The following is a 57,671-nucleotide window of genomic DNA, read 5'->3' on the forward strand; positions in this document are numbered from 1 at the left end:
GAAGCCTTGCCCTTGCCGGCGCGAGCCGGCGGGTTGCACAGGCCACAGACATAGTGGCGCGAGATTTCATGCGGGTGGCTCACGAAGTGGCCGCCGCACTTGGAGCACTTGGTCATCGTCAGCATGCCGTTGTCGATGAACTTCACCAGACGCCAGGCGCGGGTCACCGACAGCAGCGGCTCGAGCCCCTGGGTCTGCGTCTGCTCCAGATAGAGCTGGTAGGCCTTGATCACCGTGTCGATCTCGTCGATCTCGGCGGCCTTGTTGAGGTACTCGTGGATGTTGAGAAACAGGCTCGAGTGGATATTGGGTTGCCAGGTCATGAACCAGTCGGTCGAAAACGGCAGCTGACCTTTCGAAGGCGACTTGCCCGAGACTTCCTTGTACAGGCGCAGCAGGCGCTCGTAGGACATGTCGGTCTCTGACTCCAGGACCTGCAGGCGTGCGCCGAGGTTGATCAGCGTGACGGCACGCTCGATTTGCTTGGCTTCGGTCAACAGGCTCTTGGTACGCATGGTGGGTCTCCGGCTGGGTGCGATGTCAGGTCTGGCGTCAGGGGCGGGTGGCTCAGGCAGCTTCCTGGTGCTGGCCGGCCATCAGGATGGAGGCGTGCAGGCGGGCCACATCGGTGGCGGCGCTGGTCTTGCCGTGGTTGGTCAGCAGGCCCCAGACCATGTCGTCGTTGATGCGCATGCGGCACAGCAGGGTGTTGCCCGAGGCCAGCTTGAGGACCTGCGCGGGCGACAGGGTGGCCAGCATGGTGGCGGCTTCTTCGGAGATGCCCAGGCGGAAGAGGGCTTGTTCGCGGTCGGTGCGGATGAGGCTTTGGGCCAGCATCAGGTAGGACAGGTTGACTTCGCGGATTTCGGAGAGGATCTGGTCGGCGTTCATGGCGGGGCTCCTGAATCAAGTCGTTGTGGCGTTGTCGATGGATTCATTGTGCAAATACCGGCCAGATTTCTTGATAGGCAACCGTCTGTAAGAAAGGTCGGCTGCCGGCTACAAGTTGTGTAGGAAGTTGTCTGACAACGTGCTTTCTGCTGGACAAAAAGCACCTGGACACCCGGCCAGAAAAAAGCCCTGCAATGCCGGGTCAGTCTTTTTCCTTGGATTGGTTTAACGGGGGGTGATGGTGTTGGGTGCGGTTGCGTTGTGTGCCGTCCGCGTGAAGATTCAAACGGCTGTTGGGATTACGCAACTCGTGCAATATTAAACGGGTGTTTGATTGTTGGTCTGTGCATACGGTCATCGCCCACGTTTTGGGACGAGTTGGCGGAAGGGCTGTGGCAATATTGGGGTCAGATCAGTCTGGGGTGAGTTCATGGCACGCATGCCTCGTTTGGGAGTGGCCGGGTGGCCGCAACTTGTTGTTCAGCGGGTGCTGCCTGGGCAGCAGTTGGTGGTGGACGATGAAGACGCAGCCCTGTTGCGCACCTGCATGGCCACGGCGGCGCGTGAGGCGGGTGTCCTGATCCATGCCTATGTGATCACCCCGGATCACTTCCACCTGTTGGTTGCGCCGTCGACGACAACAGGGCTCAGTTTGATGATGCAAGGCGTGGGAAGGCGCTATGTTGCGGCGTTCAACAAGCGGCATGCCCGCCAGGGCGGACTGTGGGCTGGTCGCTACCGTTCCACGGTTGTAGAGCCGGCCCACTACTTGCTTGATTGCATGGTATTCATCGAGCAGCATGCTGTCAGGGAAGGGCGCATCGAAGCAGGTCGGGCTGACCCCTGGTCGAGTGCGCCGCACCATCTCGGGATGCGCAACGACCCCCTGATCACCGACCACGCCTTGTTCTGGGCTTTGGGTAACACACCGTTCGAGCGCGAAGCGGTGTGGCGGGATCGCCTCGATGAGGGGCTGCCCTTGGCTCGGATTACGCGGCTGGCCCAAGCCGCTCACAAAGGTTGGGCGCTGGGTGAGGCGACGTTCCTGGCGGCCATCGAGGCAACTGCCGATCGGCGTGTTCAGCCCAAGCGTCGCGGCCGCCCTCGCAAGACGATGTGACCCTATTTATTTGGCGCGGGTGGCGTGCTTACCACTTAATTGGGGTCAGACCCTTTATGTTGTGCTTGAAAACACGGTGGTGCGGGAGTATCCTCGCGAGTCCCCGTGTTGTTTTTCCACACTAACCATTTTCTGGAGCGCCCACATGACCCAGGCGACTTCGGGAACGACGTTCCCTATCACCCCCGTGTCTGATGCCGCCACCCACATGGCGACCCGTCAGGAGATCCAGGCCGCAGCCGAACTGGGCATGTATGCCAACGCCGAGCACGATGCGTGCGGTGTGGGCTTCGTCGCGCACATCAAAGGCCAGAAGGCGCACAGCATCGTGTTGCAGGGTCTGAAGATCCTGGAAAACATCGACCACCGCGGCGCGGTGGGTGCCGACCCCCTGATGGGTGACGGTGCCGGTCTACTGATCCAGATCCCCGATGAGTTCTACCGTGCCGAGATGGCCAAGCAGGGCGTCGAGCTGCCTCCGCCTGGTGAATATGGCGTTGGCATGATCTTCCTGCCCAAGGAAAGTGCATCGCGTCAGGCTTGCGAGCAAGAGCTCGAACGTGCCATCAAGAACGAAGGTCAGGTGCTGCTGGGCTGGCGCGATGTGCCGGTCGACCGCGACATGCCCATGTCGCCGCTGGTGCGTGAAAAGGAACCCGTCATCCGCCAAGTCTTCATCGGCCGTGGTCATGACATCCTGGTGCCCGATGCCCTGGAGCGCAAGCTCTACGTCATCCGCAAGACGGCTTCCAGCAAGATTTCCAGCCTGAACCTGACCCATGGTGGCGAGTACTACGTGCCCAGCATGTCGTGCCGCACCATCATCTACAAGGGCCTGCTGCTGGCCGACCAGGTCGGCAAGTACTACCGTGACCTGCTCGACGAGCGCGTGGTGTCGGCACTGGCGCTGGTGCACCAGCGTTTCTCGACCAACACCTTCCCCGAATGGCCGCTGGCTCACCCGTACCGCATGGTCGCCCACAACGGCGAAATCAACACGGTCAAGGGCAACTTCAACTGGATGCGCGCCCGTGAAGGTGTGATGAAGTCGCCCGTGCTGGGCGACGACCTGAAGAAGCTGTACCCCATCAGCATGGATGGTCAGTCCGACACCGCCACGTTCGACAACGCGCTCGAACTGCTGGTGATGGCAGGCTACCCGCTGGCCCATGCCGCCATGATGATGATCCCGGAAGCCTGGGAACAGCACGCCACCATGGACGAGCGTCGCCGCGCCTTCTATGAATACCACGCTTCCATGATGGAGCCCTGGGATGGCCCTGCCGCCATGGTCTTCACCGATGGTCGCCAGATCGGCGCCACGCTGGACCGCAATGGCCTGCGCCCCGCACGCTTCATCATCACCGACGACGACCTGATCGTGCTGGCTTCCGAGTCGGGCGTGCTGCCCATTCCGGAAAACAAGATCGTCAAGAAGTGGCGTCTGCAACCGGGCAAGATGCTGCTGATCGACTTCGAACAAGGTCGCATCATCGAAGACGAGGAACTGAAGAACCAGTACGCCTCGGCCAAGCCTTATCGCCAGTGGATCGAAAACGTCCGCGTCGAGCTCGACAGCTTCGACGACAAGGGCGCTGTGGGCGAGTTCGGTGAATCGCTGCTGGACCGCCAGCAAGCCTTTGGCTTCACCCAGGAAGACATCAAGTTCCTGATGGCGCCGATGGCCCAGAACGGCGAAGAAGCCACCGGCTCCATGGGCAATGACTCGCCCCTGGCCGTGCTCTCCGACAAGAACAAGCCGCTGTACAACTACTTCAAGCAGCTGTTCGCCCAGGTGACCAACCCGCCGATCGACCCGATCCGCGAAAACGTGGTGATGTCGCTGGTGTCCTTCGTGGGCCCGAAGCCCAACCTGCTGGACATCAACGCCGTCAACCCGCCGATGCGTCTTGAGCTGACCCAGCCCGTGCTGGACTTCGACGACATGGCGCGCCTGCGCAACATCGAGAAGCACACTGGCGGCAAGTTCACACCGTACGAAATCGACATCACCTATCCCGCTGCCTGGGGTCATGACGGCGTGGAAGCCCGTCTGGCTTCGCTGTGTGCGGAAGCGGTGGAAGCCATCCAGTCCGGTCACAACATCCTGATCATCACCGATCGCAAGATGGACCGCGCCAACATCGCGATCCCTGCGCTGCTGGCCCTGTCGGCCATCCACCACCACCTGGTCCGCAAGGGTATGCGTACCTCGACCGGTCTGGTCGTGGAAACCGGTACCGCCCGTGAAGTGCACCACTTCGCCGTGCTGGCTGGTTACGGCGCGGAAGCTGTCCACCCCTACCTGGCCATGGAAACCCTGGTCAAGCTGGCCAAGGACCTGCCGGGCGACCTGTCGGCCGACAAGGCGATCTACAACTACATCAAGGCCATCGGCAAGGGTCTCTCGAAGATCATGTCGAAGATGGGCATCAGCACGTACATGTCGTACTGCGGCGCTCAGATCTTCGAAGCCATCGGTCTGAACAAGGAACTGATCGACAAGTACTTCCGTGGCACGCCCACGCAAGTCGGCGGCATCGGTGTGTTTGAAGTGGCTGAAGAAGCCATCCGCAACCACAAGGCTGCTTTCGGTAACGACCCCGTGCTGGCCAACGCACTGGACGCTGGTGGCGAGTACGCCTGGCGTACCCGCGGCGAAGAGCACATGTGGACGCCGGACGCCATTGCCAAGCTGCAGCACTCCACGCGCTCGGGCAAGTTCGACACCTACAAGGAATACGCCCAGATCATCAACGATCAGAGCAAGCGCCACCTGACCCTGCGTGGCCTGTTCGAGTTCAAGATCGATCCGACCAAGGCCATTCCGGTGGAGGAAGTCGAATCCGCAGCCGATATCGTCAAGCGCTTCGCCACCGGCGCCATGTCGCTGGGCTCCATCTCCACGGAAGCCCACTCGACGCTGGCCCTGGCCATGAACCGCATTGGCGGCAAGTCCAACACCGGTGAAGGTGGTGAAGACGAGCGTCGTTACCGCGACGAGCTCAAGGGCATCAAGATCAAGGCCGGCACCAAGGTTTCCGACATCGTGGGCGCTTCGCGCATCGAAGCCGACTACGAGATGAAGGAAGGCGACAGCCTGCGCTCGAAGATCAAGCAGGTGGCATCGGGCCGCTTCGGTGTGACCACCGAGTACCTGGTGTCTGCTGACCAGATCCAGATCAAGATGGCTCAAGGCGCCAAGCCCGGTGAAGGCGGTCAGCTGCCTGGCGGCAAGGTGTCCGAGTACATCGGCAAGCTGCGTCACTCCGTGCCGGGTGTGGGTCTGATCTCGCCGCCTCCGCACCATGACATCTACTCGATCGAAGACCTGGCTCAGCTGATCCACGATCTGAAGAACGTCAACCCCAAGGCTGACATCTCGGTCAAGCTGGTGTCCGAAGTGGGCGTCGGTACTGTGGCCGCTGGTGTGGCCAAGGCGAAGGCCGACCACATCGTGATCGCCGGTCACGACGGTGGCACGGGTGCATCGCCCTGGTCGTCGATCAAGCACTGCGGCACGCCGTGGGAACTCGGCCTGGCCGAAACCCAGCAGACTTTGGTGCTGAACCGCCTGCGCGGCCGTGTGCGCGTGCAGACCGACGGTCAGATCAAGACCGGTCGCGACGTGGTGATCGGTGCCCTGCTGGGTGCCGACGAGTTCGGCTTTGCCACTGCCCCGTTGGTGGTTGAAGGCTGCATCATGATGCGCAAGTGCCACCTGAACACCTGCCCGGTGGGTGTGGCCACCCAAGATCCGGTGCTGCGCAAGAAGTTCTCCGGCAAGCCTGAGCACGTCGTGAACTACTTCTTCTTCGTTGCCGAAGAAGCACGTCAGATCATGGCCCAACTGGGCATCAAGAAGTTCGACGAGCTGATTGGCCGCTCTGACCTGCTCGACACCCGCAAGGGCATCGAACACTGGAAGGCCAAGGGTCTGGACTTCTCCAAGGTCTTCGCCCTGCCGCAAGTGCCGGCCGAAATCCCTCGTCTGCACGTGGCCCATCAGGACCACGGTCTGGACAAGGCACTCGACCAGCGCCTCATCGAGAAGGCCAAGCCGGCCATCGAGCGCGGCGAATCGGTCAAGTTCATGGAAGTGGCCAAGAACGTCAACCGCACCGTCGGCGCCATGCTGTCGGGCGAGTTGATCAAGCACCATCCCGATGGTCTGCCTGACGACACCGTGTTCATCCAGATGGAAGGCACGGGTGGTCAATCCTTTGGCGCCTTCCTGGCCAAGGGCATCACGATGTACCTGATCGGTGAAGCCAACGACTACACCGGCAAGGGCTTGTCGGGTGGCCGCGTGGTCGTGCGTCCGAGCATCGACTTCCGTGGCAATGCCTCCGACAACATCATCGTGGGCAACACCGTGCTCTACGGTGCCACCAGCGGTGAGGCCTTCTTCCGCGGTGTGGGCGGCGAGCGTTTCGGTGTGCGTCTGTCCGGTGCCACCGCTGTGGTGGAAGGCACGGGCGACCACGGTTGTGAATACATGACCGGCGGTACCGTGGTTGTGCTGGGCAAGACCGGCCGCAACTTTGCAGCCGGCATGTCCGGTGGTGTGGCTTACGTCTACGACGAAGACGGTCAGTTCGCCAAGCGCGTCAACACCGCCCAGGTCTCGTTGGACAAGGTGCTGCCTGCTGCTGAGCAAGCCGACGCCGGTATCCCGATGCACAAGGGCCTGGCCGACGAAGCCATGCTCAAGAAGCTGGTCGAAGACCATCACCGCTGGACGGGTTCGCTGCGTGCCCGCGAGATCCTGGACAACTGGGCCACCGCCATGCCCAAGTTCGTCAAGGTCTTCCCGCATGAATACCGTCGCGCCCTGAGCGAAATGGGCGCCAAGCAAGAAGCCACGGCTGCGGTTGCCAAGGCCAAGTCCGCCACCAAGGCCAAGGCCTGAGCAGCGCGTTAGGAGTTTGAAATGGGAAAAGTCACTGGCTTTCTGGAATTTGAGCGCCTGGAAGAGGGCTACGAGCCCGTCGAAAAGCGCCTGAAGAACTACAAAGAGTTCGTCATCGGTCTGACGCCCGAGCAGGCCAAGCAACAAGGTGCGCGCTGCATGGATTGCGGCACGCCCTTCTGCAACAACGGCTGCCCGGTCAACAACATCATCCCGGACTTCAATGACCTGGTTTATCACCAGGATTGGCAGCGCGCGATCGAAGTTCTGCACAGCACCAACAACTTCCCCGATTTCACGGGTCGTGTCTGTCCGGCACCCTGTGAAGCCGCTTGCGTGCTGAACATCAACAACGATCCGATCGGCATCAAGTCGATTGAGCACGCCATCGTTGACCGTGCGTGGGCCGAAGGCTGGATCAAGCCTCAGCCGGCTGCCGTCAAGACGGGCAAGAAGGTCGCGATCGTGGGCTCCGGCCCTGCCGGCATGGCCGCTGCCCAGCAGCTGGCCCGTGCCGGTCACGATGTGACCGTGTTCGAAAAGAACGACACCATTGGTGGCCTGCTGCGTTTCGGTATTCCCGACTTCAAGTTCGACAAGTCGCACATCGACAAGCGCGTCAAGCAGATGGAAGCCGAAGGCGTGGTCTTCAAGACCAACACCATCGTGGGCGACATGCCCAAGGGTTCCAAGGTCACCAACTGGGCCAAGACCACCGTGTCGCCTGAACAGCTGAAGGCTGAATTCGACGCCGTGTTGCTGGCCGGTGGCTCCGAGCAGTCGCGTGATCTGCCGGTGCCCGGGCGTGACCTCGAAGGCGTGTATTTCGCCATGGAGTTCCTGCCGCAGCAAAACCGCATCAATGCGGGCGGCAAGGTCAAGGATCAGATCATGGCCACCGGCAAGGATGTGATCGTGATCGGTGGTGGTGACACGGGTTCCGACTGCGTGGGTACATCGAACCGTCACGGTGCCAAGAGCGTCACCCAGTTTGAAGTGATGCCCATGCCGCCCGAGCAGGAAAACAAGGACCTGACCTGGCCTTACTGGCCGATCAAGCTGCGCACTTCCTCGAGCCATGAAGAGGGTTGCACCCGCGAGTTCGCCATTGCCACCAAAGAATTCATTGGTGAAAAGGGCAAGCTCACCGGCCTGAAGACCGTGCACGTCGAGTTCAAGGACGGCAAATTCGCAGAAATCGCCGGCACCGAGAAGACCTACAAGGCTGATCTGGTGCTGCTGGCCATGGGTTTCACCAATCCGGTTTCCACCCTGCTGGAAGGCTTTGGCGTGGACAAGGACGCCCGTGGTAACGCCAAGGCAACGACCGAGGTCGAGGGTGGTTACAAGACCAGCGCCGACAAGGTGTTTGCAGCTGGCGACGTCCGTCGCGGTCAGTCGCTGGTGGTCTGGGCCATCCGCGAAGGCCGTCAGGCAGCCCGTGCCATCGACGAGTCCCTGATGGGTGTCACGAGTTTGCCGCGTTAAGCAAGTGTTGACACCGTGAACAGGCAGGCTTTTCGAAGCTGCAACAATCGATAGGGCGGGAATCCCCTATGATCCAATGGCCGGTGAGTGTTCACCGGCCAATTTTTTTGTCATGACACCACCACTTACTTCTGCATCCGAAGTCGAGCCGACGACCGACCAGGCGCCGGCCATGCTGTCGTTGCGCGGAGTCACCTGTGGCTACGGTGACCGTGTTGTGCTGTCCGATATCAACCTCGAAGTCCCCCGTGGCCAGTTGGTCGCGCTGATGGGAACTTCCGGTGGAGGCAAGACGACCGTTTTGCGCCTGATCGGTCGGCAACTGTCGCCTTTGAGCGGACAGGTTCTGGTCAATGGCGTCGACATGTCGACGCTCGACAGCGACGCGCTGATGGCCATGCGTCGCCGCATGGGCATGCTGTTCCAGTTCGGTGCCTTGTTCACCGACCTGTCGGTGTTCGAAAACGTGGCCTTTCCGCTGCGCGAGCACACGCGTCTGCCTGAGTCCATCATCCGTGATCTGGTACTCATGAAGCTCAATGCCGTGGGCTTGCGCGGTGCGCGCGACCTGATGCCCAGCGAGATCTCCGGAGGCATGTCTCGCCGCGTGGCGCTGGCTCGTGCCATGGCGCTCGACCCGGAGTTGATGCTCTATGACGAGCCCTTCGCCGGGCTTGACCCCATTTCGATGGGCGTGTCGGCCAGGTTGATTCGCGAGTTGAACGACACGATGGGCATGACCAGTATCCTGGTTTCCCACGATGTCGAAGAGACCTTCCTGATTGCTGACCACGTGGTGCTGCTGGCCAACGGTCGGGTTGTGGCGCAGGGGTCGCCGCAGCAGATGCGTGAAAGCGAGGATCCGTTGGTTCAGCAGTTTGTGCGTGCGCAGCCGGATGGTCCCGTTCGGTTCCACTATCCCGCTGTCGATGCGGGGCAGGATTACGGGGTGCGCTGATGGTGATTGACTTGCTTTCCCGTATTGGGTTCGCTGTTCGCAGCAAGCTGGCAGATATTGGCACGGCTGCACGGCTGTTTGGCCGTCTGCTGCTGTCCTTGGGGGCGACCTTGCGTCGCGGCCGTCTGCTGGTGGAGCAGATCCACTTCCTGGGCAACTATTCCCTGGCCATCATTGTGGTTTCGGGCTTGTTCGTCGGCTTTGTGCTGGCCTTGCAGGGTTACTATATTTTGCAGCGCTTCGGCTCCAGCGAGGCCCTGGGCGAAATGGTGGCCCTGTCGCTGGTTCGTGAGCTCGGCCCGGTGGTTGCGGCCCTGCTGTTTGCCGGGCGTGCAGGCACGTCATTGACGGCAGGCATCGGGCTGATGAAAGCCGGTGAGCAGTTGTCGGCCATGGAAATGATGGCGGTAGACCCCATTCAGCGGGTGCTGGCCCCTCGTTTCTGGGGTGGTGTGATCGCCATGCCCTTGCTGGCTTCGGTATTCTCGGCAGTCGGTGTGATCGGCGGCTGGGTCGTTGGCGTGGTGCTGATCGGCATCGACGATGGCTCGTTCTGGTCCCAGATGCAAGGCGGCGTCGAAGTCTGGTCCGATGTGGGCAATGGGCTGATCAAGAGCATTGTCTTTGGCCTTACCGTGACCTTCGTGGCCTTGCTGCAGGGCTACGAGTGTCAACCGACCCCGGAAGGGGTGTCCCGCGCCACGACCCGTACCGTGGTGATGGCCTCGCTGGCCGTGCTGGGGCTCGATTTCATTCTGACAGCCATGATGTTCTCGATCTGACCGGGTCATATCGAGTTGGCGGAGATAACAACGATGCAACGTTCCAAACATGATGTCTGGGTTGGCCTGTTCGTGCTGCTGGGCGCGGTGGCCATTCTTTTTCTGGCGATGAAGGCGGGCAACCTGCTGAGCCTGTCTTTCGAGCAGACCTATTCCGTGAGTGCCCGTTTTGACAACATCGGTGGCCTCAAGCCCAAGGCTGCGGTCAAGAGCGCCGGCGTGGTGGTGGGGCGTGTCAAGGCCATCCACTTCGATGGCAAGACCTACCAGGCTACGGTGGACCTGGAGATTCAGAAGAGTGCAGCCTTTCCCAAGGACACTTCTGCCAAGATCCTCACGGCTGGCCTGTTGGGTGAGCAGTACATTGGGCTCGAACCTGGCTACGATGACAAGGTCCTGGCTCAAGGTGATGCCATCAAGACAACCCAGTCCGCCATCGTGCTGGAAAACCTGATCAGCCAGTTCCTGTTCAGCAAGGCGGCCGATGGTCCGTCGTCGACGGGAGATAAAAAATGAGGCAAACAAGGCAGCAGGCTCGTCTGAGCCGCATGCTGGTTGTCGCAGGGGTGCTGGTCTCCGGTTTGATCCTGCAAGGCTGCGCGACACAGCAGAATCGTGACCCGCTGGAAGCCTACAACCGCAAGGTGTTTGCCTTCAATGATGGCCTGGATCAGCATGTGCTGAAACCTGCCGCCGAGGGCTATAAGGCAGCCACGCCGGACTTTTTCCGTACCGCCGTCACGAACTTCGTCAACAATCTGACCGATGTCTGGTCGGCCGTCAACCTGTTCCTGCAGGGTCACCCTGGTAATGGGGCCACCCAGATCATGCGCGTCAGCGTGAACACGGTGTTCGGTCTGGGCGGTCTGATCGACATGGCTACCCCCATGCGGCTGGAGCGGCAGAGCGAGGATTTCGGGCAGACGCTGGGTGTGTGGGGCGTGCCATCCGGGGCCTACATCGTCTGGCCTGTGCTGGGTTCTTCCACGTTCCGTGATTCGGTGGGCTTGCCAGCTGATCTGTATTTCAGCGCCTCGACCGTCATGGCGACCCCGGCAGGGGCCAATATCGCCCGGGTTACCCAATTGGTTAACACGCGGGCCAATGTGCTGGGTGCGACCGATCTGCTGCAGGACATTGCCCTCGACAAATACTCGTTTGTGCGGGATGCCTATCTGCAACGCCGCATCAGCCTCATCTACAACGGGGAGCCCCCGGAGGAAGAGGATGTGCCCTACGAGGATGAGCGCTACGACGAGCCGGAGCAAAAGCCCGCTGAGCGCCCGCAGTCGCTGGCACCCTCGCTGCATCAAGGCTCGCCTGTCATCACTGTGGCTGAACGCGCAGGTCTACGCGCAGACGATGTCGTGCGTTAAGCCTTTTGAACAGACTTTTCACTCATGAACATGAAAACGGTTTTCTCTTCTTCTCTGTTGCGTGCTGCGGTGGCTGTTCTGGCGCTGCAAGGTGCCGCATGGCCTCTGGTCGCTGCCCATGCTGAAACGGCGCCGGTCGCCGCTACCACGCAGGCACCGGATGTGTTCGTCCAGTCCATCACGGCTGACCTGATTGCCACCGTGCGTCAGGACAAGGCGATCCAGAGCGGCGATCTGCGCAAGGCCATTGCCGTCATCGAGGCCAAGGTCCTGCCTCACATCGACTTCCAGCGCATGACCGCCTCGGCGGTGGGGCGCAACTGGCGTCAGGCCACACCCGACCAGCAAAAACGGCTGCAGGAAGAGTTCAAGACCTTGTTGGTCTATACCTATGCCGGTGCAGTCAGTCAGATCCGTGACCAGACCATCGAATACAAGCCTGTTCGCTCGCGTCCGGACGACACCGAAGTGGTGGTGCGTTCCGTCGTGAAGGGCAAGGGCGATCCGATCCAGATCGATTACCGTCTGGAAAAGGCCGCTACGGGCTGGCGCGTGTATGACGTCAACGTGCTGGGTGCCTGGCTGGTGGAAACCTACCGCGCCAGCTTTGCCCAGGAAGTCTCTGCGTCGGGTATCGATGGCCTGATTGCCAAGCTGACCGAGCGCAACAAGCAGCTTGCCACCAAGAAAACGGCAGGGTGAGACCATGTTGATGCTGCCCGCCGTACTCACGCACGCCGAAGTGCCTGCCACCCTGCGTCTGTTCAAGGAGACGCTGGACCAGGCTGCGGCGGCGACGACGGCTGAAGCGGCCCTGGCGATGCTGACGGTGGATGGTTCTACCTTGCAGCAGTTCGACTCCAGTGCGCTGGCCGTGCTGCTCGAGTGTCAGCGCATGGCGCGGGCCAAGGGCCGCGCCTTCGCTGTGCGTTCACTGCCCGTCAAGCTTCAGGAGTTGGCGCGCCTCTATGGCGTGGATGGGCTCCTGCAGTCGGCTTGAGGTCAGAGCTCTTCTGGCCAGGTGAAGCTGTCGCGTGCCACCAGGGCACTCGATGCCGGTGGACCCCAGGTTCCCGCTGCATAAGGGCGCAGACCTGAGGGGTCCTGAGCCCAGGTGTCCAGAATGGGTTGCACCCAACGCCAGGCCTGTTCCTGCTCATCCGAGCGGACAAACAGGTTCAGCCGTCCGGCCAGGGCATCCAGCAGCAAGCGCTCGTAGGCACCGACGCGTTCTGTCGGGAAGGCCTTGTCGAAGTCCAGATCCAGTGACACCGGGCTGAGCGCCTCGTGCCCGTTGCCGCCAGCCAGCACCGAGCTCAATCCGCCCTTGGCTGCCAGCAACTGCAACTCCAGTCCATCTTCGGGTTGCAGCTTGATCACCAGCCGGTTGGGCGCGTGCGAGCCCGGGAAGATCGGATGCGGAATCGGGCGGAAGTTGACGACGATTTCCGAGTGACGCTGTGCCAGGCGCTTGCCTGTGCGCAGGTAGAAGGGCACCCCGGCCCAGCGCCAGTTGGCGATCTCGCAGCGCAGTGCCACAAAGGTTTCGGTCTGGCTGTCTGCGGGGACCTTGTCTTCCTCGTGGTAGCCCGGTACGTGCTCGCCATCAATCGAGCCTGCGCGGTATTGCCCTCGCACCACATCGCGACCGACGGTGAAGGCGTCGAACGGCTTGAGCGACCGCAGCACCTTGAGCTTTTCGTCGCGGATGGCATCGGCATCGGCACTCGAGGGCGGCTCCATGGCGATCATGGTCAGCAATTGCAGCGCATGGTTCTGAATCATGTCGCGCAGCGCCCCGGTGCGGTCATAGAAATCACCGCGCGTGCCCACGCCAAGGCTTTCTGCCAGGGTGATCTGGATATTGGCGATGTTTTCGCGGCGCCACAGTGGCTCGAACAGCACATTGCCGAAACGCAGGGCCACCAGATTCTGAACCGATGGTTTGCCAAGGTAATGGTCGATGCGCAGGGCCTGGCGTTCGGAAAATACCGATCGCACGACGCGGTTGATTTCCTGTGCGCTGGCCAGGTCATGACCAAGTGGCTTTTCCAGCACGACGCGTACGCGTTCGTGGTTGAGTCCGCATTGCCCCAGTTGCTGGCAGATCTGAGGGAACAGATGCGGGCTGGTGGCCAGGTACATCACGATGGTGTCGGCCTGGCGCGACTCCAGCCAGCTCTTGAGACGTAGGTAGTCGGCCTCCTGCGACAGGTCCATGCGCAGGTAGTGGATCAGCTCGGCAAACCGGCTGAACTCTTCATCTGTCGGGCGCTTGGCGCTTTCGGCCTCTTGCAGCCGGGCCTTGAGCCAGGCGCGGTAACCGGCGCTGTCGCGGTCATCACGGGCCACGGCCAGGATGCGGCCGTCAGCGGGCAATTTGCCATGTCGCCAAGCCTGAAACAGGGACGGCATCAGTTTGCGCCAGGTCAGGTCGCCCGTGCCCCCAAAGAAAACCAGCTCAAAGGACATCCCGTCCCCCTTGAAAGCGGGTATGCAAACAGTTCGTCATGAAAATGCGTTCAAAATAAGGTGCAAGATAAAGCAATTCGCTGCAGGCGGTCTGTGTCATAGGCGCGGAATCCGCCGGCTTCTTCTTTTCGGTCTGGTTTTGGATACATGGCTTCGCAACTCGATCAACTCAAGCAGTTCACCACGGTCGTGGCGGACACCGGTGATTTCAAGCAGATGGCGCAATTCCTGCCTCAGGATGCCACCACCAACCCGTCGCTGATTCTCAAGGCGGTTCAAAAGCCCGATTACGCCCCCCTGCTGGCCGATACGGTTGCGGCCCACAAGGGCGCCTCGCTCGAAGAGATTGTGGACCATGTGCTGGTTCGTTTCGGGCTTGAGATCCTGAAAGTCGTGCCGGGGCGCGTTTCCACGGAAGTGGATGCCCGCCTGAGCTTTGACCGCCCGGCCACCCTGGCCCGCGCACGTCGCCTGATTGGTCTGTATGAAGCTGCCGGCATCAACCGCCAGCGCGTGCTCATCAAGATCGCGGCCACCTGGGAAGGCATCCAGGCTGCTAGAGAGCTGGAGCTCGAGGGCATCCATTGCAATCTGACACTGCTGTTCTCGTTCTGCCAGGCGCAGGCCTGCGGGGACGCCAATGTGCAGCTGATCTCCCCCTTCGTTGGTCGCATCTATGACTGGTACAAGAAGTCCGCCGGTGCCAGCTGGGATGAGGCCGCCAATGCTGGCGTCAATGACCCGGGCGTGAAGTCGGTGGCCCGTATCTATGACCATTACAAGGCGCATGGCATTCGCACGGAAGTGATGGGGGCGAGCTTCCGCAATGTGGGTCAGATCACGGCGCTGGCCGGTTGCGACCTGCTCACGATCAGCCCGGACCTGCTGGCGCAATTGCAAGCTGCCGACAGTGCTGTCGAGCGCCGCCTGGCACCGGCCAGCCACATCCAGCCTCCACCTGCACAGTTGACTGAAGCCGCGTTCCGCTTCGCCCTGAACGAAGACGCCATGGCCACCGAAAAACTGGCCGAAGGCATCCGGCTGTTTGCCGTTGATGCCGGCAAGCTCGACGCGCTGATCGAAGCCCAGCGCTGAGGGGCGGGCAGGATGAGCTTTCCGCGCTGTGATCGGACGGTGGCCTGGGGTGCCCTGCAAGGGCACTATGAGGCGCATGGCCGAGACCTCGATCTGAGGCAGATCTTTGCGCAAGACCCGGGCAGGGTAGAGCGTTTCAAGCTGCAGGCTCCGCATGTGCAGGTCGACCTGTCTCGGGCCTTGCTGGACGTGGCCACGGCACAGCACCTGTTTGATCTGGCTCGCGAGTGCGGTCTGGAAGCGCGGCGCGACGCCATGCTGGCGGGAGAGCCGATCAATGTCACCGAAGGCCGCGCTGTGCTGCACACGGCGCTGCGGGCTCCCCGGGGTACGGCACCTTTCAGCGACAAGGTGCATGGCACGCTTGACCGCATGCTGGATTTCGTCGAGTCGGTTCGGGCCACGGCTGGTGGTGCGGTGCCCGGCGATATCCGGGATGTGGTCAACATTGGCATCGGTGGCTCCGATCTGGGGCCGCAGATGGTGGTGCCGGCCCTGGATGCCTATGTGCACCCCGGGCTGCAGTTCCACTTCGTCTCGAATGTGGATGGTCAGGATCTGGGGCAATTGCTGCGCCGCCTGCACCCTGACCACACGCTGTTCGTGATCGCATCCAAGACGTTCACGACCCAGGAAACCATGGCCAATGCCCATGCGGCCAAGCAGTGGTTTCTGGACCAGGGGCGCGACGACATTGCCCGGCACTTTGTGGCCACCACGACGAATGTCGAGTTGGCTGCAGAGTTTGGCATCACCACCACCTTCGGATTCTGGGACTGGGTGGGCGGGCGTTTCTCGATGTGGTCATCCATCGGGCTGCCCATTGCGCTGGCACTGGGCCGCGAACATTTCCTGGGTCTGCTCGAAGGCGCCCGGGCGATGGATGAGCATTTCGCCCATGCACCGCTGACGGCCAACCTGCCCATGTGGCTGGGTTTGCTGGACGTCTGGTATCGCAACTTCCGTGGCTACAGCAGCCGTTGCGTCTCGCCTTATCACCATGGTCTGCGGCGTTTGCCCGCCTACCTGCAGCAGTTGGTCATGGAAAGCAATGGCAAGGGCGTTGACCAGGACGGCAACGCCTTGCCCTATTCGACCAGTGAGGTGGTCTGGGGCGAACCGGGTACCAATGGCCAGCATGCCTTTTTCCAGATGCTGCACCAGGGGACCGACGTGATCCCGGTGGAGTTCATCCTGGTGCGTGAGCCCATTCACCGCGAACACGACAACTGGTCGCCAGCCTTGCGCGATTTGATGGCGCAGCAACACCGCATGCTGCTGGCCAACGGCCTGGCGCAGGCACAGGCCCTGATGTGCGGCAAGACCGAAGCCGAGGCCGCAGCCGAATCTGCCCCGACGGCATCGGTCACCATGTCGGCGCAAGCGATGGCGCGGCACCGCACCTTCCCGGGTAACCGCCCCAGCATGACCTTGCTGCTAGAGCAACTCACGCCGCAGTCGCTGGGCGCCCTGGTGGCGATGTACGAGCACCGCACCTTCGTCAGTGGTGCTCTGTGGGGCATCAACTCCTTTGACCAATGGGGGGTGGAGCTGGGCAAGGCCCTGTGCAAGACCTTGCTGCCTCGGCTGGAGTCAGGTGATGTCGCCGGGCTGGACGAGGCCACCGCCGCCCTGATTCGCGTGTTGCGCTGAAGACATGAATACCTTGCCCGTCACGGCGTCGCCTGCCGAAGCCATTGTGTTTGACTTCGGTGGGGTGCTGTTCAACTGGCAACCACCCAAGCTGATTCAGCAAGTGTGGCCTCACCATGCTCGCAATGACGAGGAAGCCCTGGCACTTGCGCAAGCCGTGTTCCAGTCCTTCGTGCCGGGCTGTGACTGGTCGGAGTTTGACCGGGGTGTGCTGAGCCGGGACGAGACCCTGCGCCGCATTGCTGCCCGGACCGGCTTGCCACTGTCAGACCTGGACGCACTGGTGTCGGCGATTCCGCCGCATCTGGCCCCGGTGCAGGCCACCGTGGCCTGGCTGGAGCGGCTGGCAGCGGCTGGCGTGCGGCTGCATTTTCTGTCGAACATGCCGCGCCCTTACGCCGACTATCTGGAGTCTCGGCACGCCTTCCTGCGGCATTTCCGCAGTGGTGTGTTTTCCTGTGATGTGCACGAGGTCAAGCCCGGCGAAGGCATTTTCCGCATCGCGCAGGAGCGCCTCGGTGTGAACCCGGCGCGGACGGTGTTCATTGATGATCACCCACGCAATGTGGAAATGGCCTGCGAGCTGGGCTGGCAGGCCATTCAGTTTGTGGACGCGGCGCAGTGCGAGCAGGCGCTGCAGCAGTCGGGCTGGCTGGCGCCCGGTCGGTGATCGCTGATTCGGTCAGGCCTGGGCCGTCTCGCTGAGCGCCTTGCGCATTTTCTTCATGGCGGCGGCCTCGATCTGACGCACGCGCTCGGCGCTGACACCGTATTCGGCGGCCAGTTCGTGCAGGGTCATGCCGCCGGAACCGTCGTCATTCACCTTCAACCAGCGCTCTTCGACAATGCGGCGCGAGCGCGCATCCAGTTGTCCTAGCGCGTGGCTGATGCCGTCGGTGGCGAGCCAGTCGCGGTGCTGGGCTTCGATGACGCGGGTGGGCTCATGGCCTTCATCTGCCAGATAGTGCACCGGGGCCAGCGTGCCTTCGTGATCGTCGTCTGCTGGGGCTTCGAGGGCGACGTCACCACCCGCCATGCGGGTTTCCATTTCGATCACGTCTTCCGGGCGCACGTCAAGCTGGCTGGCGACGCGGTGGATTTCGGCTTCCGTGAAGGCCATGCGACCGACATGCTCTTCGTCGGCCTCACCCTTGAATTGGTGCTTGAGTGACCGCAGATTGAAGAAGAGCTTGCGCTGGGCCTTGGTGGTGGCCACCTTCACCATGCGCCAGTTGCGCAGGATGTATTCGTGGATTTCAGCCTTGATCCAGTGCATGGCGTAGCTGACCAGACGGACGCCTTGATCCGGGTCGAAGCGACGCACAGCCTTCATCAGGCCGACGTTGCCTTCCTGGATCAGGTCGCCCTGGGGCAGACCGTAACCCATGTACTGACGCGAGATGGACACCACCAGACGCAGGTGTGACAACACCAGCCGGCCAGCTGCTTGCAGGTCGTTCTGCTCGCGCAGCTTGCGCGCCAGCTCCTGCTCCTCGTTGGCCTCCAGCATGGGGATCTCTTGCACCGCACGGATGTAAGCATCCAGGTTGCCCAGCGAGGGCACCAGGGTCCAGGGGTCACGGGTGGCAATGGCAGTGGTGATAGTCATTACGGGCAGTCCTTTCGGAGTCGTCCTTCCAATCAATATTAGCACTCTATGTCTTTGAGTGCTAAGTGGGGAAAAGTTCCCTCGATTGGTTTAATTTTGCGCGGCACCATCTGCCGATGGTCGAGCGCCGCTGACCGTACTAGACAACTGTGTCAGGATGGCCGCGCGCACGTTCTGCACATGCGCCATGCCGGCAGCGTCAGCTGCACAAGCATCGCCACGGAGTACGGCGTCGCACATGGCCAGGTAGTCACGCATGCGAACCTGTTGCAGCGTGGATGGCCGGTGCTGCGCGTAGACGACCGGCATCTGAATAGACGGAAACAGCCGCTGCAACTCGCGGCTGCCGCTGATGTGCAACAGGGCGCGATAGAGGCCGCGCCGGGCTCGCGCGAAGGCGTGGGTGTCCCCAGTCGCATTGGCCTGCTCCAGTTCGGCAAGGGCCTCACGAAGCGGTGTGTCTGACTTGCCGGCTGCGATGCCCTGTGCCGCGCTTCTGGCCAGCAAGCCGGTCATGCGTTCTGCCACGTCCAGCACCTCGAGTGTTTCCTCGATGCTGAGCGATCGGATGGTTGCACCTTTGTTGCGCTGCAGCTCGACAACGCCTTGTGCCGCCAGTTGCAGCAGGGCTTCCCGCACGGAATTGCGGCTCACGTCGTATTGCGCCACGAGGTCCACCTCGACCAGCCGCTGCCCCGGGACGATCTTCTGCTCTGCCAATCCATTGAGGATGCCGTAGACCACCGTGCTTGATGCGCTGGTGGTGGCGTCAGTGAGTGACATGCGTTGGGGATGTGTTGGAGATGGCGGAATGGCTTGCTTGGATTGTAGGTGGCCATGACCTACAATATTGTCCAACAATATTGTTGAGCAATTGGCGGCGGCCTCACACGACAGCATGGACTTTTCACTTTCACCCGAGTTGCGGGCACTGCGCGACAAGACCCGGCAGTTCATTGCCGAGCAAGTGATGCCGCTTGAGAACGACGAACGTCAGAGCCACCATGGCCCGAGTGAGGCCTTGCGTCGTGAATTGGTGGCACGGGCCAAGGCTGCAGGGCTGCTCACGCCGCACGCTTCGCGCGAGATGGGCGGCCTGGGCCTGACCCACGTCGAAAAGGCGGTGGTGTTTGAAGAGGCCGGCTACTCCTGGCTGGGCCCGACGGCACTGAACATCCACGCGCCAGACGAGGGCAACATCCATCTGATGGAGGCGGTGGCGACGCCCTCCCAAAAGGCCCGCTGGTTGCTTCCGCAGGTGCAGGGGCACACGCGTTCGTGCTTTGCCATGACCGAGCCGGCGCCTGGCGCGGGTGCGGACCCGTCGCTTCTGGCGACGGTGGCCGTGCGTGATGGTGATGACTACGTGATCAATGGCGTCAAGTGGTTCATCACGGGGGCTGACGGGGCTGATTACGCCATCATCATGGCGCGCATGGAAGATGGTTCAGCCACGATGTTCTTGTCTGACATGGATCGACCGGGGATCGTGCTGGAGCGCAACATGGATGCGATGGACACCTGTTTCACAGGCGGCCACGGCGTGCTGCGATTCGACAACCTGCGCGTACCTGCGTCCGACGTGTTGGGTGAACTGGGCGCAGGCTTTCGATATGCCCAGGTCCGACTGGCCCCGGCACGGCTCACCCACTGCATGCGCTGGCTGGGGCAGGCGCGCCGTGCACACGATGTGGCCCTTGACTATGTGCGCAAGCGTCAAGCCTTCGGCAAGCCCCTGGTGGAGCACGAAGGCGTCGGTTTCATGCTGGCTGACAACGACATCGACCTGCACACCGCGCGTCTCCATATCTGGCATACCGCGTGGCTGCTGGATCAGGGCGAGAAGTGCAATTTCGAGTCGAGCCGCGCCAAGGTGGTTTGTTCCGAGGCCGAGTGGCGTGTGGTGGACCGCTGCGTGCAGGTGCTGGGCGGGCAGGGGGTCACGGGAGAGAAGCCGGTGATGCGCATCTTCACCGACATGCGCGCTTTCCGCATCTACGATGGCCCCAGCGAGGTGCACCGCTGGAGCATGGCGCGCAAGCTGGCCCATTTGGCTGACAAGGCCGAGGCTGAGTTGCTGGGCAGCCGAGGTGCGGCATGACTGGCGCTTTGGAGCGATTCAGTCTGCAGGGCCGGCTGGTGTTGGTGACGGGCGCATCCAGTGGCCTCGGCATGCACTTTGCCCATGTGCTGGCGGCCGCTGGCGCCCGCGTGGCGGTGGCGGCGCGGCGCGCCGACAAGCTGCAGGACCTGGTGGCGGCCATCCATGCGGAGGGGGGAGAAGCCCGTGCCTTCACGATGGATGTCACCGACAGCAGCAGTGTGCGTCAAGGCATGGATGCACTGTGCGCATGGGGTGTGCCGGATGTGGTGGTCAACAACGCTGGCGTGACCGTGACCCGTCCGGCTCTGGAGCAGACCGAGGCAGATTTCGACCACGTTCTGGAGACCAATCTGAAGGGCAGCTGGCTGGTGGCTACCGAAGCTGCTCGCCGCATGGTGAGCGCGGGGCAGGGGGGCAGCATCGTCAACGTGGCCTCCATCCTGGGTGAGCGGGTGGCCGGCGGCGTTGCACCATATGCCATCTCCAAGGCCGGCGTGATACAGGCCACCAAGGCACTGGCACTGGAATTGGCGCGCCATGGCATCCGTGTGAATGCGCTGTTGCCTGGCTATGTGACGACAGATCTGAACCGTGACTTTCTTGCCAGCCCGGCTGGTGACAAGCTGCGGGCACGCATTCCCAGCCGCCGATTTGGTGAGATGGCCGATCTGGACTGGCCTTTGCTGCTGCTGGCATCGGACGCGGGCGCAGCAATGTCTGGCGCGACGCTCGCTGTGGATGGTGCACACTTGGTGAGTTCACTATGACCGAGATGGAAAAGACCTTGCCCACCGAAGCGCTGGGTGACTACCTGCGTGCCGTGGGTTTGGCAGGCAGCGGGCCCCTGCAAGTGAGTGTGCTGGCGGGGGGGCAGTCCAATCCGACGTATCGCATCACGTCGGTCGACGGCGCCGGGGTTGCGCGCGACTATGTGCTGCGCAAGAAACCGCCCGGTGAGTTGCTCGCCTCGGCGCATGCCATCGACCGCGAATACCGGGTGCTGAAGGCTTTGGCGGATACCGATGTGCCGGTGCCCCAAGTGCTTCACTATTGTGAAGACGAGGAACTGCTCGGCACACCGTTCTATGTGATGGAGTTCCTTCAGGGGCGTTTGTTCATGGACCAGTCCCTGCCTGGTTTGCAGCCAGCCGAGCGGCGCGCCATTTACAAGGAGATGAACCGCGTCATTGCAGCGCTCCATGCCGTTGACTACCGCGCATCAGGCCTGGGCGACTACGGCAAGGAAGGCAACTATGTGGGCCGTCAAATTGCCCGCTGGTCGCGGCAGTGCCGTGCATCGACGATTCCCATGAACGATGCCATGCATCGCCTCATGGACTGGCTGCCCGAGTACCTGCCTCCAGGCGACGACAGCACGCTGGTGCATGGTGACTATCGCCTGGACAACCTCATCTTCGCTCCTGATGAGCCGCGGGTGATCGGGGTGCTTGACTGGGAGTTGTCCACCATCGGGCATCCGCTGGCTGATCTCTCGTATCAATGCATGTCCTGGCGGATACCGCCCGCACTATGGCGCGGTATCGGTGGGCTGGATCTGGCCGAACTGGGCATCCCGCAGGAGTCGGAGTACGTGGCCTGGTACAGCCAGGCTACCGGGCGCGACGCCGCAGGCCACTGGAACTATTACCTGGCCTACAACCTGTTCCGGATGGCCGCGATCCTGCATGGTATTGCGCAGCGTTCGGCTGATGGCAACGCCACCGCCCAAGATGCGGCAGAAACAGGCCGAAAAGCTGGCCCCTTGGCCGAGTTGGGGTGGCAGGCAGCGCAGATCCACATGGCGAGCTTGTGAGTGCGAACCGGGTTGGTGTGTGACATCCGAGGCGCATGCCGGCTCAAGAACCAGTAAAAACGGACGATATTTAATGGGTGTGTGCGGGTTTTCCCGCAAGTCTTTCTCTTCTGCAGAAGTGGAACCGCCCCATGTTCAACGCTCTCTTTGCCCGCAAGGCCCCTCGCAGTGGTCACTTCGATTGCGCTCAGCCGCCCCGTTCTCTGGCGGCCTTGGGCATACGTGGCAAGCGGGGGCTGCTCATGGCGTTCATTCCCCCGGAGGCAGATTTCGATCGTGCCAATGCGGCGTGGCAGTCCCTGGGACGAGAGGGGCTCACGGTGGTGTGCCTGTCGTCTTCAGGGGCGCTGTGCAGCCAGCCTGGTCAATCGGTCTACTGCGATGCGGTGGGTCAGCAGGGCAGCTGGCTGTGGATGCCCGAGGGGCTGATTCGGGCGCACGAGGTGCGCGTGGTGGATCTGCATGTGCGCTCCACCCACACCGCCAAGGCCCGCATCGATGCCATCAAGGCTGATCTGGCGCGCATGCCTGTGCAGATGAACCTCTCCGCAGAGCGGCATTTTGCGATGGTGTACTGCGATGGGGTGTCTGCCTCGGAGGGCTTCCTGATGCAGGCCTGGTACGCCTGCGCCCGCTTCCCTTGTCTGGCGGTAGGGGGCTCGGCCGGTGGCACGATGGACATGAAGGCCACCTACATTGGCACCCGAGAGGGTGTGCTGCGCGAGAAGGCGCTGGTGATCTTTTGCGAAATGGCCCGGGGCGTGTCGTTTGCGCCGTTCAAGAGCCAGAACTATGGAGCCACCGAGCACAGTTGGCTGGTGGCCGAGGCCGACCCGGTGGCGCGTACCGTGAAGTCGGTGTTTGATCGCCATCACCAACCGGTGCCGATCATCGATGCGCTGTGTCAGCACTTCCATTGCAGTCGAGACCAGTTGGCGGCGCGCCTGGAGGGCTTCACATTCGGTGTGCGCGTGGGCAGCGAGTACTTCATCCGCTCGATCGCCAGCATCAACGTCGACAGCATCAACTTCTTCTGCGACCTGGAGTTCGGTGACCGCCTGCACCTGCTGAAGGCCACGCCGTTCGTGAGCAGCACCGAGTCCGACTGGCAGAAATTCCTGTCTGACAAGCCCAAGCCCACCGGTCTGTTGCTCAACGACTGCGTGCTGCGTCGGGTGGGCAACAGCCGTGAGCTGGGGCAGGCTCAGTTCTTCGGCAAGTTGCCGGCAGCCGGCTTTTCCAGCTTTGGCGAGGTGATGGGAGTACCCATCAACCAGACGCTGTCTGCGTTGGTGTTCTTCGAGGGTTACACCAAGGCCATGCGCCAGTTCCCGGTGGTCTATGCCAGCTATTCGGCGCACTATGCCCAGCGTGCGCTTGGGCGCTGGGAGGCCTTGAACGCGATCCAGCAACAGGCCATGTCACGCATTGCGTCCTATCAGCGCCATATCGATCCGCTGCTGGAGGCCTTGCCCAGGCTGGAAACGGCCACGTCGACACAGTCGCAGGCGCTGGACATCGCCGAAAACTCCATCCGCTCGCTGAGCCATGCCGCGTCCCAGACCCAGGGTGCCCAGCATGTGCTGGAACAGGAGTTGGGCGAGCTGGAGCGCATTTCGCAAGGCATCAGCCAGATCACGTCGGGCATCGGCCGCATTGCCGATCAGACCAATCTGCTGGCGCTCAATGCCGCGGTGGAAGCGGCCCGCGCGGGGGATGCCGGGCGGGGCTTTTCGGTGGTGGCTGATGAGGTGCGCCGCCTGGCGCAGTCGTCGAAGTCTCAGGCGGAAGCCACGAGCAAGGATATCCACGATGCGGTGGAAACGATTTCACGCATCCGCCATGTGGCGACCCAGACGGTCACCACCACGCAGGGCATGGCACAGCAGAGCATCACGGCGGCCGAGCGCATTTCCTCGATGGGGGCACAGACCGCGACCGAGCAGCAGAACATCTCGGCCAGTCTGGCCAACCTGAAGGACCTGGCCAGCAGCGTGGATGCGATGCATGAAAGCATCGACCAGATCACGCAGCTGAGCCGCCTGGCTGCAGGCTGATCAGAAGCCCAGGCGCGCACCAGCGCCTGCCAGGGTGGCGATACCCAGCACGGCAAAGATGGCAGCGGCGATGCTGTGGACCAGCTTCATCGGGATGCGGGCGGCCAGCTTGTCACCGACGAACACGGCAGGCACATCGGCGATCAGCATGCCCAGGGTGGTCCCGATCACCACCATCACCGGCGAGGCATAGTGGGCGGCCATGGCCACTGTGGCGATCTGGGTTTTGTCGCCCATTTCCGCCAGGAAGAAGGTCACCAGCGTGGCGCCGAACACACCGAGCTTGTGGGCGACCTGGGTTTCTTCTTCTTCGATCTTGTCGGGGATCAGCGTCCAGATGGCCATGCCGATGAAGGACAGGCCCAGCACCCAGCGCAGGATGTCGGGGCTGACCATGGCCGTGATCCAGGCCCCCAGTGCACCGGCAATGCCGTGGTTGACGATGGTGGCGGCCAGGATGCCCAGGATGATGGGCACGGGCTTTTTGAAGCGGGCAGCCAGGATGAAGGCCAGCAACTGGGTCTTGTCGCCGATTTCGGCAAGGGCAACGACACCGGTGGAGACGAGGATGGATTCCATGGGGGGGATGTGAATCAGGCCGGAAGACGCACGATTGACCACAACGCACCTCCGGCCAGGACGGGTGCGTGGTGGTCAAAGGTCTTGCCAAGCGCGGGAACCGCTGACGCCATGACCTGCGGGTCAAGTGTGTTGACGTCAGCCTCTTCAGCGTGAAGAGCGGCTACTCCCCAATGACTGGCGCGATTATACAGACAGGCAAATGGACCAGCGGGCGGTGCAGTAAGTGGCGCACTGGGCCGGAGACGGGCTGCCTAGCATCGATCGCATCTTGCACATGGACCTCACCAAGGACCTCTTCAACACCATGACCCGTACAGCCTTTTCCTGGAATGACCCCTTCAAGCTCGACGACCAGCTGAGCGATGACGAGCGTGCGGTGGCGGATGCCGCGCGTCGCTATTGCCAGGAGCGCCTGCTGCCACGTGTGCAGAACGCATTTCGCACGGAAACCACGGATGTGAGCATCTTCCGTGAAATGGGGGAACTGGGGCTGCTCGGGGCCACCATCCCGGAAGCCTATGGCGGCGCTGGTTTCAACTATGTCTGCTATGGCCTGATCGCGCGCGAGGTCGAGCGTGTGGATTCGGGCTACCGCAGCATGATGAGCGTGCAGAGTTCGCTGGTGATGGTGCCGATTTTTGAATTTGGCACCGAGGCTCAAAAGCAGAAATACCTGCCCAAGCTGGCCTCGGGTGAGTGGATCGGTTGTTTCGGCCTGACGGAGCCCAACCACGGCTCGGACCCCGGCAGCATGATCACCCGTGCCCGCAAGGTGCCTGGTGGCTACAGCCTGAGCGGTGCCAAGATGTGGATCACCAACAGCCCGATCGCCGATGTGTTTCTCGTCTGGGCCAAGGATGACGAGGGGGCCATTCGCGGCTTCGTGCTGGAAAAGGGCTGGAAGGGCCTGTCTGCACCGGCCATTCACGGCAAGGTGGGCCTGCGCGCCAGCATCACGGGTGAAATCGTGCTGGACGAGGTGTTCTGCCCCGAAGAAAACGCATTCCCCGATGTGCGTGGCCTGAAGGGGCCGTTCACCTGTTTGAACAGCGCGCGCTATGGCATCTCGTGGGGTGCACTGGGCGCCGCTGAAGACTGTTTTGCCCGCGCACGCCAGTATGTGATGGACCGTCAGCAGTTTGGTCGCCCGCTGGCCGCCAACCAGCTGATCCAGAAGAAGCTGGCCGACATGATGACCGACATCAGCCTGGGTTTGCAGGGCAGTTTGCGGCTCGGCCGGATGAAGGACGAAGGGCTGGCGCCAGTGGAGCTGACCTCGCTGCTCAAGCGCAACAACTGCGGCAAGGCGCTCGACATCGCCCGCATGGCGCGCGACATGATGGGGGGCAACGGCATCAGCGACGAGTTTGGCGTGGCGCGCCACCTGGTGAACCTGGAGGTGGTCAACACCTATGAAGGTACGCACGACGTGCACGCCTTGATTCTGGGCCGCGCCATCACCGGTATCGCGGCGTTCAACTGAGCGGGTGCACACTGCTCGGGTTCGAGTCAAAAAGGCGAAGACGATGTTGAAGATGCTCGATGGCCTGCGGGTGCTGGACCTCTCGCGGGTGCTGGCCGGTCCGTGGGCGGGCCAGATGCTGGCGGACTACGGTGCCGATGTCATCAAGGTGGAGCGACCGGGCAGCGGGGATGACACCCGTGCCTGGGGACCACCCTGGTGGGGCGAGGGCGACGGGCGGACCGCTTCGTATTTTTTGTGCGCGAACCGCGGCAAGCGCTCCATCGCCATCGACATGGCCGATTCGGCGGGGGCCGAGCTGGTGCGCACGCTGGCACGTGAAGCCGATGTGCTCATTGAAAACTACAAGGTGGGGCAGCTGGCACGGTATGGGTTGGGCTGGGACGATATCCACGCGATCAACCCCCGGCTGGTGTATTGCTCCATCACGGGCTATGGCCAGGATGGACCGCGTGCGCAGGCTCCCGGCTATGACTTTGCGGTGCAGGCCGCAGGTGGCCTGATGAGTGTGACGGGGGAGCCCGCCGAGGTGCCGGGTTCACAGCCCCAGAAGGTGGGTGTGGCCGTGGCCGACCTGTTCACGGCGGTGTATGCGGTAACGGCCATTCAGGCCGCCTTGCTGGAGCGTCATCGCACGGGCGTCGGGCGGCGTGTGGATGCGGCCTTGCTGGACACGCAGGTGGCGATGCTGGCAAACCAGGGCAGTGCTTACCTGGCTACGGGGCGCCCGCCCCGGCGCATGGGCAATGCCCATCCCAGCATCGTGCCGTATCAGGTGTTTGCCACGGCAGATGGGCACATGGTGCTGGCCGTGGGCAATGACCTGCAGTTCAGGCGCTTTTGCGAGTTGCTCCAACAGCCTGATTGGGCGGCTGACCCGCGCTTTGCGAGCAATGCCGCGCGCGTGCAGCACCGCGGCGACCTGGTGGGGCTGATCGCTGCGCGGTTGACTGAGCGCAGCACCGCTGACTGGGTGGCCTTGCTGGAGCCAGGGCTGGTGCCCTGCGCCCCGATTCTGGATGTGCAGGGTGTGTTCGAGAGCGAGCAGGTGCAGGCACGTGGCATGCAGGTCGAGGTGGGCGGTGTGCCCCTGGTGGCCCAGCCCATGCGCCTGGATGGTGAGCGCCCGCTGTCGGACCGCGCGCCGCCGCAGCTGGATGGCGATGGCGATGCCATCCGTGCAGCGCTGGCGGCGGGTCGCTGCTGGCCTTGACCTGCAGTGCCCTCAGCGCAGGCGCAAGGCGTTGAGTACCGGGGCCATGCGTGCCACCAGCAGGTCGATGTCATCCACCGGCACGCCGGCGTATGACATCACGAGCCCGCGTATGGGCGCGTCAATGGCATAGGTCGACAAGGGGATCACGGTGATGTCGCGCTCTGCACAGGCAGCAGCGACCGCCTGGTCATCCACCTGCGCCGGGAAGGCGAGGGTGAGGTGAACGCCGCGCCAGCCGCCGAGGATGCGCATGGGGGAGTCGGGTTCGGTCAGTGCTGGCACATGGGTGTGCAGCGCTTGCACCAGGGCTTCCCGGCGGGCGCCAAAAGCCTGGCGCAATTGGCGTACATGCGCGGCATAGTGCCCCTTGTCGATGAAGGTGGCCATGGCGGCCTGGGTCAGTTGATCGCCGTCGCGGTCGAAGTCGGCGCCGGCCGTGGCAAACAGCTCTGCCAGGGTGGGCGGCAGCACCATGAAGCCCATGCGCAGGCCGGGGAACATGGTCTTGCTGAAGCTGCTCAGGTAGATCACGCTGTGGCCATCGCCGGTTTCGGCATCCAGCCCCTGCAGCGAGGGCACCGGGGCGCCGTTGTAGCGGAACTCGCTGTCGTAGTCGTCTTCCAGCAGCAGAGTGCCGTGCTGCCGGGCATGTGCCAGCCAGGCGAGGCGCCGTTCCATCGGCATCACGGCACCCGTCGGGAATTGATGTGAGGGCGTGAGGTACGCCAGCCGCGGCGGTGTGGTGTTCGCATGGGCGGAGGGCAAGGTGGCGCCTTCCTGGTCCACAGGCAAGGGCACGAGCTCCAGCCCCAGGTCGCGCAGGGCTCGGCTGGCACCCCAGTAGCAAGGGTCTTCTACCCAGATGCGGTCGCCCGTGTCTGACAGCAACTTGCCGATGAGCGTCAGCGATTGCGCCGTGCCGTCTGTGATGACGATCTGAGACGCGTCACAGCGCACCCCGCGGGTGGCGTGCACGTGGCGGGCGATGGCTTCGCGCAAGGCGGGCAGCCCGCCAGGCGGGCCATTGCGCAGGTGGGTGCTGTCCGGTGTGCGCAGCAATTGCGTGAGCACCTTGTTCCAATGCGCTTGCGGGAACAGATCGTCATTGAACAGGCCCGGGCAGAACGGGCGCTCTACCCAGAAGCGGTGCAGCCGGTCGGCCCGGTAACGCTGGCCTCGTGTCGACAGCGCAGGCGGGGCAATGGGTGCGGCTGCTGTGCGGCGCACGGGGCGTTCGCCCACATGCTCCTGCACCACCTTGCGGACGAAGGTGCCGGAGCCCTGTCCGGCCACCACGAAACCCTCTGCCTGCAATTGGGCGTAGACCGCCACCAGGGTGTTGCGGGCCACGCCGAGTTGCTTGGCCAGATCCCGTGAGGCGGGCAGCCTCTGCCCTGGTGCCATCACGCCGCGCTGAATGGCTTCGCGCAGGCCTTGTGCCAGCGTGATGCCGAGGGCTTGGTCGCCCGCATGGGCGCGGTGTCGCAGCAGGAATTCACCAAGGCTGTCGGTGGGCGGTCTGGACGTCATGCAGGTAGCCGGTGGCACCAAGTGCCCCGGTGGTTGGAGTGGCCCAATCGGTTTGTCACCGATTGGCGCAATGGGCGCAAAAGCCCAATCCTACGATGACTCGACAGCAGCAGCCCATTTCACTCTTTCCTTCACCATGCATTCCAGCTCTGACCAACGACAGCTTCTCTCCGAGGCCCTGGCACCCCTGGGTGTCCACCGCGTGGAGTGCGCCATGGCCGACTTCAGCTCGCTGGCACGCGGCAAGCTGGTGTCTCGCGATGAATTCCTCTCACTGGGCGGGTGCAAGCTGCCTTCGGTGTTGCTGGGCATGGGCATCACGGGCGGCGCACCGTCCGACATGTTTGGCACGGTGCTGCCCAAGGGCTACAGCGATGTGATGATGGTGCCTGATCTGCAGACGCTGGTCAGGCGACCCGGCCGCCCTGGCGAAGCCACTGTGCTGTGCGAGCCCCAGGGAGGCTGGTATTCGGCGCGTCTCGGGCGCGAAGTGGATTCGGCCGAGCTGTCCCCACGGGCGGCCTTGCGTCGGGTGGTGGCCGCCTATGCCGAAGCCGGGTTGCAGGCCACGGTGGCACCCGAGCTGGAGCTCTTCCTGTTGCAGCGCGACCCGACGCCGGGCAGCACACAGGTCACCAGTGCGAAGGCCTGGCCTGATGCGCCCGGGCAGGAGTCTGCATGCGAGCAGTATTCGCTGGAGCGTTCTACCCAGTTCGAGTCGTATTTCGATGAGCTGTATGCCGCGTGTGCGCAATTGGGCATCCCCATCACCGGCCATCTGCACGAGGCCGCACTGTCGCAGTTCGAGGTGAATTTCCAGCCGGGAGCGCCGCTGGCGCAGGCCGACGCGGTGTTCCGCTTCAAGCGTGTGGCGCGGGAGATTGCGCACCGCCATGGTTTCCTGGCCAGCTTTGCTGCCAAGCCTTTCGAGGACCAGCCTGGCACCGGCATGCATTGGCATTTCAGTGTGCAACGCACGCAGGGCGACCCGGTCTGGCCGCATCTGTTTGCGAACCCCGATGGCAGCTCGACACCGGCCCTGTCCCACTTCATAGGCGGGCTGCAGGCCCATGTGCCCGGTGCCATGGCCTTGCTCGCACCGTACGACATGTCCTTTGATCGCATCGTGATGAGCGATGCCTCGCCCACCCATGCCGACTGGGCTGAAGAGGACCGCCACGCCGCCTTCCGGATACCGGCATCCGGCCCCCAGGCGCGGCGCGTGGAAAACCGCCTGCCCGGTGGCGACGTCAACCCTTACCTGGCCATCGCCCTGACCATGGGCTTTGGTCTGGCTGGTTTGCGGGCAGGCCAAGCCCCACGAGACGGTCGGGACGATACCTTGCGCCTGCCGCGCAGCCTGCCTGACGCCCTCGACGCGCTGGCCAGCAGCCAGGCCGCGCGCACCTGGCTGGGTGCCCCATTGGTTGAGCTCTACGTGGCCATCAAGCGCCAGGAGCACCTGGAGCGCCAGTCGCACGCCCATCCTCGGCAGCAGTGGGACCTGCGCCACCTCATCGAATTGGCCTGATTTCTCGGAGAAGCACCATGTTTCGCAGCAGCAGCACCTACATCGACACCTATTACGCCGCGACCACGCGGGACCGCCAGAAAAACCGCCCGGCCTTGACCGACAGCCTGCAGGCCGACGTCTGCGTGGTGGGGGCAGGCTTCTTCGGTCTGTATTGCGCCCTGGAAATGGCCCAGGCCGGCAAGAAAGTGGTGGTGCTGGAGGCCAGCCGGGTGGGCTGGGGCGCATCAGGCCGCAATGGCGGCCAACTGGTGCAGGGCTTTGCCTGTGGCATGGACCGCCTCAAGGCTGCCATGGGCCATGACCGTGCCAAGGACATGTTCCATGAGTCCCTGCGCTCGATCACCAAGATCCGCCAGCTGATCCAGACGCATCAGATCGATTGCGATCTGGCAGATGGTCACGTGGAAGTGGCGGTGCTGCCACGCCGGGTGAAGGACCTCACCGACATGATCGAAGACTGCAGCAAGCAGTGGGGCTACGACAACTTCCAGTTCATCGACAAGGCGGACCTGCCCAACTATGTGAACTCACCGCGTTACCAGGCCGGCATGCTGGACATGGATGCCGCGCAGATTCACCCTCTGAAGTACATCCTGGGCCTGGCAGATGTCGTCGAGGGGGCCGGCGCACGCATTTTCGAGCAGACCCGTGTCACGGGCTACACCGAAGGGGCGGACGGCGTGACCGTGCAACTGTCCGACGGCAACCGCGTGCGCTGCGATCAACTGGTGCTGGCCGCCAACGCCTATGTCGACAAGGTCGATCGCAAGTTGTCGTCGCGGGTGCTGCCCGTCGGCTCCTTCATCGGGGTCACCGAGGTGCTGGGCGAGCGGGTGTGCCGCGAGCTGATTCCGCGCAACCATGCCATCTACGACAACCAGTTCATCCTCGAATACTTCCGCACCACAGCGGACCACCGCCTGCTGTTTGGCGGCCGCTGCACCTACATGGGCGGCGAGCCGAGCAATGTGCATGAAGCGATGAAGGGCAACATCACCCGGGCCTTCCCGTCGCTGGCCAAAACCAAGGTGGAGTACGCCTGGGGCGGTCACATCGACATCACCATGCGCCGCATGCCTGACTGGGGCCGCCGGGGTGACCGCGTTTTCTGGGCGCAGGGCTTTTGCGGGCACGGCATCGTCCCGACCCGCGTGGCGGCCACTGTGGTCAGTGAGGCCATGCTGGGTCAAACCGACCGGCTGGATGCCTTCGCCGGCATCATCAACCCGCCGTTCCCCGGCGGCGAGTTGATGGGGGGGCTGTCTCAGGCCATCGGCATGACCTGGTACCGTCTGCGCGATCTGTTCTGAATGCCTGACAATGGCTGCATGCGAGCAGCCTGTGAGGTATGAATGGCCGCGCCCGACAAGCGCATCCTGCTGATTCACCAGAATTTTCCCGGTCAGTTTCGACATGTGGCGAAGGCCTGGGTGCAAACACCGGGGTGGGATGTGGTTGGTGTGGGGCGCAAGGCTGCGCCCGGCATGCCCGGTGTGCGCTGGCTGGGCTATGACCTGCACCGTGAGCCGCTCAAGGAACAGCACCACTACCTGCGCACCATGGAAAGCGCCGTGCTGCATGGACAGGCGGTGGCGCGTGCCCTGCTGCGGCTGAAAGGGCAGGGCTGGCAGCCGGATGTCATCGTGGCCCACCCTGGCTGGGGAGAAAGCCTGTACGTCAAGGACGTGTTTCCTTCAGCCCGGCTCATCCACCTGTGCGAGTGGTACTACGGCACGGCAGATGCCGATACGGGCTTCGACCCGGCGTTTCCAGCAGACCTCGATGGCATGGCACGTCAGCGCACCTGGAATGCATTGCACCTGCTCAACCTCGAGCAGTGCGATGTCGGCGTGAGCCCGACAGCCTGGCAGCGCAGCCGGCACCCCGCTCGGTATCAGGACAAGATCGAACTGATCCATGAGGGTGTCGACACGGAACTGATGGCACCGGATGCCAACGCCGCGCTGACCTTGCCCGACGGCCGCGTGCTGCGCCCAGGTGATCCCGTGGTCACCTTCGTGGCCCGCAACCTGGAGCCGTATCGCGGCTTCCATGTGTTCATGCGGTCGCTGGTGCATCTGCAACGGCTGCATCCCACCTGTCAGGTCGTGATCCTGGGGGGTGACGACGTCAGCTATGGCGGCCGCCCCAAGGATGCGCCGTGCTGGCGAGAGAAGATGCTCGCCGAGTTGCCTGAACTGGATCTCGATCGCATCCACCTGATGGGCAAACTGCCCTATCTGAGCTACCGCACAGTGCTGCAGGTGTCGGCAGCCCACGTCTACCTGACGTACCCCTTTGTGCTCTCTTGGTCCATGCTGGAGGCCATGTCGGCAGGCTGTCTGGTGGTGGGGTCGCGCACGGCGCCCGTGCAGGAAGTGATCGACGATGGCGTGAACGGCTTGCTGGTGGACTTTTTCGATGAGCCGGCGCTGGCTGCCCGGGTGGCGCAAGCCCTGCATGAACCTGGTCTCTACCGCGCCATGCGTACACGGGCACGTGACACCATTTGCCAGCATTACAGCCTGGCTGCTGGTACCGCCGGCTACACCAGATTGCTCACCAGCACGTGATGAAAATGCTGTATAAATATACAGCATGAGTGAGGCGCCATTACCAGATGACCGACAGCGGGCCCAGCCCTTGAAAGGGCGAGGCTCAGCCACGCGCCTGGCCCACCGATTCCAGCAGGAAGCGCGCGAGGCCCATGATGACGGCTGGGGTTCGCTGGGCGAGGGGGCGGACACGCTGTCGGTGCCGCCAGAGACCGTGGTCACACCAGAGACCGTCAAGAGCATCCTGGCGCGCAACGATTCACCTGATTTGCCCTTCACGTGGTCGATCAACCCCTATCGCGGGTGTGAGCATGGTTGCATCTATTGCTATGCACGGCCTACCCACAGCTATCTGAACCTGTCGCCCGGGCTGGACTTTGAAACCCGCCTGATTGCCAAGGTGAATGCCGCCGATTGCCTGCGCCGCGAGTTGCAGAAAAAAAGCCACGAGGTCAGCCCCATCAATGTTGGCTCGGCCACGGATCCCTACCAACCTGTCGAACGCACCTGGCGCATCACCCGCTCGGTGCTGGAGGTGCTGACGGCAACAGGCCATCCGTTTTCGATCGTCACGAAGTCGAGCGGGGTCGAACGTGATCTGGACTTGCTGGCCCCCGCTGCGACCCGACAGCAGGCGCTGGTGCTCATCAGCATCACCACGCTGGACGCGGACCTGTCTCGCAGGCTGGAGCCCCGCGGCGCTGCGCCGCACCGACGGCTGCAGACCGTGCGTCGTCTGGCCGAGGCAGGCGTGCCGGTCGGGGTCAATGTGGCCCCCATCATCCCGTTTCTCAACGAGCCGGAGATCGAACGCATCATCGAAGCCGCTGCACAGGCGGGAGCACGCTCCATCCACTACACGGTGGTGCGACTGCCTTGGGAGGTCAACCCGCTGTTTCAGGAGTGGTTGAGTCACCACGTGCCCGAGCGGGCAGAGCGCATCATGGCGCGCATCCGCGACATGCGTGGCGGCGAGGCCTATCAGGCTGATTTTGCGACGCGCATGCGCGGCTGGGGGCCTTGGGCGCAGCTGATCGCACAGCGCGTCAACAAGGCCAGTGCCCGCCATGGGTTGGCGCGCCAGGCCCCCAATCTGTCCAACAGCGGCTTCGATCCGTCGGTGCTGAGCGTGGTGGCCGGGGGGCAGCAGGCCCTGTTTTAAGCACGGCTTGAGCCGATGGGCACTCACCGCGTGACGGTGCAGTTGCGGCCCCTTTCCTTGGCCTCGTACAAAGCCTTGTCCGCACGTTCGATCACCGATTCCACGCAGTCGTCAGGCTGAAACTGGGTCAACCCGGCTGAAAACATGGTGCGCAAGGCAGGGGCTTCCGGTGTGATCGGGGTGTGGCGCAAGCGGGTACGAAAGCGTTCGATGCCTCTGCTGGCGTGCTCGATATCGGTGTCCGGGATCAGCAGCAGGAACTCCTCGCCACCCCAGCGCGCCAGGAGATCGGTTTCGCGCAGCGCGGTGCGCGCTTCGTGGGCAAAGGCGCGCAGAACATCGTCGCCAATGTGATGCCCAAACTGGTCATTGACACGCTTGAAGTGGTCCAGATCAATGAGAGCCAGACACAAGGGGCGTTCGGATCGCCCATGCAGTTTCGCGTGCTGCCTGACCATGTCGAGCATGTAGCGCCGGTTGTACAGCCCTGTCAGCTCGTCTCGGTGCGCCAGCTCCTGAATGCGCTGCACGGCATCTTGCAAGTCAATTTGCTGCCGTTTCATGCGCTGACGCATGCTGGTCAGCTGTTGACCCAGGACCGTCACCGAAGGCAGGGTCGTGGCCAGAATCACGAAATGCACCAACTCGTTTTGGTAGACAAACCGACCGGGCTGCAGGTGGTTCATCAGCAGCATGGTGAAGCCCATGATCAGCAAGCCATAGCAGCTGATCGCCAATTGCCCCCGCTGCTTGAGCTTGAACAGCGAAAAATAAACCACCATGAACTGCAGCAGCAAGAGCGCGCCGCGAACCGGGTAGACGATGGAGTACGCCCAAGCAGCCATGGTCTGCGCGAAGACAATTTGCACTGCCGTGAGCGAGGGATCTTGCAACCGCTCACTCCAGCCTGTTCGCAGCAACAGGTAGAACAGCAGCGAGCCCAGCACGGAGCAGATCTGAAAACCGCGGATAGCCGGAACATCGACATCCCAGTGCCGCAAGGCATATTCGGACACCCAGATACCAGCCAGGTAGACCTGGGCCGCCAGCAAGCTGCGTCGGATACGCAGGGCCCGATTCGGGCAGTTGCTGAAGAGCCATTGACCCCATGCCCTCAGCCAAGGCTGGGCATGACCTTCTCGAAATGAGCTGGTTGAGGAGTCAGAGTCAGTTTGCACAACGGTAGAAAAATCCTGCACATCAGCAGTAACGCCATGCTGATTTTCTATCGTCAATCATCCATCATTCTTGATGGATCGTAAACCAGCAAAAGAAACAGCCGCATGCCTGTTGGGCGATGCGGCTGTGGGGCAATTGTGACAGGTCACCGTACGCGATGACCCAGGTTCAGGCGCGCTTTAACTGTGTGCCACGGCCACGGCCGTCATGTTCACGATGCGGCGCACCGTGGCAGACGGGTTCAGGATGTGCACTGGAGCGGCCGCACCCAGCAGGATCGGGCCCACGGTCACGCCGTTGCCGCCGGTCATCTTCAGCACGTTGAAGAGGATGTTGGCAGCGTCCAGGTTCGGGCAGATCAGGATGTTGGCCGAACCTTGCAGCGTGGACTCAGGCAGCAGCTTGGAGCGCACGGATTCGCTCAAGGCCGCATCACCTTGCATCTCGCCATCAGCAGGGATGTGGGGCATGCGCTCTACGAACAGGTCACGCGCCTTGCGCATCTTGCGGGCAGAGGGGCGGGTGCTCGAACCAAACATCGAGTGCGACAGGAAGGCCACGCGCGGAGGCAGGCCAAAGCGTTGCACTTCTTCGACCGCCAGCACGGCGATGTCGGCCAACTGCTCGGCGGTCGGGTCTTCGTTGACGAAGGTGTCGGCGATGAAGAGGTTGTGGTTGTCCAGGATCAGCGCATTCAAGGCAGCCAGACACTGGGCGCCAGGACGCACGCCGATCACGTCACGAATGTGCTCGAGGTGCAGGTCATAACGGCCAATCACGCCGCAGATCATGCCGTCTGCGTCGCCCATCTTCACCAGCATGGTGGCGATCAGGGAGTTGGAGCGGCGCACCACCACCTTGGCCAGATCAGGGGTGATGCCATCGCGGGCACGCAGGCGGTGGTAGGCCTCGTAATACTGGCGGAAGCGGTCGTCCTTGCCCGGGTTGACCACTTCACAGTTCACACCAGGCTTCAGGCGCAGGCCGGCGCGCTCGATGCGCGTATCGATGACATCGGGGCGACCAACCAGAATCGGGAAGGCCAGGCCTTCATCCACGGCGATCTGCGCGGCACGCAGCACGCGGTCGTCTTCACCTTCGGCATAAGCGATGCGCTTCTTGGGCGCGGCCTTGGCACCCAGGAACAGCGGGCGCATGAACAGGCCGGTGTTGGTCACGAACTGCGAGAGCGATTCGCGATAGGCCTTGATGTCGGCAATGGGACGTGTCGCCACGCCCGATGCGGCGGCGGCTTCGGCCACTGCTGGCGCAATGCGCAGGATCAGACGCGAGTCGAAGGGCGTGGGGATCAGGTAGTCCGGGCCGAAGCGCAGTTCACGCCCCGGGTAAGCGGCAGCCACCTCGTCGGAGATCTCGGCCTTGGCCAGATCGGCGATCTGGCGCACACAGGCCAGCTTCATGGCTTCGGTGATCTTGGTGGCGCCGCAATCGAGTGCACCACGGAAGATGTAGGGGAAGCACAGGACGTTGTTGACCTGATTCGGGTAGTCCGAGCGGCCGGTGGCAATGATGCAGTCCGGACGGACAGCCTTGGCCAGCTCGGGGCGGATCTCGGGCTCGGGGTTGGCCAGCGCCAGGATCAGCGGCTTGTCGGCCATGGTCTTGACCATGTCGGCGGTCAGCACGCCGGCAGCCGAGCAGCCCAGGAAGACGTCGGCACCATCGACCACATCGGCCAGGGTGCGGGCGCTGGTGACCTGGCAGAAGCGCTGCTTGGATTCGTCGAGCTTGCCGGCCAGCGCGTCGGCGCGCTCGCTCTGGATCAGGCCCTTCGAGTCGCAGACGTACACATTCTTGCGCTGCACACCCAGGCCCACCATCACTTCAAGGCAGGCGATGGCAGCGGCACCGGCACCCGACACCGCGATCTTCACGTCAGCGATGGCCTTGCCCACCAACTCCAGTCCGTTGAGCAGCGCGGCGCTCGAGATGATGGCCGTGCCGTGCTGGTCGTCGTGGAAGACGGGAATGTTCATCCGCTTGGACAGCTCGCGCTCGATGTAGAAGCACTCGGGCGCCTTGATGTCTTCGAGATTCACACCGCCGAGTGTGGGCTCCAGGGCCGCGATGATGTCGACCAGCTTGTCCGGGTCGCGCTCGGCCAGTTCGATGTCGAACACATCGACGCCTGCGAACTTCTTGAACAGGCAGCCCTTGCCTTCCATCACCGGCTTCGATGCCAGCGGACCGATGTCGCCCAGACCCAGCACAGCCGTGCCGTTGGTCACCACGGCCACCAGGTTGCCACGCGAGGTGTATTCGGCCGCCATGGCGGGGTCTTGCTCGATGGCCAGGCAGGGATAGGCCACGCCTGGTGAGTAGGCGAGAGACAGATCGCGCTGGTTGGACAGTGGCTTGGTCGGGGTGACCGAAATCTTGCCGCGCGAAGGCAGGCGATGGTATTCGTTGGCGGCGTCGCGCAGAGCCTGTTCGGCGTCGGACAAAGGCGTGGAAGCACTCATGGAAAGGGACACATCTTTCAGCAAGGGCGGCCATGGTACGCGAAATGCGCCATCACTTCACAAGCCTTCCCCCGTGGCAACGCAAGAAAAGCTCGGAAAAGCGGCCAAATCGCGAGGATTTACCCTCAACTCATCCAGTTGGGTGGGTGACAGCCAGTTATCAGGCCTCATCATGAACATCATTCATGATGGTTTCGCATTTTTCTCCCGCCATGCTGGTTGCCCAGTTGTTTCAACACGTGCGCCAGGGCTTGCATGATGTCCGAACGACCGAGCGTGTCGACGGGCCGTCAGCCCGTCATTTCCGGGCCCGTCAGATCCAGGCTGTGCTGAACCTGCTGCCCGTGGTGTTCCTGGGCAACCTGGTGGCCACCTTCACCATCGCCGTCACGTTCTGGGACCTCTTCGGCCCCTGGTTGATGATCGCGTGGGTCGCCGTATCGGTCTTGAGCTTGTGGGCATTTGACCGTGGCTGGCGGGGCTTCATCCGTGGCGCCGCACGGCCCCTTGCACCCGCCCGTGCCTTGCGGTGGATCACGGCGCATGCGGGCTTGTATGCGCTGGCGTGGGGTGCGCTGCCCGCAGCGGCCTTTCCTTTGACAACGCACCACGGCGAGTTGCTCATTGCGCCGGTGCTGGTGGGCATGATGTGCGCTGGAGGTCTGATCCTCAGCCCGATTCCTGCTGCAGCGGCGGCCTACGTCGTCGGTATCGCCGTGACCTCGGTCGTGGCCCTGCAGCGCTCCAGCTATGACAACAACCTGTCCCTGCTTACCCTGCTGGCTGCCTACACGCTCACGGTGCTGGCGGTCAGCTGGCTGACGGCGCGAACTTTTTTCAGTCGGCTGCGTGGTGAGGCGGAAAGCGACCGTCAGCGGCAGCTGATTGACCTGCTGCTGAAAGACTTCGAGGAGCATGCCAGTGACTGGCTGTGGGAGGTGTCGGTAGGTGGCAGGCTGCGCCATGTGTCGAGTCGTCTGGCTCAGTCCTTCGGGTTGGCGCCAGAACGCCTGATGGCCCAGTCCTTCACCGAATTGCTGTCGGCCATGCTGCCCCCCGGCCAGCCGGAAGCCCGAATCCTGTTCAACGAGCTGGTCACCCACCTGCATCTCGGGCGACCGTTCCGTGAGCTCGAGTTGCCGGTTGTGGTCAATGGCAAGCAGCGCTGGTGGTCCCTGATGGCCAAGCCTTTGTTCGATGAACGGGGGCGAGCTGCTGGTTGGCGAGGAGTGGGGTCGGATGTGACCGATGCCCGCCATGCCCGAGATGAGCTGGCCCGCCTGGCCAATGTGGATGCGTTGACAGGCCTGGCCAATCGCTACAGCTTCGGCAATGAGCTGGCACGGGTATGCGAGCTGGCTGCCGAGTCCGGGCAGCGTTGCGCATTGATGTACCTGGATCTGGACAACTTCAAGAGCATCAACGATTCGCTGGGTCATGCGGTGGGCGACCAGCTGTTGCGCTGCGTGGCCGATCGCCTCCGGGTGTGCGTGTCGGTCGGGGATCTGGTGGCCCGTTTGGGCGGGGATGAGTTTGCCGTACTGACGTGGCAGACCACATCGGAGTCGGCTGTCTCCGAGCTGGCTGAACGCATCCTCGTGGCACTGGCTGCGCCTTGCCAGTTGCGGGAAGTGCGTGTCGAGGTGCGCGCCAGCATTGGCCTGGCTTTGGCACCCCGCGATGGCCTGGATCCGCAAGCCCTGCAACAGTGTGCCGATCTGGCCCTGTATGCAGCCAAGGGCGCAGGTCGCAATACCTTCCGGTTTTTCTCTCCTCCGATGGCCGACAGCGCCCGTGCCCGTGCAAGGTTGCAGCAGGAGTTGGGGGTGGCACTGGCAGAAGAGCAGTTCGAGGTGTTCTTCCAACCCCAGGTGGCCTTGTCGACGGGGGGCGTGGTCGCTTTTGAGGCGCTTGTTCGCTGGCAGCATGCCGAGCGCGGCCTGATCAGTCCCAGCGAGTTTGTACCTGTGGCAGAAGAAACCGGCCAGATTGTCTCTTTGGGCACCTGGGTGCTGAAACAGGCCTGCCTGGCTGCGACGACCTGGCCTGCAGCGTTGCGGGTTGCGGTCAACCTGTCGGCCGTCCAGTTTCGCAGCCAGACCATTGTCAACATCGTCGATCAGGTGCTGGCCGATACAGGGCTGGACCCTGCCAGGCTGGAGCTGGAAATCACGGAGTCGGCCCTGATTGAAGACCACGATGGCGCGCGCGCCACGTTGATGGCCTTGCGCAGTCGTGGCGTGCGGGTGGCGCTGGATGACTTCGGCACGGGGTATTCCTCGCTGGCCTATCTGCGGCGCTTTCCGATGGACCAACTGAAGATCGACGGCATGTTCGTGCGCTCGCTGGTTCAGGACAGCGATGCCCAGGCCGTGGTGACCGCGATCATCAGCCTGGCTCGCGCCCTGCGGCTGGAGACCACGGCAGAGGGGGTGGAGAACCAGGCTCAGTGGGATCTGCTGACAGCCATGGGTTGCGATCTGGTCCAGGGTTATCTCGCATCCAGACCGATGCCGGGGGGCGACATTCCGGCTTATTTGGCCCGATTTCCCCTCAGCCTGGGGTGATGATCCAGCTTGGTCTCCCCACAATGTCGGGCTACCGTGGTGTCTTGCCGTGAAGCAAATGCTTGGCGTTGTGTTGTGGTGGACTGGTCAATCGAGTTGCTAACTGAGGATAGAAGCTATGAAGTGGATCCGCGTGATCGCGCAATGGATGATGGTGATGTTGCTGAGCGTGGCGGGTGGAGCTCATGCAGCGAACCAGAATGACTATGTTCTGGGCGCGGGCGATGTGATTCGTGTCACCGTGTTCCAGAATCCGGACTTGACTTTGGAGGCACGCCTCTCTGAAGGCGGAAGCATTTCCTATCCGCTTCTGGGCGCAGTCAAACTGGGCGGGCTGACTGTCGGTGCGGCAGAGAAGAAGCTGGCTGATGGCCTGCGTGATGGCAACTTCCTCAAGCAGCCTCAGGTATCGATCCTGGTCATGCAGGTCAAGGGTAACCAGGTCTCGGTACTCGGTGTGGTCAACCGTCCGGGGCGTTATCCGCTGGAGCTGGGTACCAGTCGTCTGTCCGACATCCTGGCGGTAGCCGGTGGTGTCGTGCCCCTCCAGGGAGCCGATACGGTGGTGGTGACGGGCATGCGCAGCGGCAAGCCATTTCGCCGCGTGGTCGATCTGCCTCTTGTCTTTGCCTCAGCTGGCAGCCAGGACGATTTCCAACTGGAAAACAACGACGTGGTCTGGGTAGACCGTGCGCCCATGGTCTACATCTACGGCGAAGTGCAACGTCCTGGTTCGTTGCGCCTGGAGCGTGACATGACCATGCTGCAAGTGCTGGCCGCAGCCGGTGGCCTGACCCAGCGTGGCACCGAGCGGGGCATCAAGGTGCACCGCCGTGATGCTTCCGGCCAGGTTCAGGTGCTGCAGCCTGACATCAACGACAAGCTGCAGGCCAATGACGTGGTGTACGTCAAGGAAAGCCTGTTCTGATCAGGCCTTTTTCTCCCATGCCACGGCGTAGAAACCGTCGGTGGCATGGCGATGTGGCCACATGCGCAGGTGGCCTGCGGGCGTGACCAGCGATTCAGCCTGACTCACGCCAGCCTGTTCCAGTACCGCACGGGCGTCCAGTTGCACGAACTCAGGGTGTTCCGCTGCGAACAACTGAGCGATGTCTTCGTTTTCTGCAGGGATCAGACTGCAGGTCGCATACACCAGCCGGCCACCTGGCTTGACCAGGCGGGAGGCGCTGCTCAGGATGGCGATCTGCTTTTTCTGCAACTGCTCAATGGCCTGAGGGCTCTGCCGCCATTTCAGATCGGGGTTGCGGCGCAGTGTGCCCAGGCCCGAGCAGGGCGCATCGACCAGCACACGGTCGATCTTGCCGGTCAGGCGTTTGATGCGGTCATCGCGCTCGTGGGCAATCTGGGCTGGGTAGACGTTGGACAGTCCACTGCGGGCCAGTCGCGGCTTGAGCCCTTCCAGGCGGTGGCCAGACACGTCAAAAGCATACAGGCGGCCGGTGTTGCGCATCATGGCGCCCAGCGCCAGGGTCTTGCCACCCGCTCCTGCACAGAAGTCAACCACCATGTCACCGCGCTTGGCGCCGGTCAGCAAGGCCAGCAGCTGGCTTCCTTCGTCCTGCACTTCCACCTGCCCCTCGGTATAGAGAGCCAGTTTCTGCAGGGCAGGTTTGCCATCGATGCGGATGCCCCAGGGGGAGTAGGGGGTGGCGCTGGCTGGGATGCCTGCTTCGGTCAGGGCTTGCAGCACGGCTTCTCGCTTGCTCTTGAGAGCATTGACCCGCAGGTCCAGCGGTGCACTGCCTGACATGGTGGCAACCAGGGCCCAGAACTCGTCGTCGGGCAGTTGCTCGCGCAGCCGGTTGGCGATCCAGTCGGGCAGGTTGTGGCGCAGCTTGTCCGGCAGAGCCGTGCGGTCAATCTGTTTGGTGCGCTCCAGCCAGGCCGCTTCGTCGGGCGTGATGGCATTCTTCAGTACATGTTCCTGGCCCTGCCAGGCCAGCAGCACGAGCCGGCGCTCCATGGGACCGTGGCCAGACTGTGCGAGGTTTTGCCAGAGCAGGCGCTGACGCAGCACCGCATAGGTTGTTTCCGCCAGGGCATGGCGTTCGCGGGAACCCAGCTCCTTGTGCTTGCGGAAGAAGAGGGACACCGACGTATCGGCCGGGGCGTCGAGCTTGAGAACGTCACGCACCAGGGTGCAGGTGAGGTCGAGTAGGGCTTTCGGATGCATGCAGGGATTATCCTGCCTGATTGACCCGGCGCACATGGGGTTGATCAGGCATCATTCGTGCTAATCAGCTAAGCTCAGTAAGCCACTGCAGTCTCGCCGCATGTCATGAGCACCATTTTTCGATCTGTCTTGCCGGCTCCTCCCACCTCCGTGGTGATCGGTGGCGCGCCAGCATGGGGGCGCTATGCCGGCTTCATTGACCGGGTGGATTGGGATGCCCTGCAAGGCGAATGGGGCCGATCCTGGCTATGGCGGCGCCTGCACCACAAGCGCTGGCAATTCATCGGTATTGCTGCGCGCCAGGTCTATGTCGGGATAGCGGTCGTCGACCTGGGTTGGGCTGTGACGGCATTCACCTATGTGTTTGACCGGGCACGCAAGGAAGTGGTGGTTGACTGGCATCAGGATGGGGTGCCCTCGCTACAGGGCCACGTGTCCGATCAACCAGTCAAAGGCGCGCGGACGTGGTTCCGTGGGTGGCGCTCCGGCTTGCTGATGCAGCACGATGGGCGTGAAGAGCTTCAATTGCGGGTGCGCGTACCCGGCATGCGGCTGCATGCCGAACTGTCTACAGCGGATGCCGCTCCCTTCTTGCTCGCGGTGGGTCCCATCGAAAACGGGCTGGGGCATGCCACGCAGAAATCGCCTGCCTTGCCTGTCGAGGGTTGGCTGAGCGTCAAAGGTCGTCGCTTTGAACTGGGTCATGCCGTCGCCTGCATTGACAGCTCGAATGGCTTGCTGGCCAGAGAAACTCACTGGCGGTGGGCCTGCGCGCACAGCCCCGAGGTCGGCTTCAATCTGCAGCAGGGCTACTTTGGTGACAATGAAAACGCGCTGTGGCTGGATGGGCGGCTTATCCCTCTGGGGTTGGCCCGTTTTGATTTCGATGCCCGCTCTCCCATGACGCCCTGGCGCATCCAGACCGATGATGGGTTGCTGGACCTCTTGTTCACACCCGAGGGTGGACGTCAGGCGGATCGCAACATGGGCTTCGCGGCCAGTCACTATGTGCAGCCGGTGGGCACCTTTGACGGCTGGGTCAAACCTCATGCAGATGCCGAACCCGTGCCGGTGAGGCATCTGCTGGGGGTCACCGAGGATCACCATTCGCGGTGGTGAACAATCGGGTTTCCTGAGGCTTCAGCTGCCGTTGGGCAGGCCCTCGATCGGGCATTGAGGCGTGCCAATGGTGGGCCGGGTCAATGCTTCCACGGCGGCCTGTGTGCCTTGCGGGTCGGTGATCCACTGACGGTAGAACTCGTAAGGGCATTCCGCCTTGCCCTTGTCGCCATCACCCGAGTTGATGACGCCGGTGTAGCCACGGTGCAGCAGCTTGAACAGGTGGTTCTCTGACTGGCCATTGGCTCGCGCATCACGGATCAGTCCGACGCTCAGTTGAGCGTACTGGATGCCGTACTCTTCTTCACCGCACTCGCCCAGCGTGCGCCCGTCGAAGCCGATGATGGCCGAGTGCCCGAAGTAGCTGTAGACCCCATCGAACCCGGCTGCATTCGCCACGGCCACATAACAGTTGTTGGCCCAGGCCATGGCCTTGGCCATCAGCACCTGCTGGTCTTTGGCCGGGTACATATAGCCCTGGCAACGCACGACCAGTTCGGCACCCTTCATGGTGCAGTCACGCCAGATCTCGGGGTAGTTGCCGTCATCGCAGATGATGAGGCTGATCTTCAGCCCTTTGGGTCCATCCGACACGTAGGTGCGGTCACCCGGATACCAGCCTTCGATCGGTGTCCAGGGCATGATCTTGCGGTACTTCTGAACGATTTCGCCTTGGTCGTTCATCAGGATCAGGGTGTTGTAGGGCACCTTGTTGGGGTGCTCTTCGTGACGCTCGCCAGTCAGCGAGAACACACCCCAGACCTTGGCATTGCGGCAGGCCATGGCGAACACCTCGGTCTCATCGCCCGGGATGGTCGACGCGGTGTCCATCATTTCCTTGGGGTCGTACATGATCCCGTGGGTGCTGTATTCCGGAAAGATGACCAGGTCCAGACCAGGCAGGCCGATCTTCATTCCTTCGATCATCTGCCGGATCTTGTGCGCGTTGGCCAGCACGTCTGCCTTGGTATGCAGGCGCGGCATCTTGTAGTTGACGACAGCGACACCGACGGTGTCCTTGCTGCTCGAGATATCACCGTGAAGCATGGTGTACTCCTGTGGTTGGGGAAGGCTGCCGTCCATTGTGAAAATGGGGGCGGTCTGACCCAATACGTTGTTTGACGTAGCGTGCGGCGGTGCGGCACGCCGGTGTTAGAGTTTTCCGGTGCCGCAAGGCAGGGCAAGGCATGGAGGACAAGTTCAGATGGGCAAACACCGGGTGACGCGGTCTCTGGCAGGCTGGTGTCTGTCATGCGTGCTTCTGATCGCTTCTGGGCTGTTCCCCATGGGTTCGGCCGTGGCCCAGATGCCTCCTGTTGCGCCTGTGTCGGCCTCTGCAGTGGTTAGTCCGCAGGAAGCCGCCCCAGTGGTGGTTTTCAACCGCACCGTGGTGCGCTTGAGGGCATCTTTCCTGGGGATGACCCCGGCCGAGCGCGCGCACCGTGCTGCGCTCAATGTGGAAGAGGCGCTGGCACAAGGTGGACCGGGCAGGGTGGCGGTGCAGGTGTCGCCGCATGGGATGCTGCTGATGGTGGATGGGGTGATGGCGATCACCTTGATCGAGGACGATGTCGAGCCGATGTCGGGTGATACCTTGTCGGGTCTGGCCCAGCGTACGCAGAAGGCGCTGCAACTCAGCATCGGTGCCACCCAGGCGTCGAGGAGTTTTCGGCATCTGTTGATCAGCACCGGATTGGTGGCACTGGCCTCCGCGTTGTTGCTGGCATTGTGGCTAGGGGGGCGCCTGCTTCGCCGTCACGTGGTGCAGGCAGCGGCGCAACTGATCGATGTGAAGACCTCCGCGCTGGGTGGCAGTGCTGCCGAGTTGCTGCGTCGAGATCGCTTGTTGGCCGGTTTGCGTTGGGTGGTGGGGGCACTGAGCTGGACGCTCGGCTTGCTGGCGGCTTATGGCTGGGTGAGTTTTTCGTTGCAGCAGTTTCCGTACACCCAGCCTTGGGGTGAAGGGCTGAACCAGTTCCTCATTTCGGTCGCGGTGGTGGTCGTCAAGGCTGTGGTTGATGCTGTCCCGGGTCTGGTTCTGGCCGTGGTGATCCTGTTGCTGGCCAAAGGTGCAACCGGGGTATTGGCGTCGCTGTTCACGCGCATCGAGTCTGGGCATCTGTCCGTGCAGTGGATGACAGCTGATTCGGCAGGCACGACCCGTCGGGTGCTCACCTGGTTGATCTGGTTGTTTGCCATTGCCATGGCCTACCCTTATCTGCCGGGTGCACAGACGGAGGCCTTCAAGGGCATGTCGGTGCTGATTGGACTGATGGCCTCGATCGGCGCGTCGAGTTTTGTGGGGCAGCTGACAGGTGGATTGATCCTGACCTACACAGGCATGCTGCGCAAAGGCGAATATGTGCGCATTGGTGACCATGAAGGCACGGTGATCAGCATCGGGGCCTTTAACACCTGCATCCTGACCGGACTTGGGGAAGAGGTGACTTTGCCCAACACGATGATCGTGGGCGCGGCAACCAAGAACTATTCCCGTGTTGTCAAAGGTCAAGGGTATGTGGTCGATACGGTGGTCACCATCGGATATGACACGCCTTGGAGACAGGTCCACGCCATGCTGATTCTGGCTGCAGGGCGGACCCCAGGCATCTTGCAGGACCCCGCTCCTCGGGTTTATCAAACGGCATTGTCCGATTTCTATCCTGAGTACCGGCTGGTGTGTCAGGCGGTGCCAACGCAGCCGCAATCTCGTGCGGAAGTGCTGGCCTCGTTGCACGCCAACATTCAGGATGTGTTCAACGAAAATGGGGTGCAGATCATGTCCCCGCATTACGTGCTGGACCCAGCCGACGACAAGCTCGTGCCGCCATCCAGATGGTATGCACCACCGGCGCCCCCCCCTGTTTCATCTTCGAACCTTCGCCATGACATCAAGAACTGAACACACCCACCTGCCTCTTTGGAGCCTTATGGTGCCCCTGCTGGCAGTCGGGATGCTTGCAGCGGCGTCATGGCTTTCGAGCGGACCGATCGGGATCGCGGGGCTGGCCGTGGCTTTGATGGCTGCGGTGATGGCTGCGGTGCACCATGCAGAACTGGTTGCTCACAAGGTGGGTGAGCCATTGGGGACCCTGGTGCTGGCGCTGGCGGTCACAGTGATCGAGGTGGCCTTGATCGTGACCATGATGCTGGCTGGCGGCGCGCAGGCCGCAGCGGTACCGCGTGACACGGTGCTGGCAGCGATCATGATCATCTGCACGGGTGTAGTGGGGTTATGCCTGCTGGTGGGTGGCTGGCGTCACCGGGAGCAGACGTTCCGAGTCGAAGGGGCCAGTGCCGGCATCAGTGTGCTGATCGCTTTGGCAACCTTGTCGTTGGTGCTGCCGACGTTCACGACCACCACCCGAGGGGGTACCTACTCAACGGCCCAACTGGCGTTTGCCGGTGTGGCCTCGCTGGTGCTGTGGCTGGTGTTCGTGTTTGTTCAGACGGTGCGGCACCGTGGCTATTTTCTGCCGGTGGATGGCCTGCATGACGAAAATGACCATGCCACGGTCCCGAGTGCAGTCCAGGCCTGGACTGCGGTCGGCTTGTTGCTGGTGTCTCTGGTGGCGGTCATCGGCCTGGCCAAGGTGCTGTCGCCGACCATCGAGTCCTGGGTGGCCAGCGTGGGCGCGCCCAAGTCCGTCATCGGGATCGTGATTGCGATGCTGGTGTTGCTGCCTGAAACCGTGGCCGCGATCCGGGCTGCACATGTCGATCGCCTGCAGACCAGCCTGAATCTGGCCATTGGCTCTGCACTGGCCAGCATCGGGCTGACGATTCCGGTTGTTGCCGCCGTGTCCGTGTGGTTTGATTTGCCGCTGCAACTCGGGGTGGAGGGCAAGGACCTCGTGCTGTTGATGCTGACGTTTGCCAACACCACCCTGACGCTGGTGCTGGGGCGGACCACGGTGATGCAGGGTGCGGTGCACCTGGTGATCTTCGCCGCCTTCCTGTTCATGAGCCTGGTGCCCTGAGCAGGTGCCAGGGCCCAGGCTGACCGGGTATCAGCTCAATGGCTGATCATCCATGGTCGCTTGGAGGGGAAGAATTTGGCGCCATTGGCCGCCGTGACGGTGGCGCCTTTCTTGCCCGGTGAGCAACAACCGCAACCCTTGGGGTGACGCAGCCGACCGTAACCACCGCTTTCCAGTTCGCGTGAGGACTTCGGCGTATTGGCCGCCCGTTCATTGACCGTGTAGGCCGTGCGTTGCTCTGCCGTCAGGCAGGTCAGACGCGGGGCGCTCACGAAGACCCGTGGTGACGCTGTACCGCAGTCGGGACAGGCGCACGGTTCATTGCGATCGGCCAATGAGCGAAAGGCATCGAAGCCACCACACTGGGGGCAGGCATAGTCATAGGTCGGCATGGGCCACTCCTTGGGGATGCGGTATCGCGGTCACTTGACGATGTCGTAGGAGATCGGCATGTCGATGCTGCCATCGAGCATCTTCACCGGACCGGATGCACTCGGGTTGATGTCGAAGTCGAAGATCTCGGTGGGCAGCCACAATGTGGCGCAGGCGTTCGGGATGTCCACCACACCGCTGATGTGACCCTGCACGGGAGCGGTACCCAGCAGCGAATAGGCCTGTGCACCGCTGTAGCCGAACTTCTTCAGGTACTCGATGGCATTCAGGCAAGCCTGGCGGTAGGCGACATGGGCATCGAGGTAATGCTGCTTGCCGTCCTCGTCCACCGAGATGCCTTCGAAGATCAGGTAGTCACGGTAGTTGGGGGTGATGGGGCTGGGCTTGAAGATGGGGTTTTTCACACCGTACTTGGCCATGCCACCCTTGATGACGTTGACGCGCATGTGCACCCAACCAGCCATTTCGATGGCGCCGCAGAAGGTGATCTCGCCGTCGCCCTGGCTGAAGTGCAGGTCGCCGACCGACAGGCCGCCGCCATCCACATAGACCGGGAAGAAGACGCGAGAGCCGCGCGACAGGTCCTTGATGTCGCAGTTGCCGCCGTGTTCACGAGGTGGCACCGTGCGGGCGCCTTCGGCGGCGATGCGCTCCTTGACTTCGCCCGTGGCCTTGCCGGCATGGGCGGTCTTGGCGAACGGCGGGTTGGCCAGTGGCGGCACGCGGTCAGGCTGGGTGGCGATGAAGTCGATTTCACGCTCGTTCCAGGTGTCGAGCATCTTGCGGTCGGGCAGGCAGCCGATCAGACCCGGGTGGATGAGACCTGCGAACTCGACGCCGGGAATGTGACGGCTCTTGGTGAACATGCCGTTGAAGTCCCAGATGGACTTCTGCGCGTGTGGGAAGTGCTCGGTCAGGAAGCCGCCGCCATTGGTCTTGCTGAAGAAGCCATTGAAGCCCCACATGCTTTCTTCCTTGGCACCGATGTCGAGCAGGTCGACAACCAGCAGGTCGCCCGGTTCCACGCCGTGCACCCCGATCGGGCCTGAAAGGAAGTGCACGGTGGTCAGATCGACATCGCGCACATCGTCGGCACTGTCATCGTTCTTGATGGCGCCGCCGGTCCAGTCGTAGGTTTCCAGAATGAAGTCATCGCCGGGGTTGACCCAGGTGGCGATGGGGATGTCCGGGTGCCAGCGGTTGTGCACCATCGGGTTGTTGTAGGGCGATTCTTGAAGATCGACTTTGATCAGGGTTTCAGGCATGACAGACCTCTTGGGCTGGGTGACGGGAAATCAGACGGACAGGTATTGCTTGATGTGGGCTTCGTTGGTGTCGGCACGCGCGGTTTCGTGAACCAGGCGGCCGCCTTCGATGACGAAGAGGCGATCGGCCACATCCATGGCAAAGGACAGCACCTGTTCAGAGACGACGATCGTGATTTCGCGCAGCTTGCGGATCTCGTTGAGCGCCTTGGCGATGTCCTTGATGATGGAAGGCTGGATGCCTTCGGTGGGTTCGTCGAGCAGCAGCACCTTGGGGTTGGTGACCAGCGCACGGGCAATGGCCAGCTGTTGCTGCTGACCGCCCGAGAGGTTGCCGCCCTTGCGGTGCTTCATGTCGAACAGCACGGGAAACAGCGCATAGATGTCATCGGGAATCTTGCGGGTCTTGCTGTTTTCCAGACCGGTCTGGATGTTCTCTTCGACCGTGAGGGTGGGGAAGATCATCCGGCCTTGCGGCACATAGGCGATGCCCTTGGCCACACGTGTGAAGCTCTCGTCGCGGGTGACGTCGAGGCCGGCCACCTGGATCTGTCCAGCCTTGGTGGGCAAGACGCCCATCAGGCTCTTGAACAGCGTGGTCTTGCCCATGCCGTTGCGGCCCATGATGGCCACGGTTTCATTCTTGTTGGCTTCGAACGAGATGCCATGCAGCGCCTCGCTCTGGCCATAGCTCACGAACAGGTCTTTGACTTCAAGCATGGTGGCTCCTTCAATGGCCGAGGTAGACGTCGATGACCTGAGGGTTGCTCTGCACGTCGTCCATGCTGCCCTCAGCCAGGATCTTTCCCTGGTGCATCACGGTGACCTTGGAGGCGATCTGCTTGACGAAGTCCATGTCGTGTTCGATCACGATCATCGAGCGGTTCTTGCAGATGCGCTTGAGCAGGTCGGCAGTGAGCTCGCGCTCTTTGGCGCTCATGCCGGCAATGGGTTCATCCAGCATCAGCAACTCGGGCTCCTGCATCAGCAGCATCCCTATCTCCAGCCACTGCTTCTGGCCGTGCGAGAGCAGGCCGGCTTCGGTATCGAGCTTGTCTGCCAGGCCAATCTCTGCGGCCACGGCTTTCACCCGGTCCTTGACTGCATCGGTGCACTTGAATCCCAGTGCGCCGAACACGGACCGACCCTCTGGAAAGGAGACTTCCAGGTTCTGGAAGACGCTGAGGTTTTCGTAGATGGAGGGCGTCTGGAACTTGCGGCCGATGCCTGATCGCACGATGGCGTGCTCGGACATCTTCGTCAGCTCTTCGTCCTTGAACTTGATGCTGCCGGCCGAGGCCTTGGTCTTGCCGCAGATCAGGTCGAGCAGTGTGGTCTTGCCGGCACCGTTGGGGCCGATGATGACGCGCAGTTCATCCTTGTCGACATAGATATTGAGCTTGTCGATGGCCTTGAACCCGTCAAAGGAGACGGTCAGGTCTTCGATGTACAGCGCGAATTCCTTTTTGCTCATGCTGGGCTCCTTCAGGCTTGTTGACCGCTGACGCCTTGAGGCAGCGATGCGGGCTTCGATTCAGCAGGAGGGGGTACCTCGGGATACGCTTCCTGGGCCGCTGCCAGGCTCGACTTCTGGGCGGCGCGCTGGGCCATGCGACGTTGCCACCAGGGCTTGATCTTCTGGTCGACCAGACCGGCCAGGCCGTCAGGGAAGGCCATCGTCACGCCGATGAAGAGAGCGGCCATCAGGAACAGCCAGAGGTCTGGCGCACGTTCTGAAAAGAAGGTCTTGCCGAAGTTGACGATGAGTGCCCCGTAGACGGCGCCGACCAGGCTCATGCGTCCACCGACCGCGGCGAAGATCACCATCTCGATGGACGGCACGATGCCAACAAAGGACGGTGACATGAAGCCAACCTGCAGGGTGAACATGGCACCACCCAGACCGGACAGCCCGGCAGCCAGGCAGAAGGCGAAGACCTTGAACATGGCCACGTCGTAGCCGGAGAAGCGCACGCGGTCTTCCTTGTCACGCATGGCGAGCAGCAAGGTTCCCAGCTTGCTCTTTTGCACCCAGCGGCACAGGAAGATCGAAGCAAAGAGCAGCCCCACGCACACGAAGTAGAGGATGTACTTCGCGCTGTCGGTGCGGATGTCCCAGCCCAGCAGCGTCTTCAGGTCGGTGATGCCGTTGACCCCGCCGGTGAAGCCTTGTTGACCGATGATGAGCACGGTCAGGATCAGGGCCACGGCCTGGGTGATGATGGCGAAATACACCCCGCCGACGCGCCGCTTGAACATGGCGAAGCTGACGATGAAGGCCAGCACCATGGGTACCAGCACCACCGCGATCAGCGCCACGGGCAGACTCTTGAATGGCACCCACCAGAAGGGCAGGGCCGTGAGCTGGTTCCAGTCCATGAAGTCGGGAATGCCGGGGGTGGACTGGATCTTGGTGGAGATCGGGTCCGAGGCTTCGAGCTTCAGGAACATGGCCATGCAGTAGCCGCCCAGACCGAAGAAGACACCCTGGCCCAGGCTGAGGATGCCGGCATGGCCCCACAGCATCACCAGGCCCAGCGCCACAAAGGCGTAGGTGAGGTATTTGCCGATCAGGTTGAGGCGGAAGATGTCGAGCGTGAGGGGAAAGACGACGATCAGCAGCAGGGCCAGCAGGAAGATGCTGCCGAGGCTTCGCTGCGCGATCCAGGTTTGAACTTTGTTCATGGGGGGCTCCTTGATTCAGTGCAGCGGATCAGCGGCGAACCTTCGCGGCGAACAGGCCTTGTGGGCGGATCATCAAGATGCCGACCACGAGCAGCAGCGTGAGCACCTTGGCGTTCGAGCCGGTCATGAAGAACTCCGATATCGATTGCGTCTGGGCGATGCCAAAGGCCGAGACCACGGTGCCCAGCAGGCTGGCGGCGCCGCCAAATGTCACGACCAGGAAGGAGTCGACGATGTAGAGCGAGCCACTGGTGGGGCCGGTGGAACCGATGGTGGTGAAGGCAGCACCGGCCACACCGGCAATGCCGCAACCGATGGCAAAGGTCAGTCGGTCGGTCTTCTTGGTGTTGATGCCGATGGCATTGGCCATCACGCGGTTGCTCACCGTGGCCCGCACGCGCAAACCCCAGCGTGCCTTGTAGAGCGCCAGCATCAGCAGTCCCGTTACCAGGGCTGTCAGCCCCATCACGAACAGGCCGTTGATGGGGATGTCCAGGCCTTCCGAGGGTGACCATGAACCCATCAGCCAGTCAGGCAAGGTCGGGCTGACTTCCTTGGGGCCGAAGGTAGAGCGAAACAGTTGCTGCAAGCCCAGGCTCAGGCCCCAGGTGGCCAGCAGCGTGTCCAGGGGGCGTTTGTAGAGATGCCGGATGAGTGCCCATTCCGTGAGCCAGCCGGCGAGAAAGGCAAAGATGAAGGCCGCCAGGATGGCGACCGGGAAGTAGTACTGCAACAGGCTCGGTGCGTACTTCTCGGTGAGGGTCGAACCCAGGTAGATGGTGTAGGCGCCAATGGTCATGAACTCGCCATGGGCCATGTTGATCACGCCCATCTGGCCGAAGATGACGGCCAGGCCAAGGCCCATGAGCAGCAGGACCGAGAACAGGCTCAGTCCTGCAAAGCCCTGCATCAGGCCGATGTTGAGCATTTCTGAAAACGTCATGGTGGAACCCTCACAACGGTGGGATGCAAGCGAAACAATGGGATCGGAAAAAGCCTGCGCCGCCCGGCCCCTCGACGGGCCGGGACGAGCGCAGGAAGGTCGCTTTACTGGTAGCCCTTGGGGAAGGGGTTCGGTTCAATCAGAGCGGGGGACTCAGCGACCACCTTGAAGGTGCCGTCAGGCTGACCCTGGCCAATGCGAGCCTTGCTCCACAGGTGGTGGTTCTCGTGGATCTTCACGTAACCTTCGGGAGCCGTCTTCAGCTCGATGCCAGGCGATGCGGCCACGACCTTGTCCACGTCGAAGGAACCAGCCTTTTCGACGGCAGCCTTCCACAGCCAGGGGCCCAGGTAAGCAGCCTGGGTCACGTCACCGATCACGGCCTTCGGACCGTAGGCCTTCTTGAAGGCTTCAACGAACTTCTTGTTGTTGTCGTTGGTGAGCGACTGGAAGTACTTCATCGAGCTGTAGAAGCCGGCGAAGTTTTCGCCACCCACGCCCAGCATTTCGTCTTCGGTCACCGACAGGGTCAGCAGGAACTGTTTGGCGCCGGTGATGCCGGCTGCCTTGAGTTGCTTGTAGAAGGCCACGTTCGAGCCACCCACCACGGCGGCGAAGATGCAATCAGGCTTGGCCACCTTGATCTTGTTGATCAGAGAGTTGAAGTTGGTGTTGCCCAGCGGGTAGTACTCTTCACCCACGACCTTGCCGAGCTTGCCCACGCTTTCAATGTGCTTGCGGGCGATCTTCATCGAAGTGCGCGGCCAGATGTAGTCCGAACCTACCAGGAAGAAGGTCTTGGCCTTCTTCTCCTTGGCGCCCCAATCCAGGCCCCAGATGATCTGCTGCGTGGCTTCCTGGCCGGTGTAGATCACGTTCTTGGACTGTTCCAGACCTTCATAGAAAGTCGGGTAGTACAGCAGGCCGTTTTCCTTTTCGAAGATGGGCAGCACGGCCTTGCGCGAAGCCGATGTCCAGCAGCCGAACACGGCAGCGACGCGGTCGTTGACCAGCAGCTTCTTCGACTTTTCGGCGAAGGTGGGCCAGTCGGAGGCGCCGTCTTCCTTGATCACCTTGATCTTGCGACCGAGGATGCCGCCCATGGCATTGATCTGGTCGATGGCCAGTTGCTCGGCCTGGATCGAGCCGGTTTCGGAGATGGCCATCGTGCCGGTTGCCGAGTGCAGTTGACCCACGACCACTTCGGTATCGGTGACAGCCAGTTTGGTGGTGTTGACCTTGGCGGTGGGGGGCGCTGCGCCGTAGCTCAGACCGGCCACGCCCATCAGGGGCAGGGCGCCCATGCCTTGCAGCAGGCGACGGCGGGTCTGGTCATGGGAGTGGGAATCGTCACGGTTCGACATGGAAAAGCTCCTTGCACAAAAAGAGGGACTACGGATGCCGCACTTCGGTGCACTTGGTTTGTGCGTGTTGGTGGGGCCGTGTCCGTCACGGTAAGCAAGGGGCGGGTTTCCATGAATACGTTATTCAACGTACACGGCTACGCATCCGGCGTGGAGCACTTCTTGCATCCTTGGGGTCCCGATGCGTTTCACGGAGCCAGTTCGTGTCCGTCTCCCGACAGCAGATCTTCCGTATCCGGCGTGACTACAACTCCTGGGTGGCCAATGAGACCCTGGAGGACTACGCGCTGCGCTACACCCCCCGCACTTTTCGAAAGTGGTCCGAATTCCGTGTGGCCAACACGGCGTTTGGTGCCGTGTCGTTCCTGGCGCTGGAAGCCATTGGTGGGGCGATTGCGCTGAACTACGGCTTCGCGAATGCGCTGTGGGCGATCATCGCGGTGGGGCTCATCATCTTTTTCACCGCCTTGCCCATCAGCTACTACGCGGCACGCTACGGGGTCGATCTGGACTTGCTGACGCGGGGCGCGGGTTTCGGTTACCTGGGCTCGACGCTGACCTCGCTGATCTACGCCAGCTTCACCTTCATCTTCTTTGCCCTGGAGGCGGCCATCATGGCCCTGGCCATCCAGATGCTCATGGGGTGGCCGTTGACACTGTGCTATGTGATTTCCGCCCTGGTTGTCATTCCCATCGTGACCTACGGCGTGACATGGATTTCACGCTTGCAGCTATGGACGCAACCCCTCTGGCTGCTGCTGTTTGTTTGTCCTTTTCTGTTCGTGGCCATCAAGCGTCCCGAGGCCTATGTGCAGTTCACGGGTCTGGCAGGCCGTAGCACCGGGTCCAGCGATTTCAGCCTGATGGCCTTTGGCATGGCGGCCACCGTGGTGTTTTCCTTGATTGTGCAGGTTGGCGAGCAGGTGGACTTCCTGCGCTTTCTGCCAGAACGCACCCGTGACAACCGCGTGCGCTGGTGGACGGCCGTGCTGGTGGCCGGACCAGGCTGGGTGATCCCGGGCATGCTCAAGATGCTGGCCGGTGCCTTTCTGGCGTTTCTGGCCCTGCAGCATGAGGTGCCGGTCGAGAAGGCCATGGAGCCTACGCAGATGTATCTGGCCGGTTTTGGTGAGGTGTTTGGCAACACGCCCATGGCCTTGGCGGTCACGGTGATCTTCGTGATCGTCTCCCAGATCAAGATCAATGTCACCAATGCCTATGCGGGTTCGCTGGCCTGGTCGAACTTCTTTGCGCGGCTCACGCACAGTCACCCGGGGCGGGTCGTGTGGCTGGTGTTCAACGTCATCATTGCCGTGCTGTTGATGACGCTGGGTGTGTTCGGCGCCATCGAGCACGTGCTTGGGCTCTACGGCAACATCGCCATCGGGTGGGTAGGGGCCCTGGTGGCCGATCTGGTCATCAACAAGCCCATGGGTTGGAGCCCGCCGCACATCGAGTTCAAACGGGCCCATCTGTATGACTTCAACCCGGTGGGCATTGTCACGACAGTCGTGGCCGCGTTGATGGCCGTGGCCGCCCACACCGGCATGATGGGTGAAGCGGTTGCGGCCGGTGCACCCTTCGTGGCGCTGGTGACGGCCTTGCTGGTGTCCCCAACATTGGCCTGGCTGACCAAGGGGCGTTTTTATCTGGCGCGTGAGCCGGTCTCGCCATGGGCTGCCGGTGAACTGGTGCAGTGCTCGGTCTGCGAGAACCATTTCGAATCGGAGGACATGGCCACCTGCCCGGCCTATGACGCCCCGATCTGCTCCTTGTGCTGCACGCTGGAATCGCGCTGCCATGACCGGTGCAAGAGCCGGTCGCGCGCAGCCGAGCAGGTCTCTGATGCCCTTTCTCTGGTGCTGCCACGCCGCTGGTCCATGCGCATCAATTTCCGCATTGGCCACTATCTGGTCGTGTTTCTGTCTCTGGCGACCTTGATGGCGCTGGTGCTGGGGGTGGTCTATTACCAGGAGAGCGTGGTCAGCCCGTCGTACATGGCAGATGCCGGTGGAGACGTTGCACCGCTCAAGGACGCCTTCGTGAAGGTGTACGCGCTGTTGTTGCTGGCTTCGGCGGTGTGTGCCTGGTGGGTGATCCTGGCCTCTGAAAGCAGACGACTGGCGCAGGACGAGTCGAATCGGCACAACCAGTTGCTGCAACTTGAAATCGATGCCCACCGCCGAACCGATGCCGCCTTGCAGGCAGCCAAGGACCTGGCTGAGGCTGCGAACCAGGCCAAGACGCGCTATGTGGCCGGCATGACGCACGAATTGCGCACCCCGCTCAACAGCATCATGGGCTATGCGCAGATCATGCTGAAGGACACGCAGCGCAGCCAGTCCGACCGCGAAGCCCTCCACACCATGCAACGCAGCAGCGAGCACCTGATGGGGCTCATTGATGGCTTGCTCGACCTGGCCCGCATCGAGGCAGGTCGTCTGAGGCTGGACCCCGTGCCGCTGCCCTTGCGAGACTTCCTGGATGACGTGGTGCGCATGGTGCAGCCACAGGCCGAGGCCAAGGGCCTGGGCTTCGTGCTCGAAACCAAGGGGCGCGTGCCAGGTTGGGTGCAAGCTGACGTCAAGCGGCTCAGGCAGATCTTGCTCAATCTGCTGAGCAACGCGGTGCGCTTCACTGAAGAAGGCCACATCACCTTGCTGGTGGATGCGAGGCGCGAAGTGCTGCGGTTTGAAGTGATCGACACAGGTATCGGCATTGCACCGCAAGACATCGAGCGGATCTTTCTGCCATTTGAGCGCGGTAGTGCAGGGCGGCGCAGCAGCGAGCCTGGCACGGGGCTGGGGCTCACCATCACCCATCTGCTGACCGAGTTGATGGGGGGCGAGTTGTCGGTGCAAAGCGTGCTGGGGCAGGGCACGACCTTCAGCGTGCGCATGTACCTGCGCGAAATTGCCGAACCGGAAAAGCCGCGTTCACCTCGCCCCTACAGCCGGCCGCGGCACCTGCCGGTGACCGGTTACAGCGGGCCTCGCCGCACGCTGCTGGTGGTCGATGACCAGCCCATCCAGCGGCAGATGCTGGCCGGGCTGTTGTTGCCGTTGGGCTTCCTGATACGGGAAGCGGCCAGTGGCCATGAATGTCTG

At 62.4% G+C, this 57,671-nt stretch carries 46 protein-coding genes and 1 riboswitch (1 of these 47 running past the window's edge); of the genes, 28 read left to right on the forward strand and 18 right to left on the reverse strand.

Features of this window, described 5'->3' with window-relative positions; translation table 11 throughout:
* Positions 1-515 (reverse strand): flagellar transcriptional regulator FlhC (gene flhC, locus ACE3PH_RS05035; RefSeq protein ID WP_374316904.1); only part of this gene is annotated, 515 nt, incomplete at its 3' end.
* A gap of 52 nt (positions 516-567) precedes the next feature.
* Positions 568-891, reverse strand: coding sequence for a flagellar transcriptional regulator FlhD (gene flhD / locus ACE3PH_RS05040; protein ID WP_374316905.1), 324 nt, complete (start codon positions 889-891; stop codon positions 568-570).
* Positions 892-1,321: 430 nt separating this feature from the next.
* Here flhD and ACE3PH_RS05045 point away from each other — a divergent pair, with 430 nt between their 5' ends.
* The 9 genes from ACE3PH_RS05045 (at position 1,322) to ACE3PH_RS05085 (ending at position 12,527) form a co-directional block, all read left to right on the forward strand.
* Positions 1,322-2,011 (forward strand): transposase, encoded by a 690-nt coding sequence (locus ACE3PH_RS05045; protein ID WP_374316906.1) that lies wholly within the window; start codon positions 1,322-1,324, stop codon positions 2,009-2,011.
* Positions 2,012-2,219: 208 nt separating this feature from the next.
* Positions 2,220-6,923, forward strand: a complete 4,704-nt coding sequence (locus ACE3PH_RS05050; RefSeq protein ID WP_374317272.1) for a glutamate synthase-related protein — start codon at positions 2,220-2,222, stop codon at positions 6,921-6,923.
* A 21-nt stretch (positions 6,924-6,944) separates the two neighbouring features.
* Complete coding sequence (locus ACE3PH_RS05055; protein WP_374316907.1) at positions 6,945-8,411, forward strand: glutamate synthase subunit beta; 1,467 nt, start codon at positions 6,945-6,947, stop codon at positions 8,409-8,411.
* A 172-nt stretch (positions 8,412-8,583) separates the two neighbouring features.
* Positions 8,584-9,369: an ABC transporter ATP-binding protein gene (locus ACE3PH_RS05060; protein ID WP_374317273.1), complete on the forward strand. Its 786-nt coding sequence runs from the start codon at positions 8,584-8,586 to the stop codon at positions 9,367-9,369.
* Positions 9,370-9,380: 11 nt separating this feature from the next.
* The gene (gene mlaE, locus ACE3PH_RS05065; RefSeq protein WP_374316908.1) at positions 9,381-10,151 is read left to right on the forward strand and encodes a lipid asymmetry maintenance ABC transporter permease subunit MlaE; all 771 of its coding nucleotides are present in this window, start codon (positions 9,381-9,383) and stop codon (positions 10,149-10,151) included.
* A 33-nt stretch (positions 10,152-10,184) separates the two neighbouring features.
* The gene (gene mlaD / locus ACE3PH_RS05070) at positions 10,185-10,667 is read left to right on the forward strand and encodes an outer membrane lipid asymmetry maintenance protein MlaD (protein ID WP_374316909.1); all 483 of its coding nucleotides are present in this window, start codon (positions 10,185-10,187) and stop codon (positions 10,665-10,667) included.
* The gene (locus tag ACE3PH_RS05075; protein WP_374316910.1) at positions 10,664-11,527 is read left to right on the forward strand and encodes a VacJ family lipoprotein; all 864 of its coding nucleotides are present in this window, start codon (positions 10,664-10,666) and stop codon (positions 11,525-11,527) included. Before mlaD ends, ACE3PH_RS05075 begins: the two co-directional genes overlap by 4 nt.
* Positions 11,528-11,551: 24 nt before the next feature.
* Positions 11,552-12,229: a phospholipid-binding protein MlaC gene (locus ACE3PH_RS05080; RefSeq protein ID WP_374316911.1), complete on the forward strand. Its 678-nt coding sequence runs from the start codon at positions 11,552-11,554 to the stop codon at positions 12,227-12,229.
* A 4-nt stretch (positions 12,230-12,233) separates the two neighbouring features.
* Positions 12,234-12,527 (forward strand): lipid asymmetry maintenance protein MlaB, encoded by a 294-nt coding sequence (locus ACE3PH_RS05085; RefSeq protein WP_374316912.1) that lies wholly within the window; start codon positions 12,234-12,236, stop codon positions 12,525-12,527.
* A gap of 2 nt (positions 12,528-12,529) precedes the next feature.
* Here the strand turns inward: ACE3PH_RS05085 and zwf are convergent, their stop codons facing one another.
* On the reverse strand, positions 12,530-13,999 hold the full coding sequence (gene zwf, locus ACE3PH_RS05090) for a glucose-6-phosphate dehydrogenase (protein ID WP_374316913.1): 1,470 nt from the start codon (positions 13,997-13,999) through the stop codon (positions 12,530-12,532).
* A 147-nt stretch (positions 14,000-14,146) separates the two neighbouring features.
* Between zwf and tal the strand changes: the two genes are divergently transcribed.
* Genes tal through ACE3PH_RS05105 form a run of 3 tightly spaced genes read left to right on the forward strand, consistent with a single transcriptional unit; the run spans position 14,147 to position 17,417 of the window.
* A complete protein-coding gene (tal, locus tag ACE3PH_RS05095) occupies positions 14,147-15,094 on the forward strand; it encodes a transaldolase (RefSeq protein WP_374316914.1) in 948 nt (315 codons plus the stop codon).
* Positions 15,095-15,106: 12 nt separating this feature from the next.
* Positions 15,107-16,747: a glucose-6-phosphate isomerase gene (gene pgi, locus ACE3PH_RS05100; RefSeq protein WP_374316915.1), complete on the forward strand. Its 1,641-nt coding sequence runs from the start codon at positions 15,107-15,109 to the stop codon at positions 16,745-16,747.
* A 4-nt stretch (positions 16,748-16,751) separates the two neighbouring features.
* A complete protein-coding gene (locus ACE3PH_RS05105) occupies positions 16,752-17,417 on the forward strand; it encodes an HAD family hydrolase (RefSeq protein WP_374316916.1) in 666 nt (221 codons plus the stop codon).
* Between the two features lie 12 nt (positions 17,418-17,429).
* Here the strand turns inward: ACE3PH_RS05105 and rpoH are convergent, their stop codons facing one another.
* Positions 17,430-18,356 (reverse strand): RNA polymerase sigma factor RpoH, encoded by a 927-nt coding sequence (rpoH, locus tag ACE3PH_RS05110; protein WP_374316917.1) that lies wholly within the window; start codon positions 18,354-18,356, stop codon positions 17,430-17,432.
* A gap of 90 nt (positions 18,357-18,446) precedes the next feature.
* Positions 18,447-19,139, reverse strand: coding sequence for a GntR family transcriptional regulator (locus ACE3PH_RS05115; RefSeq protein ID WP_374316918.1), 693 nt, complete (start codon positions 19,137-19,139; stop codon positions 18,447-18,449).
* Positions 19,140-19,254: 115 nt separating this feature from the next.
* Here ACE3PH_RS05115 and ACE3PH_RS05120 point away from each other — a divergent pair, with 115 nt between their 5' ends.
* The 4 genes from ACE3PH_RS05120 (at position 19,255) to ACE3PH_RS05135 (ending at position 24,330) form a co-directional block, all read left to right on the forward strand.
* A complete protein-coding gene (locus ACE3PH_RS05120) occupies positions 19,255-20,457 on the forward strand; it encodes an acyl-CoA dehydrogenase family protein (RefSeq protein ID WP_374316919.1) in 1,203 nt (400 codons plus the stop codon).
* Entirely contained in the window at positions 20,454-21,227 is a 774-nt protein-coding gene (locus ACE3PH_RS05125) for an SDR family NAD(P)-dependent oxidoreductase (protein WP_374316920.1), read from the forward strand. The genes ACE3PH_RS05120 and ACE3PH_RS05125 overlap by 4 nt, the downstream gene beginning before the upstream one ends.
* Positions 21,224-22,273 (forward strand): phosphotransferase, encoded by a 1,050-nt coding sequence (locus tag ACE3PH_RS05130; protein ID WP_374316921.1) that lies wholly within the window; start codon positions 21,224-21,226, stop codon positions 22,271-22,273. Before ACE3PH_RS05125 ends, ACE3PH_RS05130 begins: the two co-directional genes overlap by 4 nt.
* 131 nt (positions 22,274-22,404) lie before the next feature.
* The gene (locus ACE3PH_RS05135) at positions 22,405-24,330 is read left to right on the forward strand and encodes a methyl-accepting chemotaxis protein (RefSeq protein WP_374316922.1); all 1,926 of its coding nucleotides are present in this window, start codon (positions 22,405-22,407) and stop codon (positions 24,328-24,330) included.
* Here the strand turns inward: ACE3PH_RS05135 and ACE3PH_RS05140 are convergent, their stop codons facing one another.
* Complete coding sequence (locus tag ACE3PH_RS05140) at positions 24,331-24,909, reverse strand: TMEM165/GDT1 family protein (RefSeq protein ID WP_374316923.1); 579 nt, start codon at positions 24,907-24,909, stop codon at positions 24,331-24,333.
* A gap of 14 nt (positions 24,910-24,923) precedes the next feature.
* Positions 24,924-25,093: riboswitch (yybP-ykoY riboswitch) on the reverse strand.
* Positions 25,094-25,186: 93 nt separating this feature from the next.
* On the opposite strand from ACE3PH_RS05140, the gene ACE3PH_RS05145 reads away from it, so the two are divergent.
* Complete coding sequence (locus ACE3PH_RS05145) at positions 25,187-26,395, forward strand: acyl-CoA dehydrogenase (protein WP_374316924.1); 1,209 nt, start codon at positions 25,187-25,189, stop codon at positions 26,393-26,395.
* A 43-nt stretch (positions 26,396-26,438) separates the two neighbouring features.
* Positions 26,439-27,608: a CaiB/BaiF CoA transferase family protein gene (locus tag ACE3PH_RS05150; RefSeq protein ID WP_374316925.1), complete on the forward strand. Its 1,170-nt coding sequence runs from the start codon at positions 26,439-26,441 to the stop codon at positions 27,606-27,608.
* A 12-nt stretch (positions 27,609-27,620) separates the two neighbouring features.
* Here ACE3PH_RS05150 and ACE3PH_RS05155 read toward each other — a convergent pair whose 3' ends face one another.
* Positions 27,621-29,141, reverse strand: coding sequence for a PLP-dependent aminotransferase family protein (locus ACE3PH_RS05155; RefSeq protein ID WP_374316926.1), 1,521 nt, complete (start codon positions 29,139-29,141; stop codon positions 27,621-27,623).
* Positions 29,142-29,355: 214 nt separating this feature from the next.
* On the opposite strand from ACE3PH_RS05155, the gene ACE3PH_RS05160 reads away from it, so the two are divergent.
* From ACE3PH_RS05160 to ACE3PH_RS05175, 4 genes are read left to right on the forward strand one after another with little or no spacing between them, the layout of a single operon-like run.
* The gene (locus ACE3PH_RS05160) at positions 29,356-30,672 is read left to right on the forward strand and encodes a glutamine synthetase family protein (protein ID WP_374316927.1); all 1,317 of its coding nucleotides are present in this window, start codon (positions 29,356-29,358) and stop codon (positions 30,670-30,672) included.
* Between the two features lie 17 nt (positions 30,673-30,689).
* A complete protein-coding gene (locus tag ACE3PH_RS05165) occupies positions 30,690-31,985 on the forward strand; it encodes an NAD(P)/FAD-dependent oxidoreductase (protein WP_374316928.1) in 1,296 nt (431 codons plus the stop codon).
* A gap of 42 nt (positions 31,986-32,027) precedes the next feature.
* The gene (locus ACE3PH_RS05170) at positions 32,028-33,248 is read left to right on the forward strand and encodes a glycosyltransferase family 4 protein (RefSeq protein ID WP_374316929.1); all 1,221 of its coding nucleotides are present in this window, start codon (positions 32,028-32,030) and stop codon (positions 33,246-33,248) included.
* Positions 33,249-33,273: 25 nt separating this feature from the next.
* Positions 33,274-34,392 (forward strand): PA0069 family radical SAM protein, encoded by a 1,119-nt coding sequence (locus tag ACE3PH_RS05175; RefSeq protein ID WP_374316930.1) that lies wholly within the window; start codon positions 33,274-33,276, stop codon positions 34,390-34,392.
* 23 nt (positions 34,393-34,415) lie between these two features.
* Here ACE3PH_RS05175 and ACE3PH_RS05180 read toward each other — a convergent pair whose 3' ends face one another.
* Both ACE3PH_RS05180 and ACE3PH_RS05185 read right to left on the reverse strand, forming a co-directional pair.
* Positions 34,416-35,570: a GGDEF domain-containing protein gene (locus tag ACE3PH_RS05180; protein ID WP_374316931.1), complete on the reverse strand. Its 1,155-nt coding sequence runs from the start codon at positions 35,568-35,570 to the stop codon at positions 34,416-34,418.
* A 180-nt stretch (positions 35,571-35,750) separates the two neighbouring features.
* A complete protein-coding gene (locus ACE3PH_RS05185; protein ID WP_374316932.1) occupies positions 35,751-38,054 on the reverse strand; it encodes an NADP-dependent malic enzyme in 2,304 nt (767 codons plus the stop codon).
* Positions 38,055-38,239: 185 nt separating this feature from the next.
* Between ACE3PH_RS05185 and ACE3PH_RS05190 the strand changes: the two genes are divergently transcribed.
* Together ACE3PH_RS05190 and epsE are read left to right on the forward strand one after the other, a co-directional pair.
* The gene (locus ACE3PH_RS05190) at positions 38,240-40,621 is read left to right on the forward strand and encodes a putative bifunctional diguanylate cyclase/phosphodiesterase (RefSeq protein WP_374316933.1); all 2,382 of its coding nucleotides are present in this window, start codon (positions 38,240-38,242) and stop codon (positions 40,619-40,621) included.
* Between the two features lie 118 nt (positions 40,622-40,739).
* Positions 40,740-41,549, forward strand: coding sequence for a polysaccharide export protein EpsE (gene epsE, locus ACE3PH_RS05195; RefSeq protein WP_374316934.1), 810 nt, complete (start codon positions 40,740-40,742; stop codon positions 41,547-41,549).
* Here the strand turns inward: epsE and ACE3PH_RS05200 are convergent, their stop codons facing one another.
* Positions 41,550-42,815 carry an RsmB/NOP family class I SAM-dependent RNA methyltransferase gene (locus ACE3PH_RS05200; protein ID WP_374316935.1) on the reverse strand — a complete coding sequence of 422 codons (1,266 nt, stop codon included), beginning with the start codon at positions 42,813-42,815 and terminating at the stop codon, positions 41,550-41,552.
* A 105-nt stretch (positions 42,816-42,920) separates the two neighbouring features.
* Between ACE3PH_RS05200 and ACE3PH_RS05205 the strand changes: the two genes are divergently transcribed.
* A complete protein-coding gene (locus ACE3PH_RS05205) occupies positions 42,921-43,934 on the forward strand; it encodes a DUF2804 domain-containing protein (protein ID WP_374316936.1) in 1,014 nt (337 codons plus the stop codon).
* 21 nt (positions 43,935-43,955) lie between these two features.
* Here the strand turns inward: ACE3PH_RS05205 and ACE3PH_RS05210 are convergent, their stop codons facing one another.
* Positions 43,956-44,981 (reverse strand): aliphatic amidase, encoded by a 1,026-nt coding sequence (locus ACE3PH_RS05210; RefSeq protein WP_374316937.1) that lies wholly within the window; start codon positions 44,979-44,981, stop codon positions 43,956-43,958.
* Between the two features lie 208 nt (positions 44,982-45,189).
* Here ACE3PH_RS05210 and ACE3PH_RS05215 point away from each other — a divergent pair, with 208 nt between their 5' ends.
* Together ACE3PH_RS05215 and ACE3PH_RS05220 are read left to right on the forward strand one after the other, a co-directional pair.
* Entirely contained in the window at positions 45,190-46,836 is a 1,647-nt protein-coding gene (locus ACE3PH_RS05215) for a mechanosensitive ion channel family protein (RefSeq protein ID WP_374316938.1), read from the forward strand.
* 28 nt (positions 46,837-46,864) lie between these two features.
* A complete protein-coding gene (locus tag ACE3PH_RS05220; protein ID WP_374316939.1) occupies positions 46,865-47,914 on the forward strand; it encodes a calcium:proton antiporter in 1,050 nt (349 codons plus the stop codon).
* Positions 47,915-47,949: 35 nt separating this feature from the next.
* Here the strand turns inward: ACE3PH_RS05220 and ACE3PH_RS05225 are convergent, their stop codons facing one another.
* The 7 genes from ACE3PH_RS05225 to urtA form a co-directional block, all read right to left on the reverse strand.
* Positions 47,950-48,306, reverse strand: a complete 357-nt coding sequence (locus ACE3PH_RS05225) for a zinc ribbon domain-containing protein (RefSeq protein ID WP_374316940.1) — start codon at positions 48,304-48,306, stop codon at positions 47,950-47,952.
* A gap of 30 nt (positions 48,307-48,336) precedes the next feature.
* The gene (gene fmdA, locus ACE3PH_RS05230; protein ID WP_374316941.1) at positions 48,337-49,572 is read right to left on the reverse strand and encodes a formamidase; all 1,236 of its coding nucleotides are present in this window, start codon (positions 49,570-49,572) and stop codon (positions 48,337-48,339) included.
* A gap of 30 nt (positions 49,573-49,602) precedes the next feature.
* Positions 49,603-50,292 carry an urea ABC transporter ATP-binding subunit UrtE gene (urtE, locus tag ACE3PH_RS05235; protein ID WP_374316942.1) on the reverse strand — a complete coding sequence of 230 codons (690 nt, stop codon included), beginning with the start codon at positions 50,290-50,292 and terminating at the stop codon, positions 49,603-49,605.
* A gap of 10 nt (positions 50,293-50,302) precedes the next feature.
* Positions 50,303-51,046: an urea ABC transporter ATP-binding protein UrtD gene (gene urtD, locus ACE3PH_RS05240; protein WP_374316943.1), complete on the reverse strand. Its 744-nt coding sequence runs from the start codon at positions 51,044-51,046 to the stop codon at positions 50,303-50,305.
* An 11-nt stretch (positions 51,047-51,057) separates the two neighbouring features.
* Entirely contained in the window at positions 51,058-52,257 is a 1,200-nt protein-coding gene (gene urtC / locus ACE3PH_RS05245; RefSeq protein ID WP_374316944.1) for an urea ABC transporter permease subunit UrtC, read from the reverse strand.
* Positions 52,258-52,285: 28 nt separating this feature from the next.
* On the reverse strand, positions 52,286-53,200 hold the full coding sequence (gene urtB / locus ACE3PH_RS05250; protein WP_374316945.1) for an urea ABC transporter permease subunit UrtB: 915 nt from the start codon (positions 53,198-53,200) through the stop codon (positions 52,286-52,288).
* 104 nt (positions 53,201-53,304) lie between these two features.
* Positions 53,305-54,564 carry an urea ABC transporter substrate-binding protein gene (urtA, locus tag ACE3PH_RS05255; RefSeq protein ID WP_374316946.1) on the reverse strand — a complete coding sequence of 420 codons (1,260 nt, stop codon included), beginning with the start codon at positions 54,562-54,564 and terminating at the stop codon, positions 53,305-53,307.
* A gap of 203 nt (positions 54,565-54,767) precedes the next feature.
* On the opposite strand from urtA, the gene ACE3PH_RS05260 reads away from it, so the two are divergent.
* Positions 54,768-57,671: the 5' portion of an ATP-binding protein gene (locus ACE3PH_RS05260; protein ID WP_374316947.1), read on the forward strand. 573 nt of this gene lie beyond the right edge of the window; the window shows 2,904 of its 3,477 coding nt (coding positions 1-2,904); its start codon is at positions 54,768-54,770; its stop codon lies off the right edge, out of view.

It is taken from the genome of Aquabacterium sp., from assembly GCF_041909175.1.
In the GTDB taxonomy this organism is placed as follows: domain Bacteria; phylum Pseudomonadota; class Gammaproteobacteria; order Burkholderiales; family Burkholderiaceae_C; genus Aquabacterium.

Bases quoted from the DNA above. Each gene is read 5' to 3' on its own strand.
- flhD (WP_374316905.1), bottom strand. From the start codon at position 891: ATGAACGCCGACCAGATCCTCTCCGAAATCCGCGAAGTCAACCTGTCC.
- ACE3PH_RS05045 (WP_374316906.1), top strand. From the start codon at position 1,322: ATGGCACGCATGCCTCGTTTGGGAGTGGCCGGGTGGCCGCAACTTGTT.
- ACE3PH_RS05050 (WP_374317272.1), top strand. From the start codon at position 2,220: ATGGCGACCCGTCAGGAGATCCAGGCCGCAGCCGAACTGGGCATGTAT.
- ACE3PH_RS05055 (WP_374316907.1), top strand. From the start codon at position 6,945: ATGGGAAAAGTCACTGGCTTTCTGGAATTTGAGCGCCTGGAAGAGGGC.
- ACE3PH_RS05060 (WP_374317273.1), top strand. From the start codon at position 8,584: ATGCTGTCGTTGCGCGGAGTCACCTGTGGCTACGGTGACCGTGTTGTG.
- mlaD (WP_374316909.1), top strand. From the start codon at position 10,185: ATGCAACGTTCCAAACATGATGTCTGGGTTGGCCTGTTCGTGCTGCTG.
- ACE3PH_RS05075 (WP_374316910.1), top strand. From the start codon at position 10,664: ATGAGGCAAACAAGGCAGCAGGCTCGTCTGAGCCGCATGCTGGTTGTC.
- ACE3PH_RS05080 (WP_374316911.1), top strand. From the start codon at position 11,552: ATGAACATGAAAACGGTTTTCTCTTCTTCTCTGTTGCGTGCTGCGGTG.
- ACE3PH_RS05085 (WP_374316912.1), top strand. From the start codon at position 12,234: ATGTTGATGCTGCCCGCCGTACTCACGCACGCCGAAGTGCCTGCCACC.
- zwf (WP_374316913.1), bottom strand. From the start codon at position 13,999: ATGTCCTTTGAGCTGGTTTTCTTTGGGGGCACGGGCGACCTGACCTGG.
- tal (WP_374316914.1), top strand. From the start codon at position 14,147: ATGGCTTCGCAACTCGATCAACTCAAGCAGTTCACCACGGTCGTGGCG.
- pgi (WP_374316915.1), top strand. From the start codon at position 15,107: ATGAGCTTTCCGCGCTGTGATCGGACGGTGGCCTGGGGTGCCCTGCAA.
- ACE3PH_RS05105 (WP_374316916.1), top strand. From the start codon at position 16,752: ATGAATACCTTGCCCGTCACGGCGTCGCCTGCCGAAGCCATTGTGTTT.
- rpoH (WP_374316917.1), bottom strand. From the start codon at position 18,356: ATGACTATCACCACTGCCATTGCCACCCGTGACCCCTGGACCCTGGTG.
- ACE3PH_RS05115 (WP_374316918.1), bottom strand. From the start codon at position 19,139: ATGTCACTCACTGACGCCACCACCAGCGCATCAAGCACGGTGGTCTAC.
- ACE3PH_RS05120 (WP_374316919.1), top strand. From the start codon at position 19,255: ATGGACTTTTCACTTTCACCCGAGTTGCGGGCACTGCGCGACAAGACC.
- ACE3PH_RS05125 (WP_374316920.1), top strand. From the start codon at position 20,454: ATGACTGGCGCTTTGGAGCGATTCAGTCTGCAGGGCCGGCTGGTGTTG.
- ACE3PH_RS05130 (WP_374316921.1), top strand. From the start codon at position 21,224: ATGACCGAGATGGAAAAGACCTTGCCCACCGAAGCGCTGGGTGACTAC.
- ACE3PH_RS05135 (WP_374316922.1), top strand. From the start codon at position 22,405: ATGTTCAACGCTCTCTTTGCCCGCAAGGCCCCTCGCAGTGGTCACTTC.
- ACE3PH_RS05140 (WP_374316923.1), bottom strand. From the start codon at position 24,909: ATGGAATCCATCCTCGTCTCCACCGGTGTCGTTGCCCTTGCCGAAATC.
- ACE3PH_RS05145 (WP_374316924.1), top strand. From the start codon at position 25,187: ATGGACCTCACCAAGGACCTCTTCAACACCATGACCCGTACAGCCTTT.
- ACE3PH_RS05150 (WP_374316925.1), top strand. From the start codon at position 26,439: ATGTTGAAGATGCTCGATGGCCTGCGGGTGCTGGACCTCTCGCGGGTG.
- ACE3PH_RS05155 (WP_374316926.1), bottom strand. From the start codon at position 29,141: ATGACGTCCAGACCGCCCACCGACAGCCTTGGTGAATTCCTGCTGCGA.
- ACE3PH_RS05160 (WP_374316927.1), top strand. From the start codon at position 29,356: ATGGCCGACTTCAGCTCGCTGGCACGCGGCAAGCTGGTGTCTCGCGAT.
- ACE3PH_RS05165 (WP_374316928.1), top strand. From the start codon at position 30,690: ATGTTTCGCAGCAGCAGCACCTACATCGACACCTATTACGCCGCGACC.
- ACE3PH_RS05170 (WP_374316929.1), top strand. From the start codon at position 32,028: ATGGCCGCGCCCGACAAGCGCATCCTGCTGATTCACCAGAATTTTCCC.
- ACE3PH_RS05175 (WP_374316930.1), top strand. From the start codon at position 33,274: ATGAGTGAGGCGCCATTACCAGATGACCGACAGCGGGCCCAGCCCTTG.
- ACE3PH_RS05185 (WP_374316932.1), bottom strand. From the start codon at position 38,054: ATGAGTGCTTCCACGCCTTTGTCCGACGCCGAACAGGCTCTGCGCGAC.
- ACE3PH_RS05190 (WP_374316933.1), top strand. From the start codon at position 38,240: ATGATGGTTTCGCATTTTTCTCCCGCCATGCTGGTTGCCCAGTTGTTT.
- epsE (WP_374316934.1), top strand. From the start codon at position 40,740: ATGAAGTGGATCCGCGTGATCGCGCAATGGATGATGGTGATGTTGCTG.
- ACE3PH_RS05200 (WP_374316935.1), bottom strand. From the start codon at position 42,815: ATGCATCCGAAAGCCCTACTCGACCTCACCTGCACCCTGGTGCGTGAC.
- ACE3PH_RS05205 (WP_374316936.1), top strand. From the start codon at position 42,921: ATGAGCACCATTTTTCGATCTGTCTTGCCGGCTCCTCCCACCTCCGTG.
- ACE3PH_RS05210 (WP_374316937.1), bottom strand. From the start codon at position 44,981: ATGCTTCACGGTGATATCTCGAGCAGCAAGGACACCGTCGGTGTCGCT.
- ACE3PH_RS05220 (WP_374316939.1), top strand. From the start codon at position 46,865: ATGGTGCCCCTGCTGGCAGTCGGGATGCTTGCAGCGGCGTCATGGCTT.
- ACE3PH_RS05225 (WP_374316940.1), bottom strand. From the start codon at position 48,306: ATGCCGACCTATGACTATGCCTGCCCCCAGTGTGGTGGCTTCGATGCC.
- fmdA (WP_374316941.1), bottom strand. From the start codon at position 49,572: ATGCCTGAAACCCTGATCAAAGTCGATCTTCAAGAATCGCCCTACAAC.
- urtE (WP_374316942.1), bottom strand. From the start codon at position 50,292: ATGCTTGAAGTCAAAGACCTGTTCGTGAGCTATGGCCAGAGCGAGGCG.
- urtD (WP_374316943.1), bottom strand. From the start codon at position 51,046: ATGAGCAAAAAGGAATTCGCGCTGTACATCGAAGACCTGACCGTCTCC.
- urtC (WP_374316944.1), bottom strand. From the start codon at position 52,257: ATGAACAAAGTTCAAACCTGGATCGCGCAGCGAAGCCTCGGCAGCATC.
- urtB (WP_374316945.1), bottom strand. From the start codon at position 53,200: ATGACGTTTTCAGAAATGCTCAACATCGGCCTGATGCAGGGCTTTGCA.
- urtA (WP_374316946.1), bottom strand. From the start codon at position 54,564: ATGTCGAACCGTGACGATTCCCACTCCCATGACCAGACCCGCCGTCGC.